Source organism: Lentibacter sp., assembly GCF_965658795.1.
GTDB lineage: Bacteria > Pseudomonadota > Alphaproteobacteria > Rhodobacterales > Rhodobacteraceae > Lentibacter.
Genome location: NZ_CBFHTG010000007.1, coordinates 1 through 57671, shown reverse-complemented (window position 1 = coordinate 57671; position 57671 = coordinate 1). Strand labels below are relative to the sequence as shown.

Genomic DNA, 57671 nt, shown 5'->3' with positions numbered 1-57671 from the left:
GAGCCCGCCAAAGGCAAAGGCATTCGAGAGCACAGCCGTAACCTTGGCCTCGCGCGCCTCATTGGGCACCACATCAAGCGCACATTCAGGATCGGCCTCTTCATAGCCGATCGTGGGCGCTATGATGCCGTCGCGCAGCGCCATGATACAGGCCAGAAGCTCGACAGCCCCCGTACCGCCAATCAGATGCCCATGCATCGATTTGGTCGACGAGATCATCAACCTGTCGGCATGGGCGCCAAACGCATCGGCCACTGCGGCGCATTCTGTCTTGTCGTTGGCGGCCGTGCCCGTGCCATGGGCGTTGATATAGCCCACATCCTCGCGGTTGAGCTTTGCATCACGCAGTGCGCCGGCGATCGCGCGCGCGGCACCTTGCTTTGAGGGCATCACAATATCGGCGGCATCGGATGTCATGGCAAACCCTGCCACTTCAGCAAGGATCTCAGCGCCGCGTGCGCGTGCGTGCTCGTAGTCTTCAAAGACAAACACACCCGCGCCCTCGCCTTGCACCATGCCGTTGCGGTTGGCGCTGAAGGGGCGGCACGCGTCTTTAGACATCACGCGCAGGCCCTCCCAAGCCTTAACGCCGCCAAAGCACAACATGCTTTCAGAGCCCCCCGTGATCATCACAGGCGCGGCCCCGCCGTGCACCATCTGAAAGGCCTGCGCCATGGCATGGTTCGAGCTTGCACAGGCGCTGGCCACGGTAAAACTCGGGCCTTTGACGTTGAATTCCATGCTCACATGGCTGGCGGCTGCATTGTTCATAAGCTTGGGCACCACAAAGGGATGCACACGGTTCTTGCCGTCTTCATAGACCGAGCGGTAATTCTCATCGAGCGTGGTCATACCACCCCCCGAATTGCCCAGAATGACCCCTGAGCGCGCCGCAAGCTCGCCCGAAAACACCAGCCCCGACTGCGCAATCGCCTCACGCGCGGCGATCAGCGTAAACTGTGTGAAACGGTCATAAAGCGAAAGCTGCTGGCGGTTGAACAGTGTTTCAGGCTCAAAGCCTTGCACCTGTGCGCCGATCTGAACGGCGAGCCGTTCGACATCCTGCATCACAAGCTGGCCGATGCCACAGCGCCCCTCGGCCATGGCCTTGAGCGTATCTGGCACATTCTGTGCCAGAGCGTTGATCGTACCCGCCCCCGTGATCACCACGCGCTTCATGCGGGTTAGCCTTTTTGCGCAGCAATAAGCGCCTCGATACCAGCGGTAATGCTCGCCACAGTGGAGATATCAAACTCCGAGGCGTCGGGCGCATTGGCATTGAACGGGATCGAAATATCAAAAGCCTCTTCAATCGCGAAAATGCTCTCGACAAGGCCCAGGCTGTCAATGCCAAGGCTCTCAAGCGTGCTGTCCATGCTCACGTCGGATGGCTCCAAGACAGCCTGCTCCGCGATAATCTCGATGACTTTGTCCTGAACGCTCATATCACCCCCAAGTGTATGTCTGCTGCCCGTTTAGTCGCTCTTGTCACTCTTGAAAACCGCTTTTTGCAGCTCGGCCACCTGCTTCATTAGCCGCGGCAAGCGCCGCATCGCCTTGTAGGTTTCCACATGGGTTTCCATCTTCACAGCCGGATATCCGAGCAGAACCCGCCCTTTGGGCACATTGGTGAAAATCTTGGTGGCCCCCCCCGCGATGACATTGTCACCGACAAAGATATTGTCGTTCAGGCCGACCTGCCCTGCAAAGACACAGTTGTTGCCGATGGTGGATGAGCCCGCCATACCAACCTGCCCACAAATCAGACAGTCGGTTCCGATCACAACATTATGGCCAATATGAACAAGGTTATCGAGCTTTGTGCGCGCGCCGATTTTCGTGTCGCGCACTGTGCCACGGTCGATACAGGCGTTCGCGCCGATCTCGCAATCATCTCCGATATGCACGGCGCCAAGCGAATGGATACGCTCCCAATGCTGGCTCTCGCCAGTGCCCTGATCCCCGAGCGAGGCGCGGGTGCGCTCCACGGCGCTTTCCTCGGGCGTCACAAAGCTGAAGCCATCACCGCCCACAACAGCGCCGGGCTGCACAATAACCCGCGCGCCCAACGTGGTGCGCGCGCCGATGCGGACGCCCTCGCGGATAAAACAGCCCTCACCAAGAGTGGCACAGGCGCCAATAAAGGCCTGTGGCCCAACGATGCTTCCCGCGCCAATGCGCGCACCAGCCATAACAACCGCCAGTGGCCCCACACGCACCCCCTCGCCCAGCTCGGCGGCAGGGTCGATTATGGCCGAGGGGTGGATGCCTTCGGGGTAGCTTTCGCCCGGATCAAACTGTTTGCTCAAGCCCGAGAGCGCATAGCGCGGGCGCGGCGGAATAATCGCCGCCTTGAGGCCAAGCGCTTCAAAGTCAGCGCCCTCCCAAAGCACAGCCGCCAAAGCCCCGCCTTCAGACAAACGCTCTGCAAAAGCAGGTTTCATGGCCAGTGCCAAAGCCCGTGGGCCAGCCTCTTGCGGCTCTGCCACAGAGTCGATTTCAATAGAAAGATCGCCAAGAGCTTGCGCTCCAAGCGATCTGGCAATGGTTTCAATCGTATAGGTCATGACCCGATCCTGCTTATGGGCCTCAAGGATTATCCTTGAACCGCCCGAAGCACCACCCCTGCTTTTGCAAGCGCGTTCCAGATCTTGGCATCACGGCCATAGATATCGCGACGGAACTTTGTCCCACCCTTCGCATCGGTAAAGGCGGTGCGGTAGATGATATGCACAGGCACCTGCGGCTCAAGCTGCACGGCGGTCTCGCGCCCTGTGTCCAAGTGCTTGTGGAAGGCAGCCTTGGGGTCACTCTCCTGCTTGGCCAGCAACGCATAGGCAAACTCGAACGGGTCGTTCAGGCGCACACAGCCGTGGCTGTAGGCGCGGGTTTCGCGGCTGAAAAGGTTTTTGGCGGGGGTATCGTGCAGGTAAATGTTGTATTTGTTGGGGAACATAAACTTCACCAGCCCAAGCGCGTTGCGCTGTGAGGGCGGCTGTTTGATGTTGAACGGAAAGGTGCGCGCTGTGTAATTGGCAAAGTTGATATTGCTGCGCGACACTTCACGCCCGCGGCTGTCATAGAGCTTGAGGTGGCCAGCTGCATTGCGGTTGCGCTGCATCATCGGCAGGTACTCTTTGGTCGCAATGGAGCGGGGTACATTCCATGTCGGGTTGATCGCCATATACTCCATCACATCCGAGAACTCGGGGGTGCGGCGGTCGCTGTCATTGGCGCCCACGACAGAGCGGGTTTCAAATGTCACTTTGCCATTGTCGACAATACGGGCGGAAAAATCGGTGATGTTCACCAGAATATGACGTTGGCCGCGGTCTTGGTTGACCCAGCGTTCGCGCTCCAGCGCCACAATAATCGACTTGAGGCGATCGGCGGCAGATGTGTTGATCTCGGCCATCGTGCCAGCCCCGGCCACACCATCGGCATCAAGGCCGTGATCTTGCTGAAACTGCTGCACAGCCGCCTGAATGGTGGCGTCATATTCGGGTGAGACCGAGCGGCCGACATAGCCCATAGCGCTCAAACGGTCGCGCAGAGCCACAACAGATGCACCCGACTGACCGGGCTTGAGCGACTTGGCTGATACGGTCTCCCCGAAATCGCCAGAGGCGATGAGCTTTTCAAAGCGCAGCTTTGCCTTGAGCAGACGCGCGTATTCAGGCGTGCGCGGCGGCAAGGCCTTAAAGAAACTGTTGGGGTTTGATTTGACAAAATTCACAAGGTAGCTCTCGCGCGCCCGATACGGGATCGCGCGGACAATGCCACTGTCGATCTTGCTGGGCACAAGCGCGCCTGTCTGCATATTCTGGGCCAGCTCGATGAACACTTTGCTCATCTCGACTTCGACAAGCCCGCGCGCGCGTGGCGAATTGGCGGCTTTGAGCTTGGCCATCAGCCCCTCGGCGTCATAGCGCTTGGCGGGCAAGCCATGTAGATCAGCCGCCTCGATCGCTTTGAACAGGGCCTTGCGGCGCTGCGCATCCTTGCCAAAACTGCCTGTCCAGACAGGGTCATAATCATTGGCGCGGTAAAACGCGGAAATATCATCATCGCGCGACGCCGCTTCAGCCACCGCTTGCTTAAAAGCCGTCACCTCGGCTGCAACAGGTGATGACACCATAAGCCAGCCCGCAAGCGTGACGAAAACAGCTAGAAAAAAGCTGTGAAACCGGATTGCTGAAAAATACATAGAGCCCCCACTCGATATTGTTTTTGTTCACCAGACGTGAACTCTCTTTTGATATAGCTCAAATGCGCTGTCCACTCACAACTGTATTATCAGCGCATCAGATAGGGGAACTAATGCATCAAATCCTCACAATCAGGCCGAATGGGGCAGTTTTGCAGATTTTCAGCAAAATTTTGCCGAAAATTCAGAGTAATCAATCATATGGGCAAACTGATCTTGGCCCTTGATTCGAAGTATGCCATAAGATTGCAACATCTTGGGGGATGAAGGTAGGACACGCGGGACACACCGCGATACAGGTAACGAGCGACGGGACGACGCTATGACCATGAAACAGACATCGAGCTCAACGAGCTTTTCCAGACGTGCTTTGCTTGGGGCTTTTGCCGCCACAGCGCTCGTCGCGGCCCCAACCTATTCCAAAGCCGCAGGGCTTCTGCGCGGATCGGGCGACATTCGCCGCATCAAAATGTACTCTTCGCGCACCGGTGAAAAGATCGATATGATCTACTGGGTTGAAGGCGACTACATCAAAGATGCCGTGCAAGAGGTGAACCATTTTATGCGCGACTGGCGCACAGGCGATGTGAAAAACATGGACCTGCGCACAATCGACATCATGGCAGCCTCTCTCAACCTTCTGGATGTGAGCGAGCCTTATCTGCTTCTCTCGGGCTACCGCAGCCCGAAAACAAACGCCATGTTGCGCTCGCGCTCCAGCGGTGTTGCCAAGAATTCGCTTCACCTCAAAGGTCAGGCCGCTGACTTGCGCCTCTCCTCACGCTCGGTCAGCCAAATGGGCCGCGCAGCCGCCTCTTGCGCCGCAGGCGGTGTTGGCCGCTACTCGAGCTCAAACTTCGTTCACATGGATTGCGGCCCCGTCCGCACATGGGGCAAATAACGCATCTGTTGCACGTGAGCGCCCGCTCACAGTGTGAAAGACATAAAGAGAACCCGCTCTGAGGCGGGTTTTTCTTTGTCATACACATAGCTCATGCTGACAGTATCAGGAAAACTTGGGGCGTGAGCGCCCGGCTTCTTCAGCCGAGCGTCATGATCCGCAGGCCGTGGGGCAAGGTTGCAAGATAGCTGCCCTCTTCACTGCGCGAGATCGTAAAGCCAAGGCGGGCGAGCCGCCTTTGACGGTCTTGCAGGGTGTCGCTGCTGCCCAGGATGGGCGCTACCAGCGCTTTGATCTGGCGCATCACCACAGGGTTACAAGCGTGTACAACAGGTTGCATCACGATCACCCCATCAATGCGCAGAGATCGTTGCCGCGCAACACAGAGGTCACAAAACGGCCCTTATCGCTCTCGCGGATCGCATAGCCATAGCCCCGCAGGCGGTGCTTCCACTCCCGGTCAGAAACGGCCAGCTTGCGCTCGCGCATCACCACATCACGGATTGTCTCAATATCGCTCATCATCTCTTTGCTCCTTTGCCTCAGTGCAAAAACACACTGTTTACAAAACCAGCATTGTTCAGCCCTGTGGCGCTGATTTAGCACAAAAGGGGAAACATTAAGATTTGAGAGGTATTTTCAAGGCAGTTTAGCCGTTCAGCCCTGCTTCTGCCTCAATCTGGCGGCGTGACTTGCGCTCGCGCTCTGTTGCAGACTTCAGCTGCCCACAAGCCGCCATGATATCTTCGCCCCGCGGACGACGGATCGGCGAAGAATACCCCGCCTTGTGCACGATATCGGCAAATTGCTCGATCTGGTCCCAATCAGAGCGCTCATAGGCCGAGCCGGGCCACTCGTTGAACGGGATCAAGTTGATCTTGGCAGGAATGCCCTTGATCAGCTTTACCAAGCGGCGCGCATCTTCCACAGAGTCGTTGACCCCTTTCAGCATCACATATTCAAAGGTGATACGCTCGGAGTTGCTCAGCTTTGGATATTCGCGCAAGGACGTCAGCAAAGCCTCAATGTTCCAGCGCTTGTTGATCGGCACAAGCACATCGCGCACCTCATCGGTGGTGGCATGAAAGCTCACCGCCAGCAAACAGCCGATCTCTTCGGCTGTCTTGGCAATGGCAGGCACAACGCCAGATGTGCTCAGCGTGATGCGGCGGCGCGAAAGGCTGATCCCCTCCCCGTCCATCGCGATTTTCATCGCGTCACGCACATTGTCAAAGTTGTAGAGCGGCTCGCCCATCCCCATCAATACGATGTTGGACAGCAGGCGCGCAGGCGCATCAGCGGTGCTTGCGCCCGGCTCTGGCCACTCGTCCAGATCGTCGCGCGCCACCATAACCTGCCCGATGATCTCGCCAGCGGTCAGGTTGCGCACCAGCTTCTGTGTGCCCGTGTGACAGAATGTGCAGGTCAGCGTGCAGCCCACCTGCGAGCTGATGCACAGCGTGCCACGGTTGGTCTCGGGGATATACACCACCTCGACTTCATGGCCCCCTGCGATCTTCACCAGATATTTGCGTGTGCCATCGTCGCTGACCTGCTTGGTCACCACTTCGGGCACCTCAATCACAAAGTGCGCATCAAGCTCGGCGCGAAAGCCTTTTGAAAGGTTGGTCATCACGCTAAAGTCGCGCTTGCCCCACTGATAGACCCACTGCCAAACTTGGTTAACACGCATTTTCAGCTGCTTTTCAGGCGTGCCAATGCGCGCAAATTCAGCGCGCAGCGCCTCACGTGTCAGACCAACGATATTGACCTTGCCGTCAGGCCCTTCGGGGCGCTTGCGCGGCACCGTCAGAACATCAGGGGTTACAGGGCCAGCGGCCTTTGTCTCGTCGGTCATCTTTTCTACCTTTCGCGCGATACGGCTTCATATAACATTCATGCGCCAATGCAAAACCCCTCCCCGTCACAGAGTGACAGGAAGGGGCGGTTTTGCGTGAGAAACGGTGTTTAGAAGTGTGCGGAGCCTGTTCCCAGCGGGATCTGCTGCGGTGGGGCAAACTTCGTAAGGTCGATCCCCTCTACAGCGGCCTTATACTCTTCCACCGTTGGTGTGCGCCCCAAGATAGCCGCCAGAACCACAACAGGCGTTGAGGCCAAAAGGCTCTCGCCCTTCTTTTCGTTGCTGTCTTCAACAACACGGCCTTGGAAGAGGCGCGTTGATGTTGCCAGAACCGTGTCGCCCTTGGCCGCTTTTTCCTGATTGCCCATGCAAAGGTTGCAGCCCGGGCGCTCAAGATAGAGCACATTCTCATACTCGGTGCGCGCTTTGCTCTTTGGGGCAAAGTCATCAAACTCAAAGTCGGAGTAGCGCTGCAGGATTTCCCAATCGCCCTCTTCTTTCAACTCATCAATGATGTTGTACGTCGGCGCAGCCACAACAAGCGGCGCTTTGAACTCTACTTTGCCCGTGGCGGTTTCAAGGTTGCGCAGCATTTGCGCCACGATCTTGATATCGCCCTTGTGCACCATGCAAGAGCCGACAAACCCGAGATCGACCTTTTTCTCGGCTTTGTAGTACGAGATCGGGCGAATGGTGTCGTGCGTGTAGCGCTTTGACACATCCACGTTGTTCACGTCAGGGTCAGCAATCATCGGTTCGTCAATCACGCTCAGGTCAACAACCACTTCGGCAAAGTATTTCGCGTTGTCATCCGGCGTCAGCGCAGGCACCGCGCCTGATTTGATCTCCGCAATCCGGGCATCGGCAATATCGACAAGCTTCTGCAGCATACCGTTTTCATGCTCCATGCCCTTTTCGATCATGATGTTGATGCGGCTCTTGGCAATCTCGAGCGATTCAATAAGCGTGTCATCGTTGGAGATACAGATAGAGGCCTTGGCCTTCATCTCGGCTGTCCAGTCGGTGAAGGTAAAGGCTTGGTCGGCCAGAAGCGTGCCAATGTGCACCTCGATGATACGGCCCTGGAAGACGTTGTCACCGTGCTGTTGGAGCATCTGCGCTTGCGTGGCGTGCACAACATCACGGAAGTCCATGTGGTCCTGCATCTTGCCTTTGAACGTCACTTTCACAGATTCAGGGATCGGCATGGTCGCCTCACCTGTTGCCAGCGCCAGCGCCACTGTGCCTGAGTCTGCCCCAAAGGCCACGCCTTTGGACATCCGCGTGTGGCTGTCACCCCCGATGATGATCGCGCGGTCATCCACAGTGATGTCGTTGAGCACCTTGTGAATAACGTCTGTCATCGCGTGATAGGCATCTTTCGGGTCACGCGCGGTGACAAGGCCGAAATCGTTCATGAATTTCATCAAGCGCGGTGTGTTGGCCTGCGCCTTCAAGTCCCAAACAGAGGCCGTGTGACACCCCGATTGGTAAGCTCCGTCCACAGAGGGTGACAAAATCGTCGCCGCCATGGCCTCAAGCTCCTGGCTTGTCATCAGGCCTGTCGTGTCTTGTGAGCCAACGATGTTGACCTTGACGCGCATATCAGAGCCCGCATGCAGCGGCTTGTCCGACTTTACGCCAACAGCGTTGCGGTTGAAGATTTTTTCAACAGCCGTAAGGCCTTGGCCCTCGTTGTGGATCTCTTTTGAAGGTGCATAAGCTGACTCAAGCTCAACCCCGAGCGCCTCTGCGGCGAAGGTTTGCAGCTTTTTGCCAAAGACGATGGCATACGAGCCGCCCGCCTTCATGAATTCCATTTTCTGTGGTGTGAACGAGCTTTCAAGCGACACCAGTTCCTTGTCACCGGCCTCGTTGTAGAGCTTCTTGGTCTTGCTGTTGATCGTCAGAACCGTGCCTGTCTCAACAGAATACACCTGCTCAAGAACGGCGTCGCCCGCATCATTCAGCACAGGCTTGCCATCGGCTCCCAGCTTCTTGACCCAGTTTTTCAGATCAAGCCCGATACCACCTGTCACACCAACAGTTGTCAGAAAGATCGGCGAGATGCCGTTTGTCCCGGCCACAATGGGGGCGTAGTTCACGAATGGCACATAGGGGCTGGCCGGCTTGCCTGCCCAAAGTGCTACGTTGTTCACACCAGACATCCGCGAAGAGCCGACACCCATGGTGCCTTTTTCCGCAATGATCATGACCTGCTTGTCAGGGTGCTGCGCCTTGAGCGCTGTGATTTCGTCCTGAGCGGCCTTTGAGATAAAGCACTGGCCGTGCAGCTCACGGTCAGCGCGCGAGTGCGCCTGATTGCCCGGAGACAGCAAGTCCGTCGAGATATCGCCTTCGCCCGCGATAAAGGTCACCACCTTGATTTCTTCCTGTACATCCGGAAGCTTGGTGAAGAACTCGGCCTTGGCGTAGCTTTCCAGCAGATCTTTCGCCAGCGGGTTGCCCGCTTTGTAAGCCGCATCGATACGGGCGGTATCGGCCTCATAGAGGAAGACCTGTGTTTTCAGAACCTCTGCCGCTTGGCTGGCAAGGGCGGCATCATCGCCAAGAGCGATATCAAGCAGCACACCAATCGATGGGCCACCTTTCATGTGCGACAAAAGCTCGAACGCAAACTCTGGCGTGATCTCGGCCACATCGGCCTGACCAAGAATGATCTCTTTCAAGAAGGCCGCTTTGGCCCCCGCCGCGCTCGTTGTGCCGGGCAGCGTGTTGTAGATCAGAAAGTTAAGAGAGCTGTCTCTGTGCGCATTGCCCGCATCCTTGATCTGCGTAACCAGCTCGCTCACGAGCGCCGCATCATCAATCGGCTTGGGGTGGAGACCTTGCTCTTTACGAGCTTCGATTTCTTTCAGGTAGTCTGCGTACAAGCTCATCTTAAACCTCATGCATGAGTGATCACTGGGTCGCGTGAGGGCCAAAACCGTTTTTGAGCCCGCCAAACGATATTTGTATGCAGCGGTATACCAACCCTACGTAAAGAGCAAGACTTAGCATCAGCCATTCAAGGGATTTTACGCAGTTTCTGACGCCCCGGCTCAGACAAAACCTGCTCACACGCGCTTGCTACCCCAACGCCTCTTCACTTTCAAACCTTAGTCGCTACATTTGAAAGGAGCACCTTTGGCCCAAAGGGCACAGTACGCGGTGTTCGTGACGATTTTACATTCAGACTGGAGGCTTTTTATGCCCATCACCGTCGGACAAGACAGCGCCAAAACCCGCAAAACCCTGACCGTTGGCGGCACATCGGTTGATTACTACTCCATTCCGCAGGCTCAGGCCGCAGGGCTGGGAGACTTCTCCCGCCTGCCCGCCGCGCTCAAAGTGGTGCTTGAGAACATGCTGCGCTTTGAAGATGGCAAGACCGTCTCGGTGGACGATATCAAGGCTTTCGCCGACTGGGCCACAAACGGCGGCCAGAACCCTCGCGAAATCGCCTACCGCCCCGCGCGTGTCTTGATGCAGGATTTTACAGGCGTGCCTGCCGTGGTTGACCTTGCCGCCATGCGCGACGGCATCGTGGCGCTCGGCGGGGATGCGCAGCAGATCAACCCGCTCAACCCTGTTGATCTGGTCATCGACCACTCCGTGATGATCGACGAGTTCGGCAATCCCCGCGCCTTCCAGCTGAATGTGGACCGCGAATACGAGCGCAACATGGAGCGCTACCAGTTCCTCAAATGGGGCCAAGGCGCGTTCAACAACTTCCGCGTTGTGCCGCCAGGCACAGGCATCTGCCATCAGGTGAACCTTGAGTATCTTTCCCAAGCGGTCTGGACAGACAAAGACCAGCACGGCGCCGAAGTCGCCTACCCTGATACGCTCGTCGGCACAGACAGCCACACCACCATGGTCAACGGCCTCGCCGTCCTCGGCTGGGGTGTCGGCGGGATCGAGGCTGAGGCGGCGATGCTTGGTCAGCCCATTTCCATGCTCATCCCCGAAGTGGTCGGCTTCAAGCTCACAGGCGAGATGGTCGAAGGCACCACAGCAACCGACCTCGTGCTCAAAGTCGTGCAAATGCTGCGCGAAAAAGGCGTTGTCAGCAAATTCGTCGAGTTCTACGGCGACGGCCTTGACCGCCTGCCGCTGGCCGACCGCGCCACCATCGCCAACATGGCCCCCGAATATGGCGCAACCTGCGGTTTCTTCCCGATTGATGACGAGACCCTGCGCTATTTGCGCAGCACCGGCCGCAACGAAGACCGTGTCAATCTTGTAGAAGCTTACGCCAAGGAAAACGGCTTCTGGCGCGGACCAGACTATGACCCGATCTACACCGACACGCTGCACCTTGATATGGGCACAGTTGTTCCGGCCATTTCTGGCCCCAAACGCCCGCAAGACTTTGTAGCGCTCACCGATGCCAAAACCGAGTTCCGCCGCGAGATGGAAGAGACCTTCAAGCGCCCGCTGGACAAGCAAGTGGCTGTTGACGGCGAAGACTATACGCTTGCCTCTGGCGATGTTGTGATCGCCTCGATCACCTCCTGCACCAACACCTCCAACCCCTACGTGATGATCGGGGCGGGCCTTGTGGCGCGCAAAGCCGCAGAGCTGGGCCTTGACCGCAAACCATGGGTCAAAACCTCGCTCGCCCCGGGGTCTCAGGTTGTCTCGCACTATCTTGAGGCCGCAGGGCTGCAAGACGACCTCGACAAAATCGGCTTCAACCTTGTCGGCTATGGCTGCACAACCTGTATCGGCAACTCAGGCCCGCTTCAGCCCGAAATCAGCAAGGCCATCGCCGAGGGTGATCTTGTCGCCACCTCGGTGCTGTCGGGCAACCGCAACTTTGAGGGCCGCATCAGCCCCGATGTGCGCGCCAACTACCTCGCCTCGCCCCCCCTTGTGGTGGCCTATGCGCTGGCTGGAACGATGGACATCGACCTGGCGCGCGACCCCATCGCCCAGACCCCTGAGGGCCGTGATGTCTACCTGAAAGACATCTGGCCCAGCACCCAAGAGATCGCCGAACTGGTCGAAAAAACCGTGACGCGCGAGGCCTTTCAGGAGAAATACGCCTCCGTCTTCACAGGCGACGAGATGTGGCAAAGCGTTGAGACATCGACAGGCGAAACATATGACTGGCCGCCCCAGTCAACCTATGTTCAAAATCCGCCCTACTTCCAAAACATGTCCAAAACACCCGGCAAAATCACCAACATCACAGATGCCAAGGTGCTGGCGGTGCTGGGAGACATGGTCACAACAGACCACATTTCGCCAGCGGGCAGCTTCAAGGAAACAACGCCAGCAGGCCAATACCTGCTGGAGCATCAGGTGCCCGTGCGCGAGTTCAACTCCTACGGCTCCCGCCGTGGCAACCACGAAGTGATGATGCGCGGCACCTTTGCCAACATCCGCATCAAAAACGAGATGCTCGATGGCGTCGAAGGCGGCTACACCCTCGGCCCGGATGGCGCGCAAACCTCGATCTTTGACGCCGCCATGGCCCACCAGGCCAACGGCACACCGCTCGTTATCTTCGGGGGCGAGCAATATGGCGCAGGCTCAAGCCGTGACTGGGCCGCCAAAGGCACAGCGCTTCTGGGTGTCAAAGCCGTGATCGCCGAAAACTTCGAGCGCATCCACCGCTCCAACCTTGTGGGCATGGGCGTGATCCCGCTTGAGTTCACACGAGGGGACACCCGCAAAACCCTTGGCCTCACCGGCAAAGAGAGCGTCTCTATCTCGGGGCTCGACACGATCAAACCGCTGCAAGAGGTGCCCTGCACCATTACGATGGAGGATGGCAGCACCAAAGAGATCACCCTGAAGTGCCGCATCGATACCGCCATCGAGATCGAATATGTCGAGCACGGCGGCGTGCTCCACTACGTTCTGCGAGACCTCGCCAGCAAGTAGAGCGAAACACAGTCAAAGGGCTCCCGCATCAGGGAGCCCTTTTTGGTCTGTCGGTGGCTCAGGCTTTACAATCTGAGGTGCCGTATTTCTTCAGACACTGGTTCTGCGTGCAGGTTTTTATCTCGCTATCGCGGCGGCTCTTGTTGCGATCAACCGTCCGAACAGCGGGCACCGTGTAATATTCGGTGCGCATCACCTGATTGCAGCTGATCGTGTAGCCAAAATTGTGGCACGTCGTACGACCCGTCGGAACTTGTCGCGTTTCCGTCCGGTTGTACATTTCCTGTTCATAGCGCGTGGGGATCTTCTTCAGCCACGTCGCGCTGCAAACGCTCTTTTCGGCCCGATACTCGGGCGTGCTACAGCTGCACAAAAACAGCAAGGCGCCCAATAATCCTATCTTTTGAATCATATTAATCTCTCCGTGTTGGTCCAAACCGTATCAGCCAACGAGATTAAGAAAGGCTTAACCAAGACGCCAAAAAACGAGCGAAGACAGATACCTAGAGCACGAAGTGCATAAAAAAAGGGGCCGCAGAAGCAGCCCCTTTTTCGCAATATCGTAAAGCTTAACGCTTGGAGAACTGGAAGCTACGGCGGGCTTTGCGCTTACCGAATTTCTTACGTTCAACAACACGGCTGTCGCGCGTGAGGAAGCCAGCGGCTTTCAACGCGGCGCGCAATGTGGGGTCATAAAGCTGGAGCGCTTTAGAAACACCGTGCTTAACAGCACCCGCTTGGCCTGAAAGACCGCCGCCCTTGACTGTCGCCATGACGTCGAACTGGTCTTCAACACCGGCAACCTGAAAAGGCTGGCGCAGGATCATTTGCAGAACGGGGCGTGCGAAATATTTGTTCATTTCTTTGCCGTTGACCACAACCTTGCCTGAGCCCGGTTTGATCCAGACGCGGGCAACCGCGTCTTTCCGTTTGCCTGTCGCATAGGCGCGGCCGAGCGCATCGCGCATAGGCTCACGGGGTTCTACAACAGTTTCAGCTACTGGCGTGTCGCTTGCAACAGCGCCGAGCTCTTCGAGTGAGTTCACTTGATCAGCCATGTCGCTCAGCTCCGTGTGTTTTTCTTGTTCATCGCCTTAACGTCGAGAACAGTTGGGTTTTGCGCCTCATGGCCGTGCTCTGTGCCAGCATAGACACGCAGGTTGGTCATTTGCTTGCGGCTCAGCGGGCCACCTGGCAGCATACGCTGGACAGCTTTTGTCACAACGCGCTCTGGGTGTGCACCATCAAGGATCTGCTGCTTTGTGCGGCTCTTGATCCCACCTGGGTGTCCAGTGTGCCAGTAGAAGTGCTCTTCGCGCTTCTTGCCTGTCAGCTGGATTTTTTCCGCATTGATCACGATGACGTTGTCACCCATGTCCATGTGCGGTGTGAATGATGGCTTGTGCTTGCCACGAAGGCGCATCGCGATGATCGAGGCGAGACGGCCCAGCACGACGCCTTCGGCGTCGATGATGATCCATTTCTTATCGATATCTGCGGGTGTCGCAGTGAAGGTTTTCATATGTGAAACCCCTGAATAATCGGGTTGGGCAAAGAGAAACCGCTCTTTGCTTGCGGGATGTGGGGGTTATAGCCCCGTTTGGCGCACAGTCAACCGCACAAAAGGCGAATTAAACGTTCAAAAACATAGGCTTACAAAATAGGTATCATTATACCCCACAAATTACGACGGCGGAATCGAATAAGTCATACCCGCGCGCGCCACAGGCCGCGCATCCCCGTCAGAGTAAAGCCGCACCTCGCCCACCGCCAGCACACGCCCGAGCTTGAGAAGCTCGCATTTGGCAATCAGATCTTTGCCGGCTTCGGGTTTGCGCATAAAATCAAGGCTCGCGTTGGTGGTCACAGCCAGCGCCTGCTTGCCGATCATCGCCAGCACAGCCGCGTAGACGGCCACATCACACAGCGCAAACATGGCCGGCCCCGAAACAGTCCCGCCCGGGCGCAGGTGTTTTTCGCTCACAGGCAAGCGCATCTCCACAGACATCGGCGCCACAGCATCAACCACAAAGTCGCCCCGCACCTGCGGAAACACCTCATCCAGAAAGGCTTGCAGCGCCTCTTTGTCCATCGCCAATGTGTTCAAGTCGCGCGCCATGTCTTTACCTCTTAATCTGTTCCCCGTTAGACTGCCGCTGACAGCAGAGGAGAGCAAGATGAACCTTTTGGAACGTAACGACAAAAACGCAGTCGCCCACCTGAAGATGAACGCCCCCGAGCGGCTCAATGCGCTCTCAGAAGAAATGCTCGCCGCCCTTCAGGCCGAATTTGACGCCCTGAAAGACGACCGGAGCATTCGCGCCGTGGTGCTCTCGGGGTCGGGCAAAGCCTTCTGCGCAGGCCATGATCTGAAGCAGATGACAGCAGGCCGCCAAGCCGAAGATGGCGGCAAAGCCTACTTTACCGCGCTCTTTGACACCTGCGCCAAAATGATGCTGTCCATCCGCGCCCTGCCCCAACCCGTTATCGCAGCCCCCCACGGCATCGCCACAGCCGCTGGCTGCCAGCTTGTTGCCACCTGCGATATGGCCGTGGCCCAGACAGGCACGCGCTTTGGCGTCAATGGTGTCAATATCGGCCTCTTCTGCTCCACCCCCATGGTTGCGCTCTCGCGCAACATTGCACGCAAGCAAGCGTTCGAGATGCTGACAACAGGCAGCTTTATCGACGCAGACCGCGCTCAAGAGCTTGGCCTTGTGAACCGCGTGTCAGACAACGCCGAGGCCGAGGCGCTCGCTCTGGCCGAAACAGTGGCCAGCAAGCTCGCCGCAGCTGTGAAAGTGGGCAAAGAGGGCTTTTACAAGCAGCTCGAAATGGGGCTGGAAGACGCCTACGCCTACACAGGGGCGGCCATGGCCGAGAACATGCTCTTTCGCGACACAGAAGAAGGGATCGCGGCTTTTCTGGAAAAGCGCGACCCCACTTGGGAGCAATAGGCCCTTAGCCCATCCGCTCTGAGGCGTATGAGCCGGGCGATGCAGGAAACACCACCGTCTTGTTGCCGTTGAGAAAAACGCGGCGGTGGATGTGGGCGTGAATGGCACGCGCCAGCACCTGACTCTCCACATCACGGCCCAGAGCCACATAATCGTCAGACGATTGCGCATGGGTCACGCGCACAATGTCCTGCTCGATAATGGGGCCTTCGTCCAAATCGGCCGTCACATAATGCGAGGTCGCGCCAATCAGCTTCACACCACGTTGAAAGGCTTGCTTATAGGGGTTCGCGCCCTTGAAGCTTGGCAAGAAAGAGTGGTGGATGTTGATGATCCGCCCCGACATCTTCTGGCACATCTCGTCTGACAGGATCTGCATGTAGCGCGCCAGCACGATCAGATCGGCCCCCGCCTCTTCCACCACAGCCATAATCCGCGCTTCGGCTTCGGGCTTGTTTTCGGGCGTCACCTTGATGCAGTGAAACGGGATGTCATTGTTCACAACGACCTTCTGGTAGTCCATATGGTTTGAAATCACCCCGACAATATCGATCGGCAGCGCGCCAATGCGCCAGCGGTAGAGCAAGTCGTTCAGACAATGCCCAAAGCGCGACACCATGATCACCACTTTCATCTTCTCGGTTTCATTGTGGAACTCAAACGTCATGCCAAACTCAGACGCCGTGGCAGTGAACAGCTCTGACAGCTGGGCAAGATCAACCGCGCCATCGCTCTCAAAGCTCACCCGCATAAAGAAGTTACCCGTCTCTTTGTCGTCAAATTGCGAGCTGTCGGTGATGTTGCACCCGTGGTCGGCCAGGTAATTGGCAATCGCGGCAACGATTCCACGGGTCGAACGGCACGTAACGGTGAGGGCGAATTTGCTCATGGGCTGGTCCTGTCATATGGGTGAATGGCGTCTGCCTGTCATGCACCAGACCTTTCCCAGCCCCTCGCCCGCGTCAAGCGGCAGGCGACAGCAAGCGCCCGGTTTTTTGCCCCAAAATGAAGATTATCGGCGCAGTGGTTTCCAATGATGCACATTGGTCAAAAAACACACGCGGTAAGGCTCGTTCAAAACACAGGTTCCCGCCCGCACCAACCTGCTATAGATAGGCTTTACCGCTGCCTCTGAGCTGCATTATGATTTTTGTGTGACCAATGCCTAATTTTTACCGTTTTTGCCATAATCCTGCCACATTTAGGGTTCAATTAAGCCACATACCGCAGCGGCGGACGGCTCAGCCCTCCAAGGATCGCCTCCGCACTGCGACGATACTCAAGTGGGTCACCGTCGGCCTTTTGTCCCTCCAGGCCAATCTCTCTCTGGCCGCCGACACATTAACGCCGGTGACCCACTCGGATTTCCCCACATTCCCCGAAGACCAAGTGCTGCTGGGGCGCGACCTCTTCTTTGATCCGCTTCTGTCAGGCAATCGCAACATCTCTTGCGCCAGCTGCCACCACGGCGTGCTTGGCTCGGCCGATGCGGTTCCGCTCTCTGTGGGCGAAGGGGGAAAAGGCCTTGGCAAGCGGCGGCACGGCACAGGCACAGCCCCTGCCCACCAGCATGTTCCACGCAATGCGCCCGCCATTTTCAACCTCGGGGCAAGCGCGTTCACAACGCTGTTTCACGATGGCCGCGTTGCGCAGAACGCTGATGCGCCTTTCGGCATCCAGATGCCCGAGGGCAACGCCCTTGAGCGCGAGGCCAACAGCCTTTTGGCCGCCCAAGCGCTCTTGCCCATCCTCAGCCCCGAAGAAATGGCAGGGACAGAGGGCGAAAACGACATCGCCGATGCGGTCAGCGCGGGCCATATCCGTGGGCCAAACGGCGCATGGGCCAAGCTTGCCGCCCGCGTTGAGGCCGTGCCCGCTTATCGCGCGCGCTTTACGGCGCTCAACAGGTCAGAAGCCCCGCTTCATATCTCCGATATCGGCAATGCCATCGGCGCATTTCTCTCTGACGAGTTCCGCGCCATCAACAGCCCCTTTGATGCCTATTTGCGCGGGGACACAACCGCGCTCACATCCGCCCAGCAGCGCGGCATGGCTCTGTTTTATGGCAAAGCCACCTGCTCAAGCTGCCACGCAGGCGCGTTCCAGACCGACCACAGCTTTCACGCCATCGGCATCCCCCAGATCGGGCCGGGCAAAGGCCACGGCAGCGCAGGAGCCGACCATGGCCGCAGCGCCATTACGGGCATCGCCAAAGACAAATACTGCTTCCGCACGCCCAGCCTGCGCAATGTCGCCCTGACAGCGCCTTACGGCCATTCAGGCGCATATGCATCGCTTCACGCCGTGGTGCGCCACCACCTTGCCCCACATGAAAGCCTCATGAGCTTTGATCCGAGCAAAGCCCCCGTCCCCGCGCTGACAGGCTATGGCACGGTGACACCGCACATGCCTGACACCGAAGAGCTTGAGCGCATCGCAGCCGCCATCACCCTTGATATCCCCCCGCTCACCGAGGCCGAAGTCAACGATATCATCTCCTTTTTGCACGCGCTGACAGACCCCAGCAGCATCGGCGGCAAGCTTGGCGCACCTGCCAGCGTGCCCTCGGGGCTGAAGGTTGATAGCTTGCTCGACTAACCCCTTTCAATCGCGCCCCATCTGCCCTAAATCAGCGCCATGACAGAGAGATTGCACATCATCGGCGGGGGCCTTGCTGGCTCCGAGGCCGCATGGCAGGCCGCCCAGATGGGCGTGCCCGTCACCATCCATGAAATGCGCCCGAAGGTCGGCACATTTGCGCACCAAACAGGCGATCTGGCCGAGATGGTGTGTTCCAACTCCTTCCGCTCCGATGACAACGAGCAAAACGCCGTGGGCCTGCTGCATTGGGAAATGCGCGCCGCAAACGGGATCATCATGGAAATGGCCGCCAAGCACCGCCTGCCCGCAGGGGGCGCGCTCGCGGTCGACCGTGAGCCATTTGCCGCCTCCGTCACGGCCGCGCTCAAGGCCCATCCGCTGATCGAGGTCTCTTATGAAGAGATCACCGAGCTGCCCACCTCGGGCCACTGGATCATCGCCACAGGCCCGCTCACCTCTGATGCGCTCAGCACCGCCATCGCCAAAGCGACAGGTGCCGAGGCACTGGCCTTCTTTGATGCCATCGCGCCGATTGTCTACACCGACAGCGTCAATATGGACGTGGCGTGGATGCAATCGCGCTATGACAAGGGCGACAGCGAAGAAGAGCAAAAAGCCTACCTCAACTGCCCGATGGATGAAGCCCAGTATAACGCCTTTATCGATGCGCTTCTCGCGGCCGAAAAAACCGAGTTCCGCGAGGGCGAAACCGCCGGCTACTTTGACGGCTGCCTGCCCATCGAGGTCATGGCCGAACGTGGCCGCGAAACCCTGCGCTTTGGCCCGATGAAGCCCGTGGGCCTCACCAACCCGCACGCTCCCGACGTGAAAGCGCACGCTGTTGTGCAGCTGCGCTATGACAACGCCCTCGGCACGCTCATGAACATGGTCGGCTTTCAAACCAAGATGAAATACGGCGCGCAAAAAGAGGTGTTCTCGATGATTCCGGGGCTCGAAGAGGCAAGTTTTGCCCGCCTTGGCGGCATCCACCGCAACAGCTTCATCAACTCGCCAACGCTTCTGGACAACCAGCTGCGCCTCAAGTCCATGCCCCACATCCGCTTTGCAGGCCAGATCACAGGCGTTGAAGGCTATGTCGAAAGCGCAGGCATGGGCCTGCTGGCAGGCCGCCTCGCCGCTGCCGAAATGCTTGGCCAGACCCTCGAGGCACCCGCCCCCGAAACGGCGACAGGCGCGCTTGTCACCCACATCACAGGTGGGGCCGAGGCCAAGACCTTTCAGCCCATGAACGTCAATTTCGGGCTCTTCCCGCCGGTTGATGGCCTCAAGTCTGGCCGCCGTGGCCGCAAAGACCGCTACAAAGCCTATACCGACCGCGCCAAAGAGCTGTGGCAGGCTTGGCTTAACGGCTAAAGGCTTCGCGGGCGAAGCGCAGATCATAAGATTAACTTCACCACTTAAGTGATTGTAAATTTGAAATTTATCACGCGCTTTGCTCCCAGCCCCACAGGCCCGCTTCATCTGGGTCACGCCTATTCGGCGCTCTTGGCCTATGACATGGCCCGCGCGCAAAACGGCCAGTTCCTGTTGCGGATCGAAGATATCGACAGCACCCGCGCGCGCCCTGAGTGGGAAGATCAAATCTATGATGATCTGGGCTGGCTTGGCCTCACATGGCAAGCGCCCGTGCTGCGCCAGTCCGAGCGTATGCCAGCCTACCGCGCAGCCCTCACGCGGCTCTGGGCGCTTGGGCTGGTCTACCCCTGCACATGCTCGCGCCGCGACATCGCCGAGGCCGCCTCCGCGCCGCAAGAAGGCGTGCCGCCCGCCTTTGGCCCTGATGGGCTGATCTACCCGGGCACGTGCCGCCATGTGCCAAACCCCGCCGCACCGCTGCCAAACACTGTGCTCAGGCTCAACATGGCCCGCGCGCTCAAGGCGCTGGCCGACCCGCTTACCTTTGTCGAAACAGGCGCTGGCCCTGCCGGTGAGACAGGTGAAATAGTGTTAAGCCACAATATGTTACGCGATGAAGTTGGAGACATCATTCTCGCGCGTGCAGGCCTTGGCGCATCCTATCATCTCTCCGTGGTGCTCGATGATGCCGTCCAGAACATCAGCCTTGTGCCCCGCGGCCAAGACCTGTTCACAGCAACCTTTATCCACGTTGTGCTGCAAAAGCTGATGGGGCTGCCAACGCCAACCTACCATCACCACAAGCTCATCCGCGACGCGGCAGGCAAGCGCCTCGCCAAACGCGATGATGCCCGCGCCATCCGTCTTTATCGTACCGAGGGGAAAACCCCCGCAGACATCCGGGCCATGGTCGGGCTTTAGCCTTCTTCGGGCGCCATCAACTCGCGCTCCTCACCATCCACGACCGATGTATAAAAACACGAGCGGCGGTTGGTGTGGCACGCAGGCCCGAGCTGTTTGATGACAAGCACAAGCGCATCGCGGTCACAATCAACCCGCATATCAACCAGTTCTTGCGTGTGGCCGCTTGTCTCGCCCTTAATCCAAAATGACTTTCGCGAGCGTGACCAGTAGGTTACGCGGCGTGTTTCAAGTGTCTTCTCAACAGCTTCCGCGTTCATCCAAGCCATCATAAGGATCTCGCCGGTGGCTTCGTCCTGTGCAATCGCAGGGATCAACCCTCTCTCGTCATAGGTAAGTGTCTGTGCATCAAAGCGCATCTTCAGTCCTTTTCACCACGGCTTAACACCGCTATCTATGCCAAGATACTGGGGAAAACACCATGAGCAATGACGCTGATCTGATGAAACTCTACTCCGCACGCATCCTTGCGCTTGCGGCAGATGTTCCCCGGCTTGAGCGGTTGCAAAGCCCGTCAGGCACCGCCCACCGCCGCGCGCCGCTCTGCGGCTCGAACCTCACCGTCGATGTTACGCTGGAAAACGGTGTCATCACCGACTTTGGGCAGGATGTGAAAGCCTGCGCCCTCGGGCAGGCTGCGGCCTCCGTCGTCGCATCAAACATCATCGGATGCACCCGCGCCGATGTTCAGGCCGCACGCGACGCGCTTGCGGCGATGCTCGAGGCAAACGGCCCCGCGCCCCAAGCGCCCTTTGACGCGCTGAAAGTGCTCTTGCCCGCGCGCGAGTTCAAGAACCGCCACGCCTCGATCCTGCTCTGCCTGAACGCAACGCTCGATGCCCTCGACGCCGCTGGCGCATAAAAAAACCGCCGCGCTCGTTTCAGAGGCGGCGGTCAGTACGTATACTTGCAAAACCAGCGGCAAATAAGAAAGGCAGGCCTCATTTGCTTGGGAACAGGCAGGTTTGTCTTTCAGAGTGCAGGTTTGGGACAATGCACAAAAGGAAGGCAAGGCATACGGGCAGAAATTCGGGTCAGACGAGGTTGGGCAGGTGCAGCGCCACCACAAGGATCGTCAGAAGAGCAACAGCCCCAAGCGCATCCGCAAGGATAGTCGACTGTGAGCGTGCAATAACGTCTTTAACATCTTTGATCATGGGAAGCTCCTGCTCAGGTGGTGTTCTCTTTGTTGCACCTTTGTTCTCACATTCTTAACAGCCTGTAAAGAACTTTATGAGAACATCTGAAACATAATTGAGAACAAAATACCTAACCCACTGATATTAAACGGATCGCCTGATCTTGTTCCATCAACCAAAGCAGAACACGCGCGGCCTGTCCGCGCGGTGTTTCAAGCTTGGGGTCGTCGTTGAGCAATTTACGCGCATCACTTTGCGCCACTTTCATCAGCGCGGTCTGGCTCTCCATATCCGCCACCCGAAAGCGCGGCACACCTGACTGCGCTGTCCCGATAAGGTCACCCGCGCCGCGCATCTCAAGGTCGACCTCGGCAATCTTGAAGCCATCATCCGTGTCGCGCAGGGTTGTCAGGCGCTTCTCGCCACCCTCGCTGAGCGGCGCGCGATACATCAAAAGGCAGGTTGAGGCGCCAGTGCCACGGCCCACGCGGCCCCGCAACTGGTGCAGCTGCGACAGCCCGAAGCTTTCAGCCCGCTCAATCACCATGATGGTCGCATTGGGCACATCCACCCCCACCTCGATCACTGTGGTCGCCACCAGAACAGAGGTCTCCCCCCGCTGAAACGCCGCCATCGCCGCGTCTTTTTCCTCGGGCGGCATCTGCCCGTGCACAAGCCCCACGCGCCCCTCGCCCAGCTGGGCGCGCAGAGCCTTAAAGCGCTCCTCGGCTGCAGCAAGGTCAACGCTCTCGCTCTCATCCACCAATGGGCAAACCCAATACGCCTGCTTGCCCTCTTCCACCGCGCCCTTGAGGTGCGCGACAACCTCCTCCATCCGCTGTGTGCTCACCATCGCGGTCTTGATCGGCTGGCGCCCTGCGGGCTTTTCATCCAGCACCGAGACATCCATGTCACCATATTGCGCCAGCGCAAGGCTGCGCGGAATCGGCGTCGCCGTCATCACGAGCACATCGGCGCTCACGCCTTTTTTGCCAAGCTCCAGCCGCTGACGCACGCCAAAGCGGTGCTGCTCATCGACAATCGCAAGGCGCAGATCGGCAAAATGCACATCTTTCTGAAACACCGCATGCGTGCCCACCAATATCCCGATCTCGCCACTGGCCAAGGCTGCGAGCTTCTCGGCGCGCGCGCGCCCCTTGTCACGGCCCGTGAGCAGCTCAAGGCGCACGCCCGCGGCCGCAGCCAAAGGCTGCAAACCCGCCAGATGCTGGCGCGCAAGGATCTCTGTGGGGGCCATCATAACGCCCTGCCCCCCCGCTTCTACAGCCACCAAAAGCGCCATGAGGGCAACAAGCGTCTTGCCTGCGCCCACATCGCCCTGAAGCAGGCGGTTCATGCGGGCGGGCTTGGCCATATCCTCGGCGATCTCGCCAATCGCACGGGTCTGCGCGCCCGTCGGCTGAAAGGGCAGGCTCGCCAGAACGCGCGCGCGCAAACCGCCATCGCCCGCGCTCACACGGCCCTTGCCCTTGCGCCGTGTCATCCGCGCCAGCGCCAGCGTGAGCTGATGGGCCAAAAACTCGTCATAGGCCAGACGCTCGCGCGCAGGGGCGGTCATCGCGAGGTCGCCAAAGCCCTGCGGCACATGTGCTGCGCGCGCGGCCTCAGCCCAGGTTGGCCAGCCCGCTTGGCGCACTTGCGCGCCATCGGCCCACTCCTCAACCTCCGGCAACCGCGCCAAAGCCGCGCGCGTCGCCTTATACATCACCTTCTGGCTCACCCCCGCCGTGAGCGGATACACAGGCTCGAACCTTGGCAAATCTGCCGCTTCGGCCACAGGCAAAATATGGTCAGGGTGGGTCATCTGGATGATGTTATCAAACATCTCAAGCTTGCCCGACACGACCCGCCGCCCGCCTTCCGGCAGGATTTTGCGCAGATAGTCTGCGCGCGCATGGAAAAACACGAGCTCAAACGCCGTCCCGCTGTCTTCCACCTGCACCCGCGTTGGCCGCCCGCGCGCGCGCGCCTCATGGTGCTTGAGCACCTCAACCTCGACAGTCGCCACCGTCGGAAAGTCGAGCCCCAGAACGGTGGGGCGCAGCGCACGGTCAACCCCCGTATACGGCAGCGTAAAAATCAGGTCGCGCGGCTTGGTGATATGCAGCTGCTCAAACAGCTTGGCCGTCTTCGGCCCCACGCCTTCCAGCGTTTCAAGCTCCGCAAAGAGCGGGAAAAGCGCGGCAGGCCGTGTGCTCATAGCCCCTCCACCAGCGCGATCCAGCCGTCTTCATCAAGGGTTTCAATGCCCAGATCCGCCGCTTTCTTGGCCTTGGAGCCAGCCCCCGGCCCCGCGATGAGCAGGTCGGTCTTGGCCGAGACACTGCCCGAGACTTTCGCACCGAGGCTTTCGGCGCGCGCCTTGGCTTCGGCGCGGCTCATCTTTTCCAGCGTGCCCGTAAAGACAAGCGTCTTGCCCGCCACGGGGCTGTCACGCGTGACAGCCTCGGCGTCTTCCACCTCAAGTTCGGCCACAAGCCGCAGAATACTCTCGCGCTCATGCTCTTGGGCAAAGGCCGTCACCAGCGCTCGCGCCATGACCTCGCCCACACCGTCAATACTCAAAAGATCGGCCCAGGCGGCGCTGCTCTCGTCTTCGGCGGCGCGCACAGCGGTGACAAACGCATCCCAGCTCAGGTAATAATTGGCAAACAGCTTGCCCGCCTGCTCGCCCACATGGCGAATGCCAAGCGCAAACAACAGCCGCGCAAAGCCGATCTTGCGTTTCTCATCAATTGCCTCAAACAGCTTCTCAGCCGAGCGCGCGCCCCAGCCTTCCCGGTTTTTCAGCTTGGTCAGCTGGCCCGCATCGCGGCGCTGAAGCGTAAAGATATCAGCAGGCTCACGAATCGGAAGCTGATCGTCGCTGTAAAACATCTCGATCTGTTTTGCGCCAAGCCCGTCGATGTCAAACGCCTTGCGCGACACGAAATGCTTGAGCTTTTCCACCGCCTGCGCCGGGCAAATCAGCCCGCCCGTACAGCGGCGCACCGCGTCGCCCTCCTCACGGATCGCCTCCGAGCCACACTCGGGGCACAGATGCGGGAAAACATAGGGCGCAGCCCCCTCAGGCCGCTGGCTCAGGTCTACATCCGCGATCTTGGGGATCACATCCCCCGCGCGGTAGACCTGCACAAGGTCGCCGATGCGAATGTCTTTGCCGGCGCGGATCTCCTCGCCCTTGTTGTCACGCCCCAGTATATAGTCTTCGTTGTGCAGCGTCGCGTTTGAAACAACAACGCCCCCCACCGTCACAGGCGTAAGCCGCGCCACGGGGCTCAGAGCGCCCGTGCGCCCGACCTGAATGTCGATGGCCTCAAGCCGCGTCCACGCCAGCTCGGCGGCAAACTTATGGGCAATTGCCCAGCGAGGGGTTGTGCTGCGAAAGCCAAGCCGCGCCTGAAGCGCAAGGTCGTTGACCTTATAAACCACCCCGTCGATGTCATAGGGCAAATCAGGCCGCGCTGTGCCGATCTGCTCATAATGGGCGATCAGCTCATCCGCCCCCGCACAGAGCGCTGTGAACGGGTTGGTCTCAAAGCCCCAGTCTCTCAGCCGCTCAATCGCGCCCATCTGCGTTTCGGCCAGAGGTGCCGAGACCTCGCCCCAGGCATAGGCAAAAAAGGCCAAGGGGCGCTGGCGGGTGATGCTCGAATCCAGCTGGCGCAACGAGCCCGCGGCAGCATTGCGCGGGTTGGCAAAGGGTTTGGCGCCGCGCGCCTCCTGCGCTGCATTGAGCGCTGCAAAATCATCGTGGCGCATGTAGACTTCGCCGCGCACTTCCAAAACCTCGGGCGCGTTCTGCAAGCTCTGCGGCAAGCCCTCGATCGTGCGCGCATTGGCGGTGACGTTTTCACCCGTCTCCCCGTCGCCGCGTGTGGCAGCCTGCACAAGCTGGCCGTTTTCATAGCGCAAAGACAGGCTCAACCCGTCGATCTTGGGCTCGGCTGTAAAGCTCAGAGCGCTTTCCGCCAGCCCCAGAAACTTTGCCACACGCGCCGTAAAATCCTCTACATCCGCCGCTTCAAACGCATTGCCCAGCGAAAGCATCCGCACCGCATGGCGCACCTTGGCAAAGCCCTCGCCCGGGGCTGCCCCCACTTGCTCGCTGGGGCTGTCGGCGCGCTTTAACTCGGGGAAAGCCGCCTCGATATCAGCGTTGCGCCGCTTGAGCGCATCATAGTCGGCATCAGACAGCTCAGGCGCATCTGCGCCGTGATAGTCAGCATTGGCTTTGGTGAGCAGCCCTGCAAGCCGCGCAAGCTCTGCGCGCGCCTCTTCCTTGCTCAACCCGTTGATATCCTTATCTGACACGCGCGCCTCACTTCTGCTGGCCACCCTTTGGCCCTGCCCCTACATGCCCCAAGTTTGCCCGCTCTGCCAGAGGGGAGCAATATGCAAACGCGCAGCACATCCCAAAACCCCAAACGCAAAAAAGCGCAGCGATGTGAACCGCTACGCCAGTTGGTTGGGGAAAAATCGAACTCGGGACTTAGGCGCCAACCGCCATGGGTGTCTCATCCATCGTCTCAGGCTGAGGATCGCGCAGCACATAGCCACGGCCCCAAACTGTTTCGATGTAATTTGCCCCATCGGTCGCGTTGGCCAGCTTCTTGCGAAGCTTACAGATAAACACGTCAATAATTTTAAGCTCCGGCTCGTCCATCCCGCCGTAAAGATGGTTGAGAAACATCTCTTTTGTGAGCGTCGTGCCTTTGCGCAGGCTGAGAAGCTCCAGCATCTGGTATTCTTTGCCCGTCAGATGCACAGGCTTGTTGGCCACATCCACTGTTTTGGCATCAAGATTAACCGTGATACGGCCAGTCTTAATCACAGACTGAGAATGTCCTTTGGAGCGACGGATGATCGCATGGATGCGCGCCACCAGCTCTTCGCGGTGAAACGGCTTTGTCAGATAGTCATCTGCGCCAAAGCCGAAGCCCTTGATTTTGTTTTCGGTATCATCCGAGCCTGACAAGATCAGAATGGGTGTCTCGACCTTGGCCAGACGCAGCTGGCGCAAGACCTCGTGGCCATTCATGTCAGGCAAGCCCAGATCCAGGAGGATCAGATCATAGTCATAGAGCTTGGCCAGATCGATCCCCTCTTCCCCCATATCTGTGGTGTACACATTCAGGTTCGCATGGGTCAGCATCATTTCAATGCTTTTTGACGTCGTGGGGTCGTCTTCAACAAGCAGCACACGCATCTACAGTTCTCCGCAATTTCTTTGTCATTGCCCTAAAGGTGAACAAAATTGGTTAACTACTCGTTACCATATACAAAAAAAATGCAGACACAACCTAAGATTGTTTCACCGTACGCAGCTGTGTGACCTTCAAACCAGCCTCCCCATGCGCGCGCACCGCGTGCACCCACTCAAAGAACTCCTCCTCGCTCAGCGCATAGGTTTTCATCGCTTCGCCCTGTGTGAGCAGCCCATATAGCACAGCCCGCACCACCAGCGCCTTGCGCGAGGCGACCCAGCGTTTGGTGTCAGCGGGCGGCAGATCCGCCAGCGTGATCACTTGCCCGTCAGGCAGGCGAACAGCTCTTGGACCATCGACTTTCTTAAGATACATGGCATCAACCTCTTTTGACGTTCTGGTCAAACTGCGCCAAAGCCCTTAAAGAGGCATGAAACCAAACCCAGAGAAAACATTGCAATTTAACCTTGTTTTCAGAGAACTTTCGGAGCCCGCCATGGCCACCATGACAGAGACAAAGCTAAACTCGCTCGGCTTCGCCAAGCCAGAAAGCGAAACCCGTGTGGTTGTTGCCATGTCAGGGGGCGTTGACAGCTCGGTTGTCGCCGCCATGCTGGCAGAAGAAGGCTATGATGTTATCGGCGTCACGCTCCAGCTTTATGACCATGGGGCAGCCCTGGCCAAGTCGGGCGCCTGCTGTGCAGGTATTGATATCCACGATGCCCGCCGCGTCGCCGAAGAGATGGGCTTTCCACACTATGTGCTTGATTATGAAAACATATTCAAAGACGCCGTCATCGACGAATTCGCCGACAGCTACCTTGGCGGCGCAACGCCCGTGCCCTGCATCCGCTGCAACGAGCGTGTAAAGTTCAAAGACCTGCTCGCCACCGCGCGCGACCTTGATGCCGACTGCATGGCCACAGGCCACTACATCCAGCGCAAAATGGGCGCAGACACCGCCGAGCTGCACGCCGCCGCCGATGCAAACCGCGACCAGAGCTATTTCCTCTTTTCCACCACCGCAGAGCAGCTGGATTACCTGCGCTTCCCGCTCGGCCATTTGCCCTCAAAAGACGACACCCGCGCGCTGGCCGAAAAATACGGCCTCAAAGTGGCCAACAAGCCCGACAGCCAGGACATCTGCTTTGTCCCCAATGGCGATTATGCCGCCGTGATCGAAAAGCTGCGCCCCGGTGCGGCCGAGCCGGGCGACATTGTGGATATGGAAGGCAACGTGCTGGGCACCCACACAGGCGTCATTCACTACACCATCGGTCAACGCCGCGGCCTTGGCATCGGCGGGCTGGCCGATCCGCTCTATGTGGTGAAGCTGGATGTTGACACCAAACGCGTGGTTGTTGGCCCCAAAGAGGCGCTCGCCACCCGCCGCGTGCCTCTGGCCGAGATCAACTGGCTGGGTGATGAGCCGTTTGACGCCCTGCCCGAGCGCCGCATTGCCGTGAAGGTGCGCTCCACCCACGCGCCGCGCGAAGCGATCTTGCGCGCAACAGGCCCCACCACAGGCGAGGTCGAGCTGCTCACCCCCGAAGAAGGCGTCAGCCCGGGGCAAGCCTGTGTCTTCTACGACCCCGAGGGCAGCCGTATCTTTGGCGGCGGCTGGATCGTTAAAGGCTGATCCACCCGTCACACATCCCTAAAATCTGACAACCGCGGCGCACGCGCCATTTGGTTAATTTGCGTTTACAAACAGGTGTTTGGGCCGGTGCACGCAGGGTGCACGCCCGGTGCACGCATGTCACCCCTCCCGAATCAGCCCTTTTAAGCCCCCGTTAACCATGTTGTGCGCAGGGTTCAGAAAGTTTTGTTCTCTTTCTGGGCCACCCTCACAGAAACGTTGACACAAAAAGAGAACATGACTAGAACATAACCAAGTTCATTTACAGGGAAGGCGCACCGATGCTCACAAAAAAACAGCTCGATCTGCTCAACTTCATCAACAAACGCGTGCAGCGCGACGGCGTTCCACCCAGCTTTGACGAGATGAAAGAAGCGCTTGATCTGCGCTCCAAATCGGGCATTCACCGCCTCATCACCGCGCTGGAAGAGCGCGGCTTTATCCGCCGCCTCGCCCACCGCGCCCGCGCCATCGAGGTTGTCAAACTCCCCGAGAGCCTTGGCGGCGCAGCCACAACAGGCTTCACCCCCAAAGTGATTGACGGTGACAGGCCTGACAGCCGCCCCGACACGGCCCAGCCCTTACAGCATGTCCCGGCGATGGAGCTGCCCGTGATGGGCCGTATCGCGGCAGGTGTGCCCATCGCCGCCATCAGCGAAGTCAGCCACAACGTGGCCGTCCCCACCAGTATGATGCGTGACGGGGGCGAGCACTACGCCCTTGAAGTCAAAGGCGATTCCATGATCGAGGCAGGCATCAACAATGGCGATGTTGTCGTTATTCGCGAGACCCAGACAGCCGAAAACGGCGATATCGTCGTGGCGCTCATCGAAGATCAGGAGGCCACGCTCAAGCGCTTCTTCCGTCGTGGCAGTGCAATTGCGCTTGAGGCGGCCAACCCCGCCTATGAAACCCGCGTTTTCCCTGACGACAAAGTCAAGGTGCAGGGCCGTCTCGTCGGCCTCATCCGCACCTACTGACGCGGCGCGCGGCGCTCCGCCGCCACTGTCCAAAGCCGACGGCCCGTGACCTCACGGGCCGTTTTTATTTTGGCGTTTCCATCCTCGAAATAGATCGCCACAGCCCCCGAGTGTTTGAGCGCCACAAGGTCAAACACAAGGCAAGGCACGTCGCGCGTGAGGGTCCCCGCCACCACAAGAATCTGCCCCGCCGTGCAATCGGCCGTGTCGACCTCGGCCTTGCGCCGCGCATGTAAAAGAGGGTGCGCCGCACGTTTGGAGGCCGCAGCCCAGCCCTCTGCCGCAGCCTCTTGGGCGCGCATATCACCATCGTTTTCAAGCCAGCCGCGCGCCACAAAGCCGCTCCCTTTGTCCGCGCTCAGCGCACGCCCCGTCGGCGTCATGACGCCCACAAGCTTGCCCGTGTCAGCGATCAGAACATCAGGCCGTGTGGTTTGGGACCACATCACCGCCGCCGCAACCATCGGAAGAAGCCCGACAGCCCGCGCGCGCCCTTGCCAAAGCGCAAGGCCCAAAGCGCCGGCCGCCATCAGCGCCAGAACACCGCTGTCAGGCGCAAGGATCGTGCCACGTGCGCCCTCAAGCCCGGCAAAATATGTGGCAACGCCCAAGATCCACGCGATCCCCAGCTCCATCACATAAAAGCCGAGCCAAGACAGCCCGAGCGGCCAGAGCAGCAAGGCCACCACCCCCGCAGGGATCACAACCGCCCCCATCAGCGGCACAGCGAGCAAATTCGCGATCAGCCCGTAATGGGCAATATGGTTGAAATGCGCCGCCGCAATCGGCGCTGTCGCAAGCCCCGCCACCAATGATGTTATAAACAGCGCCACAAAGGGGCGCAGCCACTTAGGGCCAAGTGTCACCTCATGGGCCCGCAGCGCGGCAAATACAGCCACAAGCGCGGTCGTGGCCGCAAACGACATCTGAAAGCCCGGCCCCAGCAGCGCCTCGGGCTGCCACAGCAGCACAATCAGCGCCGCCGTCGCAACCGAGCGCAGCGAGAAGACCCGCCGCTCAAAGAAGACGGCCCCAAGCGCCACCATCGCCATGACAAAGGCGCGCTCCGTCGCAACCGAGCCTCCCGACAGGAGCAGATAGAAAAAAGACACGATCAAAGCCCCAACCGCCGCCACCTTGCGGATCGCAATGCGGTGGCGCAGCGCGGGCACCATCAGGAGGCCATAGCGCAGCGCCGCATAGATGAAGCCTGTGAGCAGCCCCATATGCAGCCCCGAAATGGCGAGCAAATGCGCCAGATTTGTATGGCGCATCGCATCCATCGTGGCTTGCGACAGCCCCGAGCGGTCGCCTGCCATAATGGTGGCGGCAAAGGCCCCGCGTTGCCCGCCGATCTGCTCACTGACAAAGGCAGAGAACGCATAGCGCGCCTGACTGATCAGCGCGCCCTGCCCCGCAGGCTCCAGAAGCATGAGCGGCATACGGCTGTAGCCAACAGCGCCCAGCTGCAAAAACCACGCATGGCGCTGAAAATCAAAGCCCCCCGGCTCCACAGGCCCCGATGGCGCCGAAAGATGCGCCGTGATCAGCACAGTGCTGCCCGCTTTGGGCCGCGCCTCAGGCCCATGCAGCGCCACCCGCACCCGCGTTGGCGTTTTGTTCGGCGGCATGTTCTCCAGCACCACAGTATCAAGGGTGAGTCGCACAGCCCCGCTGGCCGAACGGTCAATTAACACGACCCGCCCCTCAACAGGGCCATAATAGTGCCACTGCAAAACAGCCCCCGAAACCCAATAAGCCTTCCCCCCCGCCACACAAAACCCAAGCGCCACCAGCGCCACAGCCCAAACCAGAGAGGTAAACACACTGCGCCAAACCCGGATCAGCCCGAGGCAGGCCAGAAAAATGGCCAAGCAGAGCCCGAATACCCACAGCGCAGGCTCGGCACTCAGCGAGAAATAGGCCCCGACCCCAAGCGCCAGACACACAGGCGCCCAAGGGTAAAGCGCCCCGCGCTGCCCCAACAGCACCTGCTCAAAAGCGGCTTTCAGCGCCATGCCTTGTTCTTACCCCATGAGATAGCTAGACAGGCGCCAATCCTTGCCAAATTTAGTTACCGAAAGGTTAATTTCGCCATGACACAGCCAGTCGTCACCCGCATTGCCCCCTCGCCCACGGGCTTCATGCACATCGGCACCGCACGCACAGCGCTGTTCAACTGGCTCTATGCCCGTGGCCGCGGCGGCAAATTCCTTTTGCGGATCGAAGACACCGACCGCGCCCGCTCGACGCCTGAGGCAACAGAGGCAATTTTGCGCGGCATGGACTGGCTGGGGCTGGATTATGATGGCGAGGCGGTCAGCCAGTTTGAGCAGAGCGCACGCCATGCCGACGTGGCCAACCAGCTTCTGGCAGAGGGCAAGGCGTATAAGTGCTTTGCCTCCCAAGACGAAATCGCCGCTTTCCGCGAAGAGGCGCGCGCCGCTGGCACCAGCACACACTACCGCTCGCCCTGGCGTGACGCGGCCGAAAGCACACACCCCGACGCGCCCTACGTGATCCGCATCAAAGCGCCCCGCGAGGGCCAGACCATCATCCGCGATGAAGTTCAGGGAGATGTGACCATTCAGAACGAACAGCTCGATGATATGATCTTGCTGCGCTCTGATGGGTCGCCTGTCTACATGCTGGCTGTGGTGGTCGATGACCACGATATGGGCATCACCCATGTCATTCGCGGCGATGACCACCTCAACAATGCCGCACGCCAGATGATGATCTATGAGGCAATGGGCTGGCCCCTGCCCGTCTACGCCCATATCCCGCTGATCTATGGCCCCGACGGCAAAAAGCTCTCCAAGCGCCATGGCGCGACAGGCGTGGAAGAATACCAGCATATGGGCTACCCGGCCTCAGGCATGCGCAACTACCTTGCCCGCCTCGGCTGGAGCCATGGCGACGCGGAGTTTTTCACCGATGCAGACGCGCTTGCGTGGTTTGATTTGCCAAGCATCGGCAAATCACCCGCGCGGTTCGACTTCAAAAAGCTCGAGAATCTCTGTGGCCAGCATATCGCCCAGACCGAAAATGCTGCGCTGCTGCATGAGCTTCAGGCCTTTCTGGCAGCGACAGAGCAGCCCCAAGTGCCCGAAGCAAAAATTTCACTTTTTGAAGCGGCTATGCCCCAGCTCAAAGAGCGCGCCAAAACTTATGGTGAACTCCTTGATAAGGCGGCGTTTATCACCGTCGAACGCCCCATCACCCCCGATGAGAAAGCAGCCGCTTCGCTCGATACGGTATCCCGTGGCATACTGAAAGAATTGACGCCGCATCTGCAAACTGCTAGCTGGAGCAGACCAGACCTTGAGGCGCTTTTGAATGGCTTTGCCGAAGAGAAAGACACGAAGTTTGGTAAGCTTGCAGCACCGCTCCGCGCAGCCCTTGCAGGACGGTCGGCAACCCCCAGTGTCTTTGATATGATGCTGGTTCTTGGTCGGGACGAGACAATCGCCCGTATACAGGATGCTGCGGCCTAGAGGCATTAATGCGCTCGAAAGCCTGTTGAGTTAAGACACCCTTGGGCGATACGCGCTCAAGACCATGGAGGATGAGGCCAGATGACAGACAGCACCAAAACAGCAACGATCACCATCGACGGAAACAGCTACGAGCTGCCGATCTACTCCGGCTCCACGGGCCCCGATGTGATCGACATTCGCAAGCTCTACGCTCAGGCAGGTGTTTTCACCTACGATCCGGGCTACACCTCGACCGCCTCATGCGACAGCACGATCACCTTCATTGACGGTGACAAAGGCGAGCTTTTGCACCGTGGCTACCCGATCGACCAGCTGGCCGAAAAATCCCATTACCTCGAAGTCTGCTACCTGCTTCTGTATGGCGAGCTGCCAACAGCCGCAGCCTTGGAAGACTTTGAAAACCGCGTCACGCGCCACACAATGGTGCATGAGCAAATGCACAACTTCTTCCGCGGGTTCCGCCGCGATGCACACCCGATGGCCACACTTGTGGGCGTTGTCGGCGCCATGTCGGCCTTCTATGCCGACAGTGCCGACGTCAACGACGAATGGCAGCGCGAAGTCGCCTCGATCCGTATGATCGCCAAAGTCCCTACGATTGCGGCAATGGCCTACAAATACTCGGTCGGCCAGCCCTTCGTATACCCGCGCAACGACCTCGATTTCGCGTCAAACTTCTTGCACATGTGCTTCTCGGTGCCTGCCGAAGAGTATAACGTTGACCCGATCCTGAGCCGTGCGATGGACCGTATCTTCACCTTGCACGCCGATCACGAGCAAAACGCATCGACCTCGACAGTGCGTCTCGCCTCCTCATCCGGCGCAAACCCCTTCGCCTGTATCGCAGCGGGCATCGCCTGTCTCTGGGGCCCGGCACACGGCGGCGCAAACCAGGCCTGCCTCGAAATGCTCAAGGAAATCGGATCAAAAGACCGTATCCCCGAGTATATCGCCCGCGCCAAAGACAAGAACGACCCCTTCCGCCTCATGGGCTTTGGCCACCGTGTTTACAAAAACACAGACCCACGCGCCAAGGTACTCAAGCAATCAGCGGACGAAGTTCTCGAGCTGCTCGGCGTTGAAAACAACCCGATCCTTGAAGTCGCCAAAGAGCTTGAGCAAGTCGCGCTCAACGACCCATACTTCATCGACAAAAAGCTCTTCCCGAATGTTGATTTCTACTCAGGCATCATTCTTGAAGCGATGGGCTTCCCCACATCGATGTTCACACCGATCTTCGCGCTCTCGCGCACAGTCGGCTGGATTTCACAGTGGAAAGAACAGTTTGAAGACCCACAGCAGAAGATCGGTCGCCCACGCCAGCTTTATCTCGGCGAGACAGAGCGCGACTATGTGGATGTTGAAAAACGCAGCTAAGCTGCTGAAAAATATAGACTACCTTAAGGCCCGCTCACTGCGGGCCTTAATTTTTTGTTACCAGACTATCTTCAATTTTAGCCAATAGCGGCGGGTGTTTTAACCTATTCCTATGCTTTGCAGCACACTCTCTCCCCACGTTTGATCTGAAAAGGATACACGATGGGGTTTCTCGCTCTTTCAATGCTCTTTGGTCTGGTGGTTGCCAGCTCTCTCAATCTCGCGGCCGAAGCCGCCGAAGAAGGCTCGTCTGCCTCTGAAAAATTCGCAGGCACAGACAAAGACGACTACTTTGATGCCAAGAATGGCAACGACCTGCTCATTGGCCAAGGTGGCAACGACACGCTCGCTGGCGGCAATGGCAACGACTGGCTTGTCGGGGCCGCGGGAACAGACCTACTCAAGGGGGATGCAGGCGCTGATGTGATTATTGGGGGAAGCGGCGTTGATACACTCGTCGGAGGCGCTGGCAACGACTTCATCGAAGCCGCAAACATTGTTGATACCCCACGCCTTGACGCCTCGCTTACACTAACAAGCTCTTTCCGCGACATCGCCTTTGAGTACAGCCTGCCCAACACCTCTGATGAGGGCGACAGCATTGATGCAGGTGCCGGCGATGACACCATCGTCTTGGGCGCAGATGACACGCTCACCAGCGGCAGTGGTGCCGATGAAATTTCCATTGGAGACTGGATCAAAGACAACGCCGCAGCGACCATTCTCGACTTTGACAGCGAAGAAGATGTCTTGGTCTTCACCTACCAAAAGAGCAGTGGCATCCCCCAAATCGACATCACCCGAGACGAGGATGAAGACCTCACAGAGATCCGCGCCAATGGGTATCTCGTCGCGCAGCTTCACAAGGTTCAAGGCTTTGCCACGAGCGATAACTTGAGATTCGCCAGCTACTAGGCGCGCAACTGTCCCCAATTCCGCAACAGAGCTCTGATATTGCCATCTCTGTTTCCAGCAAAACCATCTCAAGACCTCGTTGTTCTCATTTAATTTAAATTTCCTTGAAGTCGGCCCGCATCGGAGTACGCTTAAGACGTTAACTAGTATTCTGGGGGGGGATGTTTGATGGGTGGTTTCTTTTTACTGGGTCTTCTGGGTGTCGGCGCTCTGATAGGGCTGATTGATTTTCTGGACGACGACAGCACCGCGACACCGTCCCCCCCGGGCACTGGCAGCGACGCGCAAGACCCGACCCTAGGAACCTCGGGTTCAGATGAAATCCTTGCCATTGCGACGGGCGAAGACATTGAGGCCCGCGCAGGCGATGACACCGTCACAGGCGCGGCAGGCGATGATAGCCTCAGCGGACAAACAGGCGCTGATGTTCTCACGGGGGCCGCTGGCGACGACCTTCTCTTTGGTGGCGCGGGAAGCGACACGATAGATGGCGGCGCAGACGACGACATCATCAGCGGTGGCGCAAATGATGACTTCCTGCGCGGCGGAGCGGGTGATGATATCATGGCAGGCGACAACGGTGCCGACACGCTGGGGGGCGGGCTCGGAGACGATGTGATCTTCGGCACAGAAACGGCCATCGGCGCAACCAATGCCGGAGACTTCGCAGCGCTGCTGGCTGAAAACCCCGCCGACCCGATCGGGGCGACCTATTTTCCTGCTGCAGACTCTGACGACAGCGATGTCGCAGACACACTGGATGGCGGCTACGGCGACGATGTTCTGGTGCTTGGTAGCAGCGACATTGCCGAAGGCGGCGCTGGCGACGACCTGTTCAACATCGGTGACTGGATCACCGCGGGCAACAGCGCAACACTCTCAGACTACACCGCAGGCGAGGATCAGATCGTCTACAGCTTTGACTTTGCCGCAGGCGCGCCTGACACGGTCACCGTAACAGATGACGGCGCAGGCAACGCCCTGATCACGGTTGATGGCCAAGTTGTCGCGACCGTCACAGGGGCGGCAGCGACGCTCAGCTCTGATGACATTGTGCTCCTATCGCGCAGCGACACGGCAACAGACGGAACCATAGCGGTCGGATCATCTGCTGATGACAGCTTCGAGCTGAGCGCAAACAACGATACCGCCAGCCTTGGCGCAGGCGATGATTTTGCATCAACCCTTGCTGGTGACGACACCGTTGATGGCGAAACTGGCAATGACACGCTTCTCGGCGGTGCAGGCAATGACAACCTTCGCGGCGGTTCCGATGATGACGTGCTGGTGGATGGCGCAGGCAGCGATGTCCTGCGTGGCGGGCTTGGCGAAGATCTGCTCGTTGCAGGCAACTATTTTGATACGTCAGCTCTTGAAGCCGGCGACCCGCCTGACCTTGCAACGGCCAATTTTGCTGACGCATCAGACACCACAGCAGATACGCTGGAGGGCGGCTTTGGCAGCGACACGCTCTTGTTCGGCGCGGGCGATATGGTGAGCGGCGGAGCCTTTGCCGATGCCTTCTACAGCACCGATGCAGGCCTTGGCGCGGCCCCCTCAACCATCACTGACTTTGACTTGAGCGAAGATACGCTCGTTGTCAGCATGACATCGGCAAACGCGGCCAACGTCAGCGTAAGCTACTCCGCGGGTGCGACTGCCACGACAGGCGACGCCATCGTCAGTGTCGGAGACACCAACCTGATGGTGCTGGAGGGCGTGGGCACAAGCTTTACGGCAGCCAATATAAGCATTGCCACACGCGCAGCTTGATCCGCCAACGAAGGGCGCGCATCAGCGCCCTTCAAACTTGGGCGCACGCTTTTCAAGAAAAGCCGTCACGCCTTCTTTGAAGTCAAAGGTCTCTCCCGCCAGCCCCTGCTCTCTTGCCTCAAGCTCTAGCTGCTCTTCCAAGGAGTTGTGCTGACTTGCCCGTAAAGCGAGCTTGGTGCGATAGAAAGCATCTGTCGGGCCTTGCGCCAGATAATGCGCGCGCGCACGCCAATGGGCTTCAAAGGCGTCGTCCTCGACATGCTCCCAGATCAGCCCCATGCAATCTGCTTCTTCTGCGCTAATTTTTTCAGCAAAAAGAGCCGCGCCCATCGCCTTGGCAGAGCCGATCAGGCGAGGCAGATAATATGTGCCGCCCGCATCGGGAATAAGCCCGATCCGCGCAAAAGCTTCCATGAAATAGGCACTTTTCGTTGCAATCACCACATCTGCGGCCAAGGCCAGATTGGCCCCTGCACCAGCGGCAACCCCGTTTACAGCCGCAATGACAGGGACACGCGCCTCAGCCAGTGCCTTGACCATCGGGTTGTACTCTTCGCGCAAAACACGCTCCAGATCGATCTGCGCAGCAGACGCCCCATCGCCCAGATCCTGCCCCGAGCAAAACGCCTTGCCAACCCCTGTCAAGACCAGCGCCCGCGCACCATCGCTCAACGCCTTGTGCAAAGCGGCAGGAATTTCTGCCCGCATCTGCGCAGTCATAGCGTTCATTTTTTCGGGTCGGTTCAAGCTGATAACAGCATAGCCAGCTACATTCAGCTCGTAGGTGATCGTCTCAAAATCCATAACGTCTCTCGCACTGTTTCACGCCGAGTAAAGCGAAGACTACCGGAATTGAAAAGAGGAACGGAGCGTCAGTCTTTCATGATCTGGTGAAGGCGGTCGCTCTCATCCTGGCTCAGCGCGTTCGCCCCCTCGGGCCGCGCGCTTGCGCGGGTGCGCAGATAAAGACCGCCAATAAGCAGCGCCAACAAAAGCATAGCCGGCCCGGCATAGTAGAGGATAGCGTTGCTGCCGCCTTTGGTCGGGTTCAACAACACATATTCACCATAACGATCCACAATGAACGACAGAACCTCTTCATTGCTGTCACCATCCACAAGACGCTCGCGCACCAGAAGGCGCAGATCACGGGCGAGCTCAGCGTTACTGTCGTCAATGTTTTCGTTGCGGCACACAAGACAGCGCAGCTCTTTGCTCAGATCACGCGCGCGCTCTTCAAGCACAGGGTCGCTCAAAACCTCGTCAGGTTGTACTGCAAATGCAGGCGTCACCCAAAGTGCCAGTGCGAGCAAAAGCCATCTCATTCTGCAGGAACCCCTTCAACAGGTGCTGTGCGTCGTGCGCCAGCAGCCACGCGGTAGCGACGGTCAGACAAGCTCAAGGCACCGCCAAGTGCCATGAGTATCGCGCCGCCCCAGATCCAGTTGGCCAAGGGCTTGTAATAGGTCCTGAAGGCCCATCCGCCACCCTCCTGAGGGTCTCCGACGACGACATAGACATCGCGGAAGAAGCCGATATCGATCGCCGCTTCTGTTGTTGGCATGCCCGCAACAGGATAGACCCGCTTTTCAGGCTGCAATGTTGCAATCTCGCTGCCGCCTTTGGACAGGGTCACATCACCCATTGTCGAGATGTAGTTTGGCCCCTGCACTTGCTCAACACCATTCAAACGCAACGTGTAGCCGGCAATGTCAAAGCTCTCGCCATCCTGCAAGACGCGTATATCTTCTTGCTGCCAAGCCAAAAGACCCGCAATTCCAGCCATTGTGACCCCAAGACCAGCATGCGCAACAGCCTTGCCCCAATCCGCGCGCGGAAGGCGCATCACACGGCTCAGCTTCTCGCCTTTGCGGCCACGGCTGAAAAGGTCAACACCCGCACCAGCGATCAGCCATGCACCCAAAAACAGGCCAACAGGGCCAAGTGCCGAGCGGTCAGCTTGGATCGCCCAGAAAAGAGCCCCAACAGCGACAGCAAAGACAAAAGCAAACCGCAGCTGAACCGCCACACGCGACAGCTTTCCGCGCTTCCAAGGGAGCATGGCCCCCAGTGGCAAAATCAGCCCGAGCAGAATCATCAGCGGCGTAAACGAGGCATTGAACCAAGGCGCGCCCACAGACAGCTTACGATCAAAGAACATCTCGCTGAACAGAGGCCAAAGCGTCCCGATGAAGACGACAAAGGCCGAGACAGCCAACAGGATGTTGTTCATCACAAGTGCAGATTCGCGGCTGACCATGCTGAAGACGCCCTTGGCCTCCATAGCCCCTGCGCGCGCAGCATAGAGCACAAGCGCACCACCCGTGAATACGCCCATGATCAGCAGAAGAAACACACCGCGCTCAGGGTCGGTCGCGAAAGCATGGACCGATGTGATAATACCGGATCGCGTGATGAACGCACCAAGCAGCGAAAAGCTAAATGCAATGATCGCCAGAAGAATGGTCCAGCTCTTCAAGCTTTCGCGTTTTTCAACAACGATCGCAGAGTGAAGGAGCGCGACAGCCAGAAGCCACGGCATAAAGCTGGCGTTCTCGACAGGATCCCAGAACCAGAAACCGCCCCAACCAAGCTCGTAATAGGCCCACCAGGAGCCAAGGCCGATACCAACGGTAAGGAAGACCCAAGCGGCAAGGGTCCAAGGGCGCACCCAACGGCCCCAAGCCGCGTCAACACGCCCCTCAATGAGCGCTGCGACAGCAAAGCTGAACGCCATCGACAGGCCAACATAGCCCAAATACAGAAATGGCGGGTGAAACGCCAAGCCAGGGTCTTGCAAAAGCGGATTGAGGTCTTTGCCGTTCAAAGGCGCAGGGTCAAGCCGCAGGAACGGGTTTGATGTAAACAGCACAAAGGCCATAAACGCCGCAGTGATAGAGGCTTGCACAGCCAGAATACGGGCCTTTAGCGTCGGTGGCAGACCGTTGCCAAACCATGTCGCCATAGCGCCAAACAAGGTCAGGATCAGCACCCAGAGCAGCATAGAGCCCTCATGGTTGCCCCAAACGCCTGTGATTTTGTAAAGCAGAGGCTTCGCTGTGTGGCTGTTGAGCCAAACAAGCTTCACAGAGAAATCTGACACCAAAAACGAGTAGGTCAGCGCGCCAAAAGATGTCGCGGTTAGCAAAAACAAGGCGTTAGAGCCGGGCTCTGCAAAGCGCATCCAGCCAGGCCATCGTTTATAGGCCCCCACAAGAGGTACGATCATCACAAACAATGCGATGATAAAGCCAAGGATAAGGGTGAAATGTCCGAGTTCTGCTACCATGAGGTATTTCTAACCGCTCTTGCGGGTTAGGCCAATGAAATTCGGACGCCAAAAGTGATCACATTGTCGCGGTCAGCGGCCCTGAAATCCGCCTTCTGCGCGCCAGTCGTTTAACGCCGGGTTCTGACCCGCGCGCCCTGTGCGCACCGTCAGCTTTGCATCGGTGGCCGTATCGGCCTGCCCGGGTCCAAGCGCTCCGGCCTCAAGAGAGGCGATGTTGCGCTCAACAGTTGGCAAACGTGCCAGGCCTTGCAACATCTGCCGCTGAAAGGCTTGCCCCTTGGCTTGGTGACGCGAGCCAAAGTAAAATGAAATGATTGCCCCCAAAAGCCACCAGAGCGGCTCCGGCACAAGCGCGATCCCCTGCATGCGCGCCGCGAACCAAACGGGTTCAACCATCGCCGACACAAACAAACCGATGGTGCCAAACGCCAGCAAAGGGCGCGGCAAACGGTTCACCCCGTCAATAAAGCGGTCAAAGCGGCTATTTGAGTGGGCTTCAAACTCATCCCCAAACTGCGTGAGCGCAGATGTGTGCATCATAGCATCACGCCCTGATTGTGCCTCGGCATTGGCAGAGAAAAACTCGGCCGTGTCCACAACCACGTTGCGGCCAGACCCAAAGAGCAGGGTCATCAAACGATCAATCATTCCCATGATGCTGTCCTTTCAGAAAACGCCGCGTCACTCATGTGGAAGCGCGGCGCGATAAACTCCTCCGCACGTTTGATCCAGCCCCCTTTGCCGCCGCTGCGTGTTCGCGCATATTTGCGGCTCGCACGTCGCCGATCCGCCAGTGCAAAGTAATAGTTGCGCCGTGCAATGCCGTAGGCATCCGCAATATGATCAGGCGCTTTGCGCGCAGCACGGGCGGCGGCAGCAACCGTTTCAGGGCCAATCTCGCCATCAACGACAAGCTCGTAGCCCATTTCCCTCAACAATCGTTGAAGGATTTTCACAGCATTGTTGCCAGCATTCACCTGCATATCAAAAACACTGGCCTGCAAAACCATGGGCAGCAGGTGTATCTGAGGCTTATAAAAATAGTGGTTAATGAAGATATCAACAGCCTGCGCACGGCTCAAAGCTGCAACATCAGAAACGCCCACAACGCCGTCACGGTCGAGGTCCAGCCCCAAACGCCGCATCGTATAGATGGTCACACCAAAGTTGGTCGCGCCGCCAGGGTCATCCGGGTCATTCACAAACCCGCCCTCTCGTGCGACGATTTCTTCAGCGATTTGGGATACCGTTTTCATAAGGAAGCTCTCCACAATTCATGCGAAGAGCTTCCGTCAGAAAGGGTTAATAGCTGGCTTCACCAGCGTTCGGGTCTTTGTAGATCCCCTGCTCTTTCAAAGCATCCACAACCTCGCGTGGCATGTAGGTCTCGTCATGCTTGGCAAGAATTTCCGAGGCGATGAAAACACCGTCCTGCAACTTGCCAGTGCCAACCATGCCTTGGTTTTCTTCAAACAAATCTGGCAAAATCCCTGTGTAGCTCACCTTCACAGAAGCGCCACCGTCCGTCACATTAAAGGTGACAGCCTTACCCTGCCCCCGTGAGAGGCTCCCCTCTTCAACCAGTCCGCCAATGCGAAATGTCTCTGTGGGTGGCGGCGGGTTCTCCGCAATCTGGCTTGGCGCACGGAAATAGTTGATCCCGTCTTTCATCGCATAGCCGATGAGCCCCGTTGCCATCACAAGCGCGACTGCTGCCAAAGCAACAACCTGAATACGGCGTTTTTTCTTCAAACCCTTCACGGCATTCTCCCTTTACGGAAAGACGGGTACCCCCATCAGACCCGATGTCTCCTCTTCACCTAACATCAAGTTCGCATTCTGCAAGGCCTGCCCGCTGCTACCTTTTGTCAGGTTATCAAGCGCCGCAATCACAATCGCGCGCCCAGAGATGCGGTCAGCCGTCACGCCTATGTGGCAAAAGTTCGAGCCGCGCACATGATGCGTGCTCGGCATTTCGCCAAACGGTAGGAGCTGAATGAAAGGCTCATCTGCGTAAGCGGCTGAGAAGGTGTCATAAATCTCTTTGGCGTCTCCGCGCACATAGCAGGTCGCCAGAATACCGCGGTTGGCCGGCATCAGGTGCGGTGTGAACTGAACTTTCACATCACGGCCCGCAAGCTTTGAAAACTCCTGATCAAACTCGCCCAAATGGCGGTGTGTTCCACCAACAGCATAGGCATGATAGCCTTCGCTCAACTCGGCGTGTAGCAATCCTTCTTTCAGGCTGCGCCCAGCACCCGAGACCCCACACTTCAGATCCATGATGATCTCATCAAGATCAATCACACCCGCCGCAATCAACGGACGCAACGCAAATTGGCCGGTTGCCGCGTTGCAGCCTGTGCCCGCCACCAACCGCGCCTTCGCGATCTCCTCGCGATAAAACTCCGTCAAACCATAGACAGCTTCGCCCTGCATCTCCAAAGCGCTGTGCGGGTTCCCGTACCAAGCTTCGTAGGCCTCGGGGTCTGTCAGCCTGAAATCGGCGCTCAGATCGACAATCTTGAGGTGCTTGGGCAGATTGCGGATCACTTCCTGACTGGTCTTATGCGGCAACGCGCAGAAGCACAGATCGATCGCATCAAAATCAATCTCATCAAAGCTGACAAGCTGTGGCAGCGCCAAGTGGCGCAAATGCGGAAACACATCCGACATCGCCTGACCCGCCTTGGAAAACGCGCCAAGAGCCGCGATCTCATAGGCAGGATGCGTGGCCAAGAGCCTGATCAATTCAGCGCCCGTATAGCCCGAGGCGCCTAGAATTGCGATTTTATGGGCCATAAGAGACCTCTCTTTCGTTTCATAATTTCAAGCAGATGTAAGGTGAAGCTTATGCAGCTTCAAACAATATCTGTCGTCGCAAGAACTGCGTTGCACGGTCCGAAACACGCTTGGCATCACCTGTTGTGAGAAACATGTTGGTTTCTCCCGCTCCGCGCATCTCTGGGCGGCGCTCAAGATAGTCTTGCAAGCTCTGCGCCACGAGATCGGGCTGGCTAAACACAGTGACCTGCGCCCCAAGCGCATCCTGAAAAATGTCCTGCATCAAAGGATAATGGGTACAGCCAAGTATGGCAGCCTGGGGCATGGGCATCTTGCGTTTGAGCGCGTCAACATGGCTGCGCACAAGCGCTTCGGCCAGTATCATGTCACCGTCTTCAATCGCGTCAACAACACCGCCGCAGGCCTGCGCCTCAACATCGACCCCAACAGCACGAAACGCCAGCTCGCGCTGAAACGCGCGGCTTGCCACGGTTGCAGGGGTTGCAAACAACGCCACATTCTTCACGCCCACTTCACGAGGCGGCGAGTTATCCCCCCAATCGCGCTCGGTAAGTGCTTCAATGAGAGGGACAAACACCCCCAACACGCGCTTGCCCTGAGGCACACCCGCCTCTTGCATCCGCCGCAAAGCTGCAGCGCTTGCGGTGTTGCACGCCAGCACAACAAGGTCACAGCCCGAAGACCAGAGCCTTTCCACAGAAGCTTTGGTGAGCGCGTGAATATCATCAGCATCGCGCACGCCGTAGGGCGCATGCGCACTGTCAGCAAGATAATGGATGGGGAGATCAGGCATATGCGCGCGCACCGCCTGCCAAACCGTCAGCCCACCCAACCCAGAATCAAAAATACCAACTGCCATGTGTAACGCCTCAAGCGCGATGTTTCTCTTCAAATTCATGGCCATACCCGCAGTTAGCAAGTGGCCTTGGAGATAGCTCATACGTGGATTGGCGCAAGAAATCCATCATTGCTTTGCTGTCTGCGGCACGCTTGCGCAACTGATCAGGCGCAATGGGATCCCCAATCACCACATCCACGGGGCTATCGATCCGGTTTTTGAATTCCTTTATCAACAGTCCCATCCTGAGTGTCGTGTGCAAATGGCTGGCAATCTGAAAGAGACGGCTGTTGGTTCCCTCAAAAAACACTGGCACAACAGTGGCGTCTGATTTTGCCACCATTCGCGCGGTAAAATTGCGCCAGCTCGGGTCAAGCGGCGTGGTAAAAGGCGAGGCCGCCGTGCTCACCGTCCCTCCGGGAAAAATCCCGATCGCACCGCCCTCGCCCAGATATTGCAGCGCCTCGCGCCGTGTCTCGAGGTTGAGGCGCATCGCGTCTTTGGTCTCCTCAAAGGAAATGGGCAGTATCACTCTCTCGAGCGCCTCCGACCTGCTAAAAACGGAGTTCGCCAAAATGCGAAAGTCACCCCGCGTCTGGCGCAGGATATGCCCCATCATCAGGCCGTCCAAAATCCCGTAGGGATGGTTTGCAACCAATATCAGCGGACCGGTCTTCGGAATATTCGAGAGCGCGCCCCCGATGATATTCAGAGACAGCCCGTAACGCGCAACCATCACATCCCAGAAATCCTGACCATTGGCCAAGTCCAGCTCATAGCCTCTGGCCCGTTTTATCAGGCCCAGTCGCCCTGTCGTGTTTTCCATCACGCGGATCAGGGCGCGGCCACTGCGGGTGGTTGCAGAAAAAGAATACGAAATATCGCGGGCTGCAGTCGCGGAATCTTTCATGGCACGGCTCACCAAGTTAAATGTTACGCAGCGTCATACTGCGCAACATTCAGTCTGGCTAGGGTTTATGACACCCCGATGACGCGTGCGCTTATTCTGCCGCTTCAAGCTGAGGGCTGCCGCCGCTGCGCAATTGTGCCAACAGCGCTTCACGGTCTTTCGCAGCCTTTGCCTCGTTGGCTTCTTTCACAGGCCCAAACCCGCGAATGCTGAGCGGGAGCTCGGCCAAAGCCAGGGCAACATCCAGAGTCTCAGGCGAAAGATGCGCAAGCACTGTCTCCATATCCTGCTCATACTGAGCAATCAAAGCCCGCTCCATCTTGCGTTCAGCCGTGCGCCCGAACGGGTCAAAAGCTGTGCCGCGCAGGCCCTTGAACTTCGCCAAAAGCTTGAACCAGCGCGCCATACCGCCCCCGAACTGCCGCTTCTGTGGTCGTCCGTCATGGCCTATTTTAGACAGTAGCGGTGGGGCCAAATGGTAGCTCAACTTGAAATCACCATCAAATTCTGCTGCGGCCTTTTCTTGCGTGCTCAACAGCAAGCGCGCCACCTCATACTCGTCTTTATAGGCGAGCAATTTGTGGTATCCCTTGGCCACCGCCTCTTTGAGCCGCTCGTCCTCAAAGCGCTCAACAAGGCTGCGGAACTTGGTCGCAAGCGCTTCATTCTGGTACTCCACCAGCTTTTTGGCCCTAAAGTCTATTTTTTGCTTCAAGGACATGGGCTTATCATGAACTTCTGATGTCAGGTAGCGCGCGGCCTCTTCCGGAAACAGCACCGCCCAACGCCCGATCTCGAACGCGCGCTGGTTGCGCTCCACAGCCGCGCCATTGAGCGCCACCGCTTCCATGATAGCCTCATAGCTCACGGGCACAAACCCGCGCTGCCATGCGCCACCAAATACCATCATGTTGGAGAAAATACTGTCGCCAAGCAAAACCTTTGCCAACTCTGACGCATCAAACAAGCTCAGCTTGTCTTTCAAGCGCGCTGCAAGCTGAACCTCGAGCCGATCATAGGGGAGCTTGAACTCTGTATCGCGGGTAAAATCACCCGTGATGGTTTCATGAGCGTTCACAACAGCGCCGGTGTGCCCTGTCCGCGTGAGACCAAGGGTTTTGGCCCCCGCACTCACAACCATATCCCCCCCAATCAGCACATGGGCTTCGCCTGTCGCGACACGAATGGCGCTAATATCAGCAGGGCTGTTGGCAATACGGCAATGAATGTGCACCGCGCCACCTTTTTGGGCAAGCCCCGCCATTTCCATCATGCCAGCGCCCTTGCCATCAATCTGGGCAGCCTGGGCAAGCACAGCCCCAATGGTGACAACACCGGTCCCCCCAACACCTGTGATAACCACATTATGGGTGCCGTTGATCTTGGGCAGCTCGGGCATTGGCAGATCAGGCAGCTCAAGGCTGGCTGTCGCGGCTTTCTTGGGCGTTGCACCTTCCAGCGTCACAAAGCTGGGGCAGAAGCCTTTCAAACAGCTGAAGTCTTTGTTGCAAGCCGACTGGTCGACCGCGCGCTTGCGGCCAAGCTCTGTCTCGACAGGTGTGATCGCCACACAGTTTGACTGAACACCACAGTCGCCACAGCCCTCGCAGACATCGGTGTTGATAAACACGCGCTTGTCAGGGTCAGGGAACAGGCCCCGCTTGCGGCGGCGGCGCTTTTCGGCGGCACAGGTCTGGATGTAGACAATGGCTGATGTGCCTTTGGTCTGCTCCATCCGCTCCTGTACCTCCATGAGGTGGTCGCGCCCTTTAATTTCAAGACCTTGCGGGAAAGCGTTCATGTCAACGTCTTCCTTGTCATCATAAACGATGGCAAGATCTTTCACGCCCATAGCCTGAAGCTCCGCAACGATCTGGGCGGCATCAAGCTCGCCCTCGTTGCTCTGGCCACCCGTCATCGCCACAGCGTCGTTGTAGAGCACTTTATAAGTGATGTTCGCATCCGAGGCGATGGCCGCGCGTATCGCCTGAATACCCGAGTGGTTGTAGGTTCCGTCCCCAAGGTTCTGGAACACATGCGCACGGGTTGAGAAAGGCGCCTCGCCAATCCAGTTTGCACCCTCGCCGCCCATCTGGGTCGAGCCAAGGGTGTTTCGGTCCATCCACTGCACCATATAGTGACAGCCGATCCCCGCCATACCGCGCGCGCCCTCTGGCAGCTTGGTCGAAGAGTTGTGCGGACACCCTGCGCAGAAATACGGCAAGCGCGCAGCAATATCTTCGGCATTGTCCGCGCGGCGCGCCTCGGCAAGCTGGGCCAGGCCCGCTTTGATGCCATCCGTGTTGCGCCCTTCCTCTACGAGGATATCACCCAGCTTTTCGGCGATCCAGATAGGGTCAAGCGCGCCGCGTGTCGGAAACAGCTCTTCGCGGTGCATGCTGCCCGCACCGCCCTTGTACCAGCCATAAACACGGCGGCCCTTGCGTGTGTCAAAAATGGCTTCTTTGATTTGAACTTCGATCAGCTTGCGCTTTTCTTCGACCACAACAATCAGGTCGAGCCCCTCGGCCCAGTCGGTAAAGCCGCGCATATCCAGCGGGAATGTCTGCCCGACCTTATATGTGGTCACCCCGAGGCGCTCGGCCTCGGCGGCATCAATGCCCAGCAGGGCAAGCGCATGCGTCAGGTCGAGCCAGTTTTTACCCGCCGCAACAAAGCCGATCTTTGCCCCGGGCTTGCCCCAAACGCGCTTATCCATCTTGTTGGCGTGGCTGAAAGCCTCAGCCGCAAAGCGCTTGTGGTCGATCATACGGGCTTCTTGGTCGTGTGGCGTGTCCACAAGGCGAATGTTCAAACCACCTTCAGGCATATCAAACTCAGGCAGCACAAAGTTCATGCGGTTCGGATCCCCATCCACAACAGCAGTTGCCTCGATCGTGTCTTTCATCGTTTTCAGGCCAACCCACAGCCCCGAAAAGCGGCTCAGCGCCCAGCCATAGATGCCGTAATCAATAATCTCCTGAACACCGGCAGGCGACACGATCGGCATATAGGCATCAATGAGCGCCCATTCGCTCTGGTGCAGCACGGTCGAGCTTTCGCCTGTGTGGTCATCGCCCATCGCAACAAGCACACCCCCGTTGGCACTTGTCCCGGCCATATTGGCATGACGGAACACATCGCCCGTTCTGTCCACGCCCGGGCCTTTGCCATACCAAAGGCCAAAGACGCCGTCGTATTTGCCCTCACCACGCAGTTCAGCCTGCTGGCTGCCCCACAGCGCTGTGGCCGCCAGATCTTCGTTCAATCCGGGGTGAAACTTCACATCATTCTCGGTGAGGATCTTCTCAGCGCGGCTCATGTTCATATCGACAGCGCCAAGCGGCGAGCCACGATACCCTGTCACATAGCCAGCGGTATTGAGCCCTGCGGCGCGGTCACGCTCTTTTTGCGTGAGCATCAGGCGCACAAGCGCTTGCGTCCCATTTAACAAAACTGGTGATTTTTTCAGATCGAACCGGTCGTTCAGTGAAACCTTTTGCTTACTCATCGCGCGCCTCCCATCACTTGATGCCATTGCCAATATAGGCGAATATAGAGCTTTACAGTAGGTCATAATTGTTGACCTACCAACAGTTATTCGCATTTTGTACCGAGTTTCGTTACGTTACGAACAAGACTAAAATAAAGTTACACCGACAAAGGTGATTTGAGCAGAAAGATACGACGATGGATTGGGACAAACTCAGAATATTTCATGCGGTTGCCGACGCTGGCAGCCTCACCCATGCAGGTGAGACACTCAACCTGTCGCAATCCGCCGTGTCGCGCCAGATGCGCGGCCTCGAAGAATCGCTCAACACCACCTTGTTTCACCGCCATGCGCGCGGGCTGATCCTGACAGAACAAGGCGAGCTGCTTTTCGATGCCACGCGCGCCATGATCAAACGGCTTGATGCCGCAACAGCGCGCATAAAAGATAGCGAAGAAGAGGTCTTCGGCGAGCTGCGGGTGACAACAACCATCGGCTTTGGCACGCTCTGGCTCGCCCCGCGTCTGGCACGGCTTTATGAGAAATACCCCGATCTCAAGATCGATTTGATGCTCGAGGAGCGCGTTCTTGACCTGCCCATGCGGGAAGCAGATGTCGCCATTCGCATGAAAGAACCGAGCCAGGCCGACCTCATTCGCAAGCGCTTGATGAACGTCAACATGCGGATCTTCGCAACCCAGGAATACCTCGACCAACGCGGCACACCCACGCGCCTTGAAGACTTGGCCAATCACCGGCTGATCTGCCAGAACGTCCGCTCCACGCAAGTGGGCGCAGCGGCCAGTATGGTCAATGCGCTCATGAGCTACGAAATCGACTCGCTGCTGACGGTGAACAACTACTTTGGTGTGCTGCAAGCCACGCTGAACAATCTCGGTATCGGCGTTCTGCCAAACTATGTGGCCAATGACTTTCCGAATCTCGTGCGCCTCCTGGACGAGGCCGATAGCGGCGATATCCCCGTTTTCCTGGCCTATCCAGAAGAGCTGCGGCACTCAAAACGCATCGGCGCGTTTCGCGATTTTGTCCAAGACGAGATTTCGATCTATCGTAAACAGGTTAAAAATCAGGCATTTGAGTAAATATTTTAGCAGCCATGCAATTTTCGCATAGCAGACATGCTGCACCTGCGGCATTATTTCACTTGAACGGGCGATGCCTCACCCCTAAATCGGCTTTTGACAGCGATGATTTATCGCTTTCATACCTCCCTGTTGGACTTCGGCCGAGCTTAATGCTCGGCCTTTTTTTTGGGGGTGTCACAAAACAGGCATTGGCCCGCTGGCCCAGGGCGACAAGATCTGCGCACCGCCATCCCGGATGACAATATTCTCCTCGTGAACAAGCATCATGCCATCGCCAGTCTCAATTCCCGGCTCCAGCGTGATGACCATCCCCGCCTCCAAAACAGTATGGTCGCGTGCGGTCAAAGACAGACCCTCTGTGAGCTGCATTCCCAGCCCATGCCCAAGCCGCCCCGCCGTGTCACCGCCCCCCACAACCGAGGCCATAGCGCGCCAGACATCGGCCGCTTCAGCACCCGGGCGTGCGGCCTCGACACCGGCCAAAGCCGCCTCAAGAAGCTGGTTCCAAGGCTGTGCCATCTGCCGCGCAGGCACGCCGATCGAGAAGTTACGATCAAAGTCGCAAAAATAGCCGTCCCAAACAGCACCGGTATCAAGCATCAACACATCGCCCATCGCCAAGGGCTGCGGCCCTGCAGGCGAAATCACATCCGCATAGCCTTTCGGCCCGGCTCCCCCCGCCAGATAGGGCACCCAGTCGGCCCCCTCCTCCAGCAACAGCCTCTGAAACCCGCGAAAAACGCTGTCGAGCTTTGCGCCCTGTCTGGCCACTTCACCCACACGGTCAAATGCGCGCCCCGCAATCGTGCAGGCGCGCGCGATTTTTTCGATCTCGGCCTCGGTCTTCACCGCACGCAGCTGCGCGATAATCCCAGCGTCATCGCCAAAAACCAGCCCCGCGGCCTGCAGCCGCCCAAAGTCGGCCAAAGGCATACGCAGATGACTTTCCATGCCAGACGGCACGCCGATCCTGCCGCCCCCACCGATCTGTTGCAAAGCGTCAATCAGAAGCGAAACGCCATCATCAATCGGATCAGGCGCGCTCCAGGTTCGAATATCCTCAACCCAGGTTTGCCCCATCAGAGCAGCCCCAATCGATGGGATAACCGCAACAGGTGCCCCGTTTTGTGGCAAAATCACAAACCAAGGGCGGCTGGGGCTTTCCCAAAACCGCGTATGAAACCCTGTGAAGTAACGCACCTCAGGCTCTGTCGTGAGCAAAATCGCGGCCAGATCATGACGCTGCATCGCGAGCTGTGCAGCTTTCAGGCGCGCCTTGTATTCAGCCGTCTCAAAGCCGCGCTTCATGCCTCGGCCCCCTCACTGACAATACACAACACCCGCGCCTCAGGGCCAAGAGGCGCAAGGCTCATCAGGGCGGCCATACCAGCGCCCCCCGAGGGCGTTGTTGCGAGCCCCGCATCAGCCAAAGGCCCCAATGCAGCTTGGGACGCCGCTTCCGAAAGCGTTGCAAACAGGTTGGCATCGCGCGCAAGGCCCTTCAAAGCGATCAGCGAGGCCTCCTTGCAGTCAAGCCGCCCCATGCATGATTCTGGGCCACTCGTGCTGACAAATTTGCCCGCTTTCACACTTTCGATGAGCGCTGGCGCTGCCTCTGGTTCCACCACGATGATCTGGGGGCCGTCGCCCCAAACCGTGCGAAAATAGGCGGCACAGGCCGCCGCCAGCCCACCAACACCCGCTTGCAAAAAGATATGCGTGGGCGCTTCAGGCATCGCCTCGGCCGCTTCAGCCGCCATGACAAGATAGCCCTCCATCAGCTTGTGAGGATAGGCCGTATACCCGTTCCAGGAGCTATCTGACAAAAGCTTGAAGCCCTCCTTGGCCGCCGCCTCAGCCGCAGCCACCATACTGTCTTCATAGCTTCCATCAACGCGCCGCACCTCCGCGCCGCGCGCGCGCAGCCTTTCGGCAAAGGCTTCAGGCACAGAGCGGCTCAAATAGATAACCGCTTTTGCCTTAAAGGCCGCAGCCCCCGCAGCCACAGACAAACCATGGTTGCCCGCGCTTGCGCACACAAATGTCTCGCCCTCGGCCCGCCCCGCGGCCGCCTCGGAGGCAATAACATAAGCCGCGCCAAGCGCCTTGAAGCTCCCAAGGCCCATGCGCGCGCGCTCGTCTTTCACAAAAACCGCGCCAGCGCCGGCAAATGGCCCGAGAGAGACAAGCGGCGTTTTCCCCGCAACGGGGCAAAGAGACAAAAGCTCGCGCGGTGCTTGCGCATCAACGCTGGGCGCTGGAATCTGTGACAGTTGAGGGTCATCAAGACCCGTTTTCAGAAAAGGATTTTCAAACAAGTGCAGCCCTCAAATTTTCATGAGGAATAAGAAAGCCATAAAGCCCATCACGTCAACCCGCGGCCCATGTTCTGGAAGACGCACCCCCCTATCTTTCGCACAGAAAAACTCAGCTTTCATCTTTCACATTACGCCAGCTTGGCCTAAGACACAGGCATAGATTGACCCACCTACCCTGCTAGGACTGCTGCCATGACCGAGCCCGCCATCACCCAAGACCTGATCAAAGCCCACGGCCTTTCGCCCTCGGAATACGACCGTATCCTCGAGATCATCGGACGTGAGCCAAGCTTCACAGAGTTGGGAATTTTCTCAGCCATGTGGAACGAACACTGCTCTTACAAGTCCTCCAAAAAGTGGCTGCGCACCCTTCCCACGGAAGGGCCACAGGTTATTTGCGGGCCGGGCGAAAACGCGGGTGTGGTCGATATCGGCGATGGTCAGGCGATCATCTTCAAGATGGAAAGCCACAACCACCCCAGCTACATCGAGCCCTACCAAGGCGCGGCCACCGGCGTAGGCGGCATTCTGCGCGATGTCTTCACAATGGGCGCGCGCCCGATTGCGGCGATGAACTCGCTCAGCTTCGGCGAAAAAGACCACCACAAGACACGCCAGCTCGTGCATGGTGTGGTTGAGGGCATTGGCGGGTATGGCAACTGCTTTGGCGTGCCAACCGTGGGCGGAGAAGTCCGCTTTGATCCGGCCTACAATGGCAACTGCCTCGTCAACGCTTTTGCAGCGGGTCTCGCAGACGCTGACAAGATCTTTTACTCCGCCGCATCAGGTGTCGGGATGCCTGTTGTCTATCTGGGCGCCAAAACGGGCCGCGACGGTGTCGGCGGCGCGACAATGGCCTCGGCAGAGTTTGACGACAGCATCGAAGAAAAACGCCCGACCGTTCAGGTGGGTGACCCCTTCACCGAAAAGCGCCTGATGGAGGCCACGCTTGAGCTGATGGCCACAGGCGCTGTGATTTCGATTCAGGATATGGGGGCAGCAGGCCTGACCTGCTCCGCCGTTGAAATGGGTGATAAAGGCGGCCTTGGCGTGCGCCTTCAGCTCAACGATGTGCCGCAACGCGAGGCCAATATGACAGCCTATGAAATGATGCTGTCTGAGTCCCAAGAACGCATGTTGATGGTGCTTAATCCCGAGCTGGAAGCCGAGGCCCGTGCCGTCTTTGAGAAATGGGATCTGGATTTTGCAATCGTCGGCGAGACCATTGCAGAAGACCGCTTCATCATTATGCATGGCGATGAGCTGAAAGCCGACTTGCCTCTGGCAACGCTGTCAGGCTCCGCCCCTGAATATGACCGCCCATGGGTTGAGACACCCCCGGCGGAGCCGCTGTCAGGCGAAGATGTGCCACAGGTAGACCCTATCGACGGGTTGCGCGCGCTTCTCGCCTCGCCAAACTATGCGGGCAAGCAATGGATCTATGAGCAATACGACACAATGGTTATGGCCGATACCGTGCGCACACCGGGCTTTGGCGCGGGTGTGGTGCGTGTACACGGCACAGAAAAGCTGCTGGCCTTCACCTCGGATGTAACGCCCCGCTATGTCATGGCCAACCCGGAGATGGGCGGCAAACAAGCCGTTGCCGAAGCCTATCGCAACCTGACAGCCGTGGGCGCCAAGCCCTTGGCCAGCACCGACAACCTCAACTTTGGCAACCCGGAGAAGCCCGAGATCATGGGCCAGTTTGTCGGCGCGATCAAAGGCATCGGCGCAGCAGTGGCCGCGCTTGATATGCCCATCGTCTCAGGCAACGTCAGCCTTTACAACGAAACCGATGGCACAGGCATCCTGCCGACCCCGACCATCGCCGCAGTTGGCCTGATTGCCCATGAAGACCAAGCAATCTTGGGTCATGCGCGGGAAGGCCACGTTGCGCTTCTCATTGGCGACACAGAAGGCCACCTTGGCCAGTCGGCCCTTCTGGCCGAAGTGTTCAACCGTGTTGAAGGCGATGCGCCTGTGGTCGATCTTGCCGCCGAAAAGCGCAATGGCGACTTTATCCGCGAGCACTATGAGTGGATCACAGCCTGCCTTGACCTCTCTGATGGTGGCCTTGCTATGGCCGCCTTTGAAATGGCCGAAGCCTCGGATGTGGGTGTTCAGATTGACACAGAAAACACCCAAGAGCTCTTTGGCGAAGATCAGGCGCGCTACCTTGTGGCCTGCAACTTTGATCAGGCCGAGGCGCTCATGCTCGCGGCCGGCCGTGCTGGCGTGCCTATTGCTGCCATTGGCAAGTTCACAGGCACAGACGTAAGCTTTGGCTCAAGCTCCGCCCCCCTCGAAGAGATGCGCACAATTTACCGCACAAGCTTTGCAGAAACCTTTGCCTAGGCTGCTTGCGTTAAAGCAATATCATGCTTACATCTTTCGAAAGTAAGAACAGGAGCCACCCATGGCGATATATGCCGATGAGCTAGAGACAATTCTGCGGGCCGCCTTCCCTGACGCACAGATCACTGTGGCAGGCGAAGATGGCGTACACATGTCCGCTATGGTCATCGATGAAAGCTTTCGCGGCAAAAACCGCGTGCAGCAACAGCGCGCTGTCTATGCAGCCCTCAAAGGCAAAATGGACGGCTCTAACGGTGAGCTCCATGCGCTTGCCCTCACAACAAAAGCCCCCGAATAAGCGAGAGTATCATGACCGACGCAAAGACCCAAATTGACCAAACTGTCAAAGCCAACAATGTGGTGCTCTTCATGAAGGGCACAAAAGAAATGCCACAATGCGGCTTTTCTTCGCGTGTCGCTGGCGTGCTCAACTTCATGGGCGTTGACTACCAAGACGTCAACGTTCTGGCCGACGAGGCAATCCGCCAAGGTGTCAAAGACTATTCAGACTGGCCAACAGTGCCACAGCTCTACGTCAAAGGCGAGTTCGTCGGCGGCTGTGACATCATCACAGAGATGACATTGTCAGGCGAGCTGGACACATTGTTTGAAGACAGCGGCATCACCTACAACAAAGACGCCGCAGACAAAATCCGCGAAGCCAACGCGTAAAAAACTCTGCGATCAAGATAAAAAGCGCGGCTCTCGGGCCGCGCTTTTGTGTTTCTGACAGGGCTTACAGAACCTCTGTGCGCTGCTTGCCCAAACCGTCGATTTCCAGCTCCATAACATCGCCCGAGCGCAGGAACCGTTGTGGCTTCATGCCCATGCCCACACCCTCAGGTGTGCCCGTCGCAATCACATCCCCCGGCACCAGCGCCATGAATTCACTCATATGCGCGATAATCTCGGCCACAGAAAAGATCATATCTGAGGTGAAGTTGTCCTGTACCATCTCGCCATTCAGGCTCAAGCGCAGCCCGAGCGCTTGGGGGTCTGGCACCTCGTCGGCTGTGACAAGATAGGGTCCAACAGGCCCGAAACCGGGGGCTGACTTGCCCTTGGTCCACTGTCCGCCACGCTCGATCTGATAGGCCCGTTCTGACAGGTCATTGATCACACAATAGCCTGCCACATAGCTGAGCGCATCATCGACGCTCACATTTTGCGCGCGCCGCCCGATGACAACGCCAAGCTCGACTTCCCAGTCACTTTTCTCACTGCCCTTTGGCAGCGTAAGGGCATCATTCGGCCCCGCAAGGCAGGAGGCTGATTTGTTAAACAGGATCGGCTCTTTTGGCGGCTCCATGCCGGCCTCGGCCGCGTGCTGCGCATAGTTCAGGCCGATCGCATAAAAGGTCTCAACCCGCGCCAGAGCCGCCCCGATACGCGGCGCCCCGTCAACAACAGGCAATGCCTCAAGATCAAGGCGTTTCAAAGCGTCCAGCGCCTCAAGCGAGACACCCTCCCCTTCAAAGTCGGCCACAACACCAGACAGATCCCGCATCGTACCCGATGCATCAAGGCAAGCAGGTTTCTCATGCCCGACAGGGCCATAGCGTAGCAATTTCATAAGTCTCTCCCTTTTATCAGCACAGTAGCGTGAGCCAGCTCACAGACAAGGTGTCATTTGCGCCGCCCCTCGCGTTTGCAGCGCTCGGAACAGTAGCGCACCTCCTCCCAGACCTTCGCCCACTTCTTGCGCCAGGTGAAAGGCCTGCCACAGGCGGCGCAGGGCTTCTCGGGCAAATCCGCTTTCTTACGCATCCAATGTCTCCAGAAAGCTGGCCGCACTCGCAAGGTAGTCATCGCGCTTTTCGTCACTCATACGGCCCCATGTGGCATACATCTGCCCCAGCCTCGGGTTGCCGCGCAGCTTGTCTGCGTTGCGCGCAAGAAAGTCCCAGTAGAGGGCGTTAAACGGGCACGCCGCCTCGCCTGTCTTCCGGCTGACGCTGTAGCGGCAGCCAGCGCAATAATCAGACATTTTGTTGATGTAGTTCCCACTTGAAGCATAGGGCTTGGAGCCGAGAAACCCGCCATCCGCAAACTGGCTCATCCCGATCACATTGGGCGCTTCGACCCATTCATAGGCATCCGCATAAACCGCAAGATACCACTCATGCACTTGCTTGGGGTCAATCCCTGCAAGCATGGCAAAGTTACCTGTCACCATCAGACGCTGGATGTGATGTGCGTAAGCCTCTTCACGGGTTTGGCCGATGGCTGCGGCAAGGCAGGCCATATCGGTTTCCCCCGTCCAGTAGAAGGCTGGCAAATCACGGGTGGCCCCAAGGTAATTCTGGTCTGTGTAGCCCTCAGGCTTCAACCAGTAGATACCGCGCATATACTCGCGCCAGCCAATGATCTGCCTGATGAAGCCCTCAACAGCATTGAGCGGCGCAGTGCCCTCATAATAGGCCCGCTCGACCCTGCGACAGACCTCAAGCGGCCCGAGCAAGCCAATGTTAATATATTGTGCCAGCACCGAATGGTAGAGAAACGGTTCCCCCGTCAGCATTGCGTCCTGATAGTCGCCAAAGCGCGGCAGGGCTTCGCTGGCAAAATACTCCAGTGCCTCCAAAGCGCCCTCGCGTGTCACAGCAAACCAGAAAGGCAAAAGCGTTCCAAAATGCGCGCCGCGCTCACGCTCGACCATCTCCAATACGTCCTCCGTGATCGCATCATTCACCGTTTTGGGAGGATGTGGCATAAAGAGATCGGCCTTGGCGGGCTTGCGGTTCTCCGCATCAAAGTTCCATTGCCCGCCCTCGGGCTTATCGCCCTGCATCAAGAGGCCCGTCTGGCGGCGCATGTCACGGTAGAAATATTCCATCCGAAGTTGCTTGCGCCCCTCAGCCCAGGCCGCAAACGCGGCGTGGGATGCCAAGAAGCGGTCATCTTCGAGCACCTGAAGTGGCACGGTCCATGTCTCAGACGCTTGCTCAAACGCTGACTTCAGACGCACCTCGCCTGCCTCGGTCATAACAACCCGTTCAAAGCCCCCTTCAGACAGAAGCTTGCCCACCTCTGACACGAGAGACCCCGCATTTGAGGGGTCATCGAGCTTCTGGTAGCGCACATCCCACCCCTTGGCCTGAAGCTCCTGCGCAAAATGGCGCATGGCCGAAAAGACGAAGGCCAGTTTCTTTTTGTGATGCCAGACATAGTCCGCCTCTTCGGCGACCTCAGCCATCAGAACAACAGACTGCGCCATGTCGCAGGCTTTGAGTGAGGCAAGCTCATGACTGAGCTGATCGCCCAGCACCAGAATAAGAGT

Annotated in this window: 52 protein-coding genes (1 of these 52 running past the window's edge); 17 read left to right on the top strand and 35 right to left on the bottom strand. The window is 58.2% G+C overall.

Translation table 11 applies throughout. The features are described 5' to 3' along the window. The 4 genes in view from ACTG3X_RS07050 to ACTG3X_RS07035 are tightly spaced (at most 30 nt apart) and all read right to left on the bottom strand, a layout consistent with a single transcriptional unit that may run on beyond the window. On the bottom strand, positions 1-1179 hold the 5' portion of the coding sequence (locus tag ACTG3X_RS07050; protein ID WP_439110541.1) for a beta-ketoacyl-[acyl-carrier-protein] synthase family protein. Its footprint begins 30 nt before the window's first position; the window shows 1179 of its 1209 coding nt (coding positions 1-1179); the start codon lies at positions 1177-1179; the stop codon falls past the left edge of the window. Positions 1180-1184: 5 nt separating this feature from the next. Continuing rightward, a complete protein-coding gene (locus tag ACTG3X_RS07045) occupies positions 1185-1445 on the bottom strand; it encodes an acyl carrier protein (protein ID WP_439110540.1) in 261 nt (86 codons plus the stop codon). 30 nt (positions 1446-1475) lie between these two features. Beyond that, a complete protein-coding gene (gene lpxD / locus ACTG3X_RS07040; RefSeq protein WP_439110539.1) occupies positions 1476-2567 on the bottom strand; it encodes a UDP-3-O-(3-hydroxymyristoyl)glucosamine N-acyltransferase in 1092 nt (363 codons plus the stop codon). A 29-nt stretch (positions 2568-2596) separates the two neighbouring features. Beyond that, entirely contained in the window at positions 2597-4207 is a 1611-nt protein-coding gene (locus tag ACTG3X_RS07035; RefSeq protein WP_439110538.1) for a L,D-transpeptidase family protein, read from the bottom strand. A gap of 322 nt (positions 4208-4529) precedes the next feature. On the opposite strand from ACTG3X_RS07035, the gene ACTG3X_RS07030 reads away from it, so the two are divergent. Then, positions 4530-5108, top strand: a complete 579-nt coding sequence (locus ACTG3X_RS07030) for a YcbK family protein (protein WP_439110537.1) — start codon at positions 4530-4532, stop codon at positions 5106-5108. Between the two features lie 139 nt (positions 5109-5247). Here the strand turns inward: ACTG3X_RS07030 and ACTG3X_RS07025 are convergent, their stop codons facing one another. The 4 genes from ACTG3X_RS07025 to ACTG3X_RS07010 all read right to left on the bottom strand — a co-directional run bounded on the left by ACTG3X_RS07025 (position 5248) and on the right by ACTG3X_RS07010 (position 9869). Next, positions 5248-5448 carry a hypothetical protein gene (locus ACTG3X_RS07025; protein ID WP_439110536.1) on the bottom strand — a complete coding sequence of 67 codons (201 nt, stop codon included), beginning with the start codon at positions 5446-5448 and terminating at the stop codon, positions 5248-5250. A gap of 5 nt (positions 5449-5453) precedes the next feature. Beyond that, positions 5454-5630: a hypothetical protein gene (locus ACTG3X_RS07020; protein WP_439110535.1), complete on the bottom strand. Its 177-nt coding sequence runs from the start codon at positions 5628-5630 to the stop codon at positions 5454-5456. A gap of 127 nt (positions 5631-5757) precedes the next feature. Further along, positions 5758-6966, bottom strand: coding sequence for a 23S rRNA (adenine(2503)-C(2))-methyltransferase RlmN (gene rlmN, locus ACTG3X_RS07015; protein WP_439110534.1), 1209 nt, complete (start codon positions 6964-6966; stop codon positions 5758-5760). Positions 6967-7076: 110 nt separating this feature from the next. Next, complete coding sequence (locus ACTG3X_RS07010) at positions 7077-9869, bottom strand: bifunctional aconitate hydratase 2/2-methylisocitrate dehydratase (RefSeq protein ID WP_439110533.1); 2793 nt, start codon at positions 9867-9869, stop codon at positions 7077-7079. A gap of 310 nt (positions 9870-10179) precedes the next feature. On the opposite strand from ACTG3X_RS07010, the gene acnA reads away from it, so the two are divergent. After that, the gene (acnA, locus tag ACTG3X_RS07005; protein ID WP_439110532.1) at positions 10180-12864 is read left to right on the top strand and encodes an aconitate hydratase AcnA; all 2685 of its coding nucleotides are present in this window, start codon (positions 10180-10182) and stop codon (positions 12862-12864) included. A 58-nt stretch (positions 12865-12922) separates the two neighbouring features. Here the strand turns inward: acnA and ACTG3X_RS07000 are convergent, their stop codons facing one another. From ACTG3X_RS07000 to ACTG3X_RS06985, 4 genes are all read right to left on the bottom strand, one after another. Next, a complete protein-coding gene (locus ACTG3X_RS07000) occupies positions 12923-13276 on the bottom strand; it encodes a hypothetical protein (protein ID WP_439110531.1) in 354 nt (117 codons plus the stop codon). Positions 13277-13433: 157 nt separating this feature from the next. Then, positions 13434-13922, bottom strand: a complete 489-nt coding sequence (rpsI, locus tag ACTG3X_RS06995; RefSeq protein ID WP_439110530.1) for a 30S ribosomal protein S9 — start codon at positions 13920-13922, stop codon at positions 13434-13436. Positions 13923-13927: 5 nt separating this feature from the next. After that, entirely contained in the window at positions 13928-14386 is a 459-nt protein-coding gene (gene rplM / locus ACTG3X_RS06990; protein WP_298676546.1) for a 50S ribosomal protein L13, read from the bottom strand. A 162-nt stretch (positions 14387-14548) separates the two neighbouring features. After that, positions 14549-14983: a PaaI family thioesterase gene (locus ACTG3X_RS06985; protein ID WP_439110529.1), complete on the bottom strand. Its 435-nt coding sequence runs from the start codon at positions 14981-14983 to the stop codon at positions 14549-14551. A gap of 58 nt (positions 14984-15041) precedes the next feature. Here ACTG3X_RS06985 and ACTG3X_RS06980 point away from each other — a divergent pair, with 58 nt between their 5' ends. After that, the gene (locus ACTG3X_RS06980; protein ID WP_439110528.1) at positions 15042-15821 is read left to right on the top strand and encodes an enoyl-CoA hydratase; all 780 of its coding nucleotides are present in this window, start codon (positions 15042-15044) and stop codon (positions 15819-15821) included. A 4-nt stretch (positions 15822-15825) separates the two neighbouring features. On the opposite strand, the gene purU is transcribed toward ACTG3X_RS06980, so the two are convergent. Continuing rightward, entirely contained in the window at positions 15826-16710 is an 885-nt protein-coding gene (gene purU, locus ACTG3X_RS06975; protein ID WP_439110527.1) for a formyltetrahydrofolate deformylase, read from the bottom strand. 461 nt (positions 16711-17171) lie between these two features. On the opposite strand from purU, the gene ACTG3X_RS06970 reads away from it, so the two are divergent. The 3 genes from ACTG3X_RS06970 to gluQRS are packed head-to-tail and all read left to right on the top strand — an operon-like array spanning position 17172 to position 20720. Beyond that, positions 17172-18419, top strand: a complete 1248-nt coding sequence (locus ACTG3X_RS06970) for a cytochrome-c peroxidase (RefSeq protein ID WP_439110526.1) — start codon at positions 17172-17174, stop codon at positions 18417-18419. 39 nt (positions 18420-18458) lie between these two features. Beyond that, entirely contained in the window at positions 18459-19796 is a 1338-nt protein-coding gene (gene trmFO, locus ACTG3X_RS06965; RefSeq protein ID WP_439110525.1) for a methylenetetrahydrofolate--tRNA-(uracil(54)-C(5))-methyltransferase (FADH(2)-oxidizing) TrmFO, read from the top strand. Between the two features lie 60 nt (positions 19797-19856). After that, positions 19857-20720 carry a tRNA glutamyl-Q(34) synthetase GluQRS gene (gene gluQRS, locus ACTG3X_RS06960; RefSeq protein WP_439110524.1) on the top strand — a complete coding sequence of 288 codons (864 nt, stop codon included), beginning with the start codon at positions 19857-19859 and terminating at the stop codon, positions 20718-20720. On the opposite strand, the gene hisI is transcribed toward gluQRS, so the two are convergent. Next, a complete protein-coding gene (gene hisI / locus ACTG3X_RS06955; RefSeq protein ID WP_439110523.1) occupies positions 20717-21079 on the bottom strand; it encodes a phosphoribosyl-AMP cyclohydrolase in 363 nt (120 codons plus the stop codon). The genes gluQRS and hisI overlap by 4 nt on opposite strands. 62 nt (positions 21080-21141) lie before the next feature. Here hisI and ACTG3X_RS06950 point away from each other — a divergent pair, with 62 nt between their 5' ends. Further along, on the top strand, positions 21142-21582 hold the full coding sequence (locus ACTG3X_RS06950; protein ID WP_439110522.1) for an iron-sulfur cluster assembly scaffold protein: 441 nt from the start codon (positions 21142-21144) through the stop codon (positions 21580-21582). A 172-nt stretch (positions 21583-21754) separates the two neighbouring features. Here the strand turns inward: ACTG3X_RS06950 and ACTG3X_RS06945 are convergent, their stop codons facing one another. The 5 genes from ACTG3X_RS06945 to sciP all read right to left on the bottom strand — a co-directional run bounded on the left by ACTG3X_RS06945 (position 21755) and on the right by sciP (position 27462). Beyond that, positions 21755-21877, bottom strand: a complete 123-nt coding sequence (locus tag ACTG3X_RS06945) for a hypothetical protein (protein WP_439110521.1) — start codon at positions 21875-21877, stop codon at positions 21755-21757. Between the two features lie 112 nt (positions 21878-21989). Then, complete coding sequence (recG, locus tag ACTG3X_RS06940) at positions 21990-24080, bottom strand: ATP-dependent DNA helicase RecG (protein WP_439110520.1); 2091 nt, start codon at positions 24078-24080, stop codon at positions 21990-21992. Continuing rightward, positions 24077-26194 carry an NAD-dependent DNA ligase LigA gene (gene ligA, locus ACTG3X_RS06935; protein WP_439110519.1) on the bottom strand — a complete coding sequence of 706 codons (2118 nt, stop codon included), beginning with the start codon at positions 26192-26194 and terminating at the stop codon, positions 24077-24079. Before ligA ends, recG begins: the two co-directional genes overlap by 4 nt. A 178-nt stretch (positions 26195-26372) precedes the next feature. Beyond that, the gene (ctrA, locus tag ACTG3X_RS06930; protein ID WP_439110518.1) at positions 26373-27089 is read right to left on the bottom strand and encodes a response regulator transcription factor CtrA; all 717 of its coding nucleotides are present in this window, start codon (positions 27087-27089) and stop codon (positions 26373-26375) included. A 94-nt stretch (positions 27090-27183) separates the two neighbouring features. Further along, on the bottom strand, positions 27184-27462 hold the full coding sequence (sciP, locus tag ACTG3X_RS06925) for a CtrA inhibitor SciP (protein WP_439110517.1): 279 nt from the start codon (positions 27460-27462) through the stop codon (positions 27184-27186). Positions 27463-27583: 121 nt separating this feature from the next. On the opposite strand from sciP, the gene mnmA reads away from it, so the two are divergent. Next, positions 27584-28726: a tRNA 2-thiouridine(34) synthase MnmA gene (gene mnmA, locus ACTG3X_RS06920; protein ID WP_439110516.1), complete on the top strand. Its 1143-nt coding sequence runs from the start codon at positions 27584-27586 to the stop codon at positions 28724-28726. Positions 28727-29007: 281 nt separating this feature from the next. Then, on the top strand, positions 29008-29706 hold the full coding sequence (lexA, locus tag ACTG3X_RS06915) for a transcriptional repressor LexA (protein ID WP_439110515.1): 699 nt from the start codon (positions 29008-29010) through the stop codon (positions 29704-29706). Here the strand turns inward: lexA and ACTG3X_RS06910 are convergent. Further along, entirely contained in the window at positions 29700-31724 is a 2025-nt protein-coding gene (locus tag ACTG3X_RS06910; protein WP_439110514.1) for a ComEC/Rec2 family competence protein, read from the bottom strand. The two genes, lexA and ACTG3X_RS06910, sit on opposite strands and share 7 nt — an antisense overlap. Before the next feature lie 78 nt (positions 31725-31802). Here ACTG3X_RS06910 and gltX point away from each other — a divergent pair, with 78 nt between their 5' ends. The 4 genes from gltX to ACTG3X_RS06890 all read left to right on the top strand — a co-directional run bounded on the left by gltX (position 31803) and on the right by ACTG3X_RS06890 (position 37271). Then, the gene (gene gltX / locus ACTG3X_RS06905) at positions 31803-33203 is read left to right on the top strand and encodes a glutamate--tRNA ligase (protein WP_439110513.1); all 1401 of its coding nucleotides are present in this window, start codon (positions 31803-31805) and stop codon (positions 33201-33203) included. An 81-nt stretch (positions 33204-33284) separates the two neighbouring features. Then, entirely contained in the window at positions 33285-34583 is a 1299-nt protein-coding gene (locus ACTG3X_RS06900; protein WP_439110512.1) for a citrate synthase, read from the top strand. A 162-nt stretch (positions 34584-34745) separates the two neighbouring features. Beyond that, positions 34746-35498, top strand: coding sequence for a calcium-binding protein (locus ACTG3X_RS06895; protein ID WP_439110511.1), 753 nt, complete (start codon positions 34746-34748; stop codon positions 35496-35498). A 168-nt stretch (positions 35499-35666) separates the two neighbouring features. Beyond that, the gene (locus ACTG3X_RS06890) at positions 35667-37271 is read left to right on the top strand and encodes a calcium-binding protein (RefSeq protein WP_439110510.1); all 1605 of its coding nucleotides are present in this window, start codon (positions 35667-35669) and stop codon (positions 37269-37271) included. Positions 37272-37292: 21 nt separating this feature from the next. On the opposite strand, the gene ACTG3X_RS06885 is transcribed toward ACTG3X_RS06890, so the two are convergent. The 10 genes from ACTG3X_RS06885 to ACTG3X_RS06840 form a co-directional block, all read right to left on the bottom strand. Continuing rightward, the gene (locus tag ACTG3X_RS06885; protein WP_439110509.1) at positions 37293-38075 is read right to left on the bottom strand and encodes an enoyl-CoA hydratase-related protein; all 783 of its coding nucleotides are present in this window, start codon (positions 38073-38075) and stop codon (positions 37293-37295) included. 68 nt (positions 38076-38143) lie between these two features. After that, a complete protein-coding gene (locus ACTG3X_RS06880; protein WP_439110508.1) occupies positions 38144-38596 on the bottom strand; it encodes a cytochrome c-type biogenesis protein in 453 nt (150 codons plus the stop codon). Then, on the bottom strand, positions 38593-40560 hold the full coding sequence (locus ACTG3X_RS06875; protein ID WP_439110507.1) for a heme lyase CcmF/NrfE family subunit: 1968 nt from the start codon (positions 40558-40560) through the stop codon (positions 38593-38595). The genes ACTG3X_RS06880 and ACTG3X_RS06875 overlap by 4 nt, the downstream gene beginning before the upstream one ends. Positions 40561-40632: 72 nt before the next feature. Continuing rightward, on the bottom strand, positions 40633-41217 hold the full coding sequence (locus ACTG3X_RS06870; RefSeq protein ID WP_439110506.1) for a holin family protein: 585 nt from the start codon (positions 41215-41217) through the stop codon (positions 40633-40635). After that, positions 41208-41819, bottom strand: a complete 612-nt coding sequence (locus ACTG3X_RS06865; protein WP_439110505.1) for a holin-associated N-acetylmuramidase — start codon at positions 41817-41819, stop codon at positions 41208-41210. The genes ACTG3X_RS06870 and ACTG3X_RS06865 overlap by 10 nt, the downstream gene beginning before the upstream one ends. A gap of 46 nt (positions 41820-41865) precedes the next feature. Continuing rightward, entirely contained in the window at positions 41866-42324 is a 459-nt protein-coding gene (gene ccmE, locus ACTG3X_RS06860) for a cytochrome c maturation protein CcmE (protein WP_439110504.1), read from the bottom strand. A 12-nt stretch (positions 42325-42336) separates the two neighbouring features. Beyond that, entirely contained in the window at positions 42337-43365 is a 1029-nt protein-coding gene (argC, locus tag ACTG3X_RS06855) for an N-acetyl-gamma-glutamyl-phosphate reductase (protein ID WP_439110503.1), read from the bottom strand. Between the two features lie 49 nt (positions 43366-43414). Further along, a complete protein-coding gene (locus ACTG3X_RS06850; RefSeq protein ID WP_439110502.1) occupies positions 43415-44227 on the bottom strand; it encodes a glutamate racemase in 813 nt (270 codons plus the stop codon). Positions 44228-44237: 10 nt separating this feature from the next. Beyond that, positions 44238-45116, bottom strand: a complete 879-nt coding sequence (locus ACTG3X_RS06845; protein WP_439110501.1) for a lysophospholipid acyltransferase family protein — start codon at positions 45114-45116, stop codon at positions 44238-44240. A 91-nt stretch (positions 45117-45207) separates the two neighbouring features. Next, positions 45208-48627 (bottom strand): indolepyruvate ferredoxin oxidoreductase family protein, encoded by a 3420-nt coding sequence (locus tag ACTG3X_RS06840; RefSeq protein WP_439110500.1) that lies wholly within the window; start codon positions 48625-48627, stop codon positions 45208-45210. 179 nt (positions 48628-48806) lie between these two features. Between ACTG3X_RS06840 and ACTG3X_RS06835 the strand changes: the two genes are divergently transcribed. After that, the gene (locus ACTG3X_RS06835; RefSeq protein ID WP_439110499.1) at positions 48807-49712 is read left to right on the top strand and encodes a LysR family transcriptional regulator; all 906 of its coding nucleotides are present in this window, start codon (positions 48807-48809) and stop codon (positions 49710-49712) included. Positions 49713-49889: 177 nt separating this feature from the next. Here the strand turns inward: ACTG3X_RS06835 and ACTG3X_RS06830 are convergent, their stop codons facing one another. Both ACTG3X_RS06830 and ACTG3X_RS06825 read right to left on the bottom strand, forming a co-directional pair. Then, the gene (locus ACTG3X_RS06830) at positions 49890-51023 is read right to left on the bottom strand and encodes a M24 family metallopeptidase (RefSeq protein ID WP_439110498.1); all 1134 of its coding nucleotides are present in this window, start codon (positions 51021-51023) and stop codon (positions 49890-49892) included. After that, a complete protein-coding gene (locus tag ACTG3X_RS06825; protein WP_439110612.1) occupies positions 51020-52039 on the bottom strand; it encodes a pyridoxal-phosphate dependent enzyme in 1020 nt (339 codons plus the stop codon). The genes ACTG3X_RS06830 and ACTG3X_RS06825 overlap by 4 nt, the downstream gene beginning before the upstream one ends. A gap of 186 nt (positions 52040-52225) precedes the next feature. Here ACTG3X_RS06825 and purL point away from each other — a divergent pair, with 186 nt between their 5' ends. The 3 genes from purL (at position 52226) to grxD (ending at position 55063) form a co-directional block, all read left to right on the top strand. Beyond that, complete coding sequence (gene purL, locus ACTG3X_RS06820; protein WP_439110497.1) at positions 52226-54391, top strand: phosphoribosylformylglycinamidine synthase subunit PurL; 2166 nt, start codon at positions 52226-52228, stop codon at positions 54389-54391. Between the two features lie 61 nt (positions 54392-54452). Beyond that, positions 54453-54689 carry a BolA/IbaG family iron-sulfur metabolism protein gene (locus ACTG3X_RS06815; RefSeq protein ID WP_439110496.1) on the top strand — a complete coding sequence of 79 codons (237 nt, stop codon included), beginning with the start codon at positions 54453-54455 and terminating at the stop codon, positions 54687-54689. Between the two features lie 11 nt (positions 54690-54700). Further along, positions 54701-55063 carry a Grx4 family monothiol glutaredoxin gene (gene grxD, locus ACTG3X_RS06810; protein ID WP_439110495.1) on the top strand — a complete coding sequence of 121 codons (363 nt, stop codon included), beginning with the start codon at positions 54701-54703 and terminating at the stop codon, positions 55061-55063. Positions 55064-55127: 64 nt separating this feature from the next. Here grxD and ACTG3X_RS06805 read toward each other — a convergent pair whose 3' ends face one another. The 3 genes from ACTG3X_RS06805 to ACTG3X_RS06795 form a co-directional block, all read right to left on the bottom strand. Beyond that, on the bottom strand, positions 55128-55964 hold the full coding sequence (locus ACTG3X_RS06805; RefSeq protein WP_439110494.1) for a fumarylacetoacetate hydrolase family protein: 837 nt from the start codon (positions 55962-55964) through the stop codon (positions 55128-55130). Positions 55965-56017: 53 nt separating this feature from the next. Beyond that, positions 56018-56158: a DUF2256 domain-containing protein gene (locus ACTG3X_RS06800; protein ID WP_439110493.1), complete on the bottom strand. Its 141-nt coding sequence runs from the start codon at positions 56156-56158 to the stop codon at positions 56018-56020. Continuing rightward, positions 56151-57671: cryptochrome/photolyase family protein (locus ACTG3X_RS06795; RefSeq protein WP_439110492.1), on the bottom strand; the 1521-nt coding region annotated here is incomplete at its 5' end. The genes ACTG3X_RS06795 and ACTG3X_RS06800, both read right to left, overlap by 8 nt.

Coding starts and splice junctions, on each gene's coding strand:
- ACTG3X_RS07045 (WP_439110540.1), bottom strand. CDS start 1,445: ATGAGCGTTCAGGACAAAGTCATCGAGATTATCGCGGAGCAGGCTGTC.
- lpxD (WP_439110539.1), bottom strand. CDS start 2,567: ATGACCTATACGATTGAAACCATTGCCAGATCGCTTGGAGCGCAAGCT.
- ACTG3X_RS07035 (WP_439110538.1), bottom strand. CDS start 4,207: ATGTATTTTTCAGCAATCCGGTTTCACAGCTTTTTTCTAGCTGTTTTC.
- ACTG3X_RS07030 (WP_439110537.1), top strand. CDS start 4,530: ATGACCATGAAACAGACATCGAGCTCAACGAGCTTTTCCAGACGTGCT.
- ACTG3X_RS07025 (WP_439110536.1), bottom strand. CDS start 5,448: ATGCAACCTGTTGTACACGCTTGTAACCCTGTGGTGATGCGCCAGATC.
- ACTG3X_RS07020 (WP_439110535.1), bottom strand. CDS start 5,630: ATGAGCGATATTGAGACAATCCGTGATGTGGTGATGCGCGAGCGCAAG.
- rlmN (WP_439110534.1), bottom strand. CDS start 6,966: ATGACCGACGAGACAAAGGCCGCTGGCCCTGTAACCCCTGATGTTCTG.
- ACTG3X_RS07010 (WP_439110533.1), bottom strand. CDS start 9,869: ATGAGCTTGTACGCAGACTACCTGAAAGAAATCGAAGCTCGTAAAGAG.
- acnA (WP_439110532.1), top strand. CDS start 10,180: ATGCCCATCACCGTCGGACAAGACAGCGCCAAAACCCGCAAAACCCTG.
- ACTG3X_RS07000 (WP_439110531.1), bottom strand. CDS start 13,276: ATGATTCAAAAGATAGGATTATTGGGCGCCTTGCTGTTTTTGTGCAGC.
- rpsI (WP_439110530.1), bottom strand. CDS start 13,922: ATGGCTGATCAAGTGAACTCACTCGAAGAGCTCGGCGCTGTTGCAAGC.
- rplM (WP_298676546.1), bottom strand. CDS start 14,386: ATGAAAACCTTCACTGCGACACCCGCAGATATCGATAAGAAATGGATC.
- ACTG3X_RS06985 (WP_439110529.1), bottom strand. CDS start 14,983: ATGGCGCGCGACTTGAACACATTGGCGATGGACAAAGAGGCGCTGCAA.
- ACTG3X_RS06980 (WP_439110528.1), top strand. CDS start 15,042: ATGAACCTTTTGGAACGTAACGACAAAAACGCAGTCGCCCACCTGAAG.
- purU (WP_439110527.1), bottom strand. CDS start 16,710: ATGAGCAAATTCGCCCTCACCGTTACGTGCCGTTCGACCCGTGGAATC.
- trmFO (WP_439110525.1), top strand. CDS start 18,459: ATGACAGAGAGATTGCACATCATCGGCGGGGGCCTTGCTGGCTCCGAG.
- hisI (WP_439110523.1), bottom strand. CDS start 21,079: ATGCGCTTTGATGCACAGACACTTACCTATGACGAGAGAGGGTTGATC.
- ACTG3X_RS06950 (WP_439110522.1), top strand. CDS start 21,142: ATGAGCAATGACGCTGATCTGATGAAACTCTACTCCGCACGCATCCTT.
- ACTG3X_RS06945 (WP_439110521.1), bottom strand. CDS start 21,877: ATGATCAAAGATGTTAAAGACGTTATTGCACGCTCACAGTCGACTATC.
- recG (WP_439110520.1), bottom strand. CDS start 24,080: ATGAGCACACGGCCTGCCGCGCTTTTCCCGCTCTTTGCGGAGCTTGAA.
- ctrA (WP_439110518.1), bottom strand. CDS start 27,089: ATGCGTGTGCTGCTTGTTGAAGACGACCCCACGACGTCAAAAAGCATT.
- sciP (WP_439110517.1), bottom strand. CDS start 27,462: ATGTATCTTAAGAAAGTCGATGGTCCAAGAGCTGTTCGCCTGCCTGAC.
- mnmA (WP_439110516.1), top strand. CDS start 27,584: ATGGCCACCATGACAGAGACAAAGCTAAACTCGCTCGGCTTCGCCAAG.
- lexA (WP_439110515.1), top strand. CDS start 29,008: ATGCTCACAAAAAAACAGCTCGATCTGCTCAACTTCATCAACAAACGC.
- ACTG3X_RS06910 (WP_439110514.1), bottom strand. CDS start 31,724: ATGGCGCTGAAAGCCGCTTTTGAGCAGGTGCTGTTGGGGCAGCGCGGG.
- gltX (WP_439110513.1), top strand. CDS start 31,803: ATGACACAGCCAGTCGTCACCCGCATTGCCCCCTCGCCCACGGGCTTC.
- ACTG3X_RS06900 (WP_439110512.1), top strand. CDS start 33,285: ATGACAGACAGCACCAAAACAGCAACGATCACCATCGACGGAAACAGC.
- ACTG3X_RS06895 (WP_439110511.1), top strand. CDS start 34,746: ATGGGGTTTCTCGCTCTTTCAATGCTCTTTGGTCTGGTGGTTGCCAGC.
- ACTG3X_RS06890 (WP_439110510.1), top strand. CDS start 35,667: ATGGGTGGTTTCTTTTTACTGGGTCTTCTGGGTGTCGGCGCTCTGATA.
- ACTG3X_RS06885 (WP_439110509.1), bottom strand. CDS start 38,075: ATGGATTTTGAGACGATCACCTACGAGCTGAATGTAGCTGGCTATGCT.
- ACTG3X_RS06880 (WP_439110508.1), bottom strand. CDS start 38,596: ATGAGATGGCTTTTGCTCGCACTGGCACTTTGGGTGACGCCTGCATTT.
- ACTG3X_RS06875 (WP_439110507.1), bottom strand. CDS start 40,560: ATGGTAGCAGAACTCGGACATTTCACCCTTATCCTTGGCTTTATCATC.
- ACTG3X_RS06870 (WP_439110506.1), bottom strand. CDS start 41,217: ATGGGAATGATTGATCGTTTGATGACCCTGCTCTTTGGGTCTGGCCGC.
- ACTG3X_RS06865 (WP_439110505.1), bottom strand. CDS start 41,819: ATGAAAACGGTATCCCAAATCGCTGAAGAAATCGTCGCACGAGAGGGC.
- argC (WP_439110503.1), bottom strand. CDS start 43,365: ATGGCCCATAAAATCGCAATTCTAGGCGCCTCGGGCTATACGGGCGCT.
- ACTG3X_RS06850 (WP_439110502.1), bottom strand. CDS start 44,227: ATGGCAGTTGGTATTTTTGATTCTGGGTTGGGTGGGCTGACGGTTTGG.
- ACTG3X_RS06845 (WP_439110501.1), bottom strand. CDS start 45,116: ATGAAAGATTCCGCGACTGCAGCCCGCGATATTTCGTATTCTTTTTCT.
- ACTG3X_RS06840 (WP_439110500.1), bottom strand. CDS start 48,627: ATGAGTAAGCAAAAGGTTTCACTGAACGACCGGTTCGATCTGAAAAAA.
- ACTG3X_RS06835 (WP_439110499.1), top strand. CDS start 48,807: ATGGATTGGGACAAACTCAGAATATTTCATGCGGTTGCCGACGCTGGC.
- ACTG3X_RS06830 (WP_439110498.1), bottom strand. CDS start 51,023: ATGAAGCGCGGCTTTGAGACGGCTGAATACAAGGCGCGCCTGAAAGCT.
- purL (WP_439110497.1), top strand. CDS start 52,226: ATGACCGAGCCCGCCATCACCCAAGACCTGATCAAAGCCCACGGCCTT.
- ACTG3X_RS06815 (WP_439110496.1), top strand. CDS start 54,453: ATGGCGATATATGCCGATGAGCTAGAGACAATTCTGCGGGCCGCCTTC.
- grxD (WP_439110495.1), top strand. CDS start 54,701: ATGACCGACGCAAAGACCCAAATTGACCAAACTGTCAAAGCCAACAAT.
- ACTG3X_RS06805 (WP_439110494.1), bottom strand. CDS start 55,964: ATGAAATTGCTACGCTATGGCCCTGTCGGGCATGAGAAACCTGCTTGC.
- ACTG3X_RS06800 (WP_439110493.1), bottom strand. CDS start 56,158: ATGCGTAAGAAAGCGGATTTGCCCGAGAAGCCCTGCGCCGCCTGTGGC.